The sequence below is a fragment of the Rudanella lutea DSM 19387 genome, from assembly GCF_000383955.1.
Taxonomy (GTDB): Bacteria; Bacteroidota; Bacteroidia; order Cytophagales; family Spirosomataceae; genus Rudanella; species Rudanella lutea.
In genome coordinates this window covers 5,980,746-6,038,416 of the sequence record NZ_KB913013.1, presented here as the reverse complement: position 1 = coordinate 6,038,416, position 57,671 = coordinate 5,980,746, and the positions used below count along the sequence as shown (strand labels likewise).

Sequence of the window (57,671 nt, the reverse complement as noted above, 5' to 3'; positions counted from 1 at the left end):
AGAACCGGCGTGTAGGGTATGTTTCATGGCGACAGCGGCTGTAAGGGGTGAAAGGGATAGATTAGGTCGACTTTTTTGTATATTTACCCTCGGATTTTAATTGAAACACTTTAGAGTTAGATAGCCAGCGGACCCTTTCTCCGTTGGCTATTTTTTTGCTGCCAGGTCGCGGATTTGGTCGACTACGTGGCAGAATCGTTCGAAAGAAACCGGCTTGTTCAGCACGGCAAAGGCCATATCGGTGGTTTGGGCGGGCAGGTAGGTCGGGGGATAGGCCGTCACAAGTACGACCCAAAGCATCCGGTCGTTAAAGTCGGCAAGGGCCGTCCAGTCGTGGGCGGTGTACACCGGTAGCTCCACATCCATAAAAACCACGTTGATAGCCGGGTTGGCCATCAGGTGGTCGTGCACGTCGAGCAGATTGGTACAGACACCGGCTAGCTCAATGCCACTCAGTTGATCCACATACGACTGGATCAATTCACGAGCCAGGGGCTCATCGTCGGCAATGAGGCAATACAAAGGCATAGGGTGAAAAGAAAAGCCGCCGACAAGGATCAATGTCCCTGCCGGCGGGTACGTCTATTTATTCGGCCTGCAGAGCGGCTTTCGTCTTGGTCGCGTTGCAGCTGTTGCTGCCGCAGCTCGCTACGTAGCACTCCTCGTCGGCGCCATCGGTCGACTCATCGACCCCACCGGCGATTTGCGAGAGCTCCTGCTCGTCGAGGTTGCCAATCGTTTCTTTGTCTAATGCAAGCGGAGATACAGTTGACTTTTTCATGTTGGTTGACTTGGATTTTAAGGTGAAACAGAGAGGGTTTTATGGTTTTTTGTTCAGGGTTTAGTGTGAATCGTTTCGTGGGGCAAAAGCGAATAAACGGCAAGCTGTGCGAAACGGTAAACCCTAAACAAAAAACCATAAACCAAAAACTTGATACGGCTTATTCGGCCTCGATGGCTACTTTGGTTTTGGTGCCGTTACAGCTTCCGCTGTTGCAGCTTGCCACCCAGCACTCTTCCTGGCTGCCCGACTCATCAGAGCCACCGGCAATTTGTGAGAGCTCCTGCTCGTCGAGGTTGCCAATTGTTTCTTTGTCAAGGGCAAGCGGAGATACAGCTGACTTTTTCATGATGATTGTTTTGGATTGTTAAGGTGAAACACTGGTATATAATAACCCCGGTCGGCCTACAGATACAGGCCTGAATACTGTTGCCTTCCGGGCGATATTATCAGGGAAAAGAGGGCTCCGTCAGTCGTCGGTCTCGGCCAGAAACTCATCGATGGATGAGGTAAATACTGGAGTGCCGGTATCGTTGGCTTCGGCTTCCTGGAGCTTACTTAAAAACTGGTTGCCACCCACTACATCGGCCAGTTGATTGGCATCCAGCGATTCGATGTGGTCGATTTCGAGGAGGGAGCCTCGGGTGCGGGTGAAGCTGCGAAAAAGGCCACTCAGGTTCATGGCTGGTTAGGGTTGAGCGTTGAACTTGACGTGTGTGATAATGATGGTTGTGAATCCCGAGCGGTTACGGTCGTTGCTAATGGCCTGGGGGTGATCCAGCAGGGCAAGGGTTGATTTTTGGAGTTCGAGGGGCGAAAGAGAGAGTTTGTTTTTCATGACTGTTTAGGGGTTTGCGTTTGGTTGACGATTCAAAGTTGGGATGACATTCAAGGGACACCAATTTTTTTCGATGAACAAGGGTACCTTTTCGACAAAATTCAAATATGACCAGACCAATTCGTTTCGTCGATTGTCGAAGGTCGCGCAGACGGCTCGGGTCGGGCGGTCGGAGCGGGCCGCAAAACCAGCTGAACAACATACTGTTCGGGATGGGATTCGATCTGGAGCGAGTGTCGGCCGGGGTACAGAATGGAGAGCCGACGGCGGGCGTTTTCGATACCAATACCGCCCTCGCGTCGGGCTTTGGCGGGTTTCATCAGATCGCTGTGGGCCGGAATACTGTTGGCAATCCAGAACGAAATGGCATCGGGTGTCAGCTTCAGACGGATATGGACGTTACCCTGCTTCAATTCGTTCTTGACCCCGTGCTTGAACGCATTTTCGACAAAGACAATGAGTAACAGGGGCGGAATCACGTGCGGGCGGGGGTCGCCCTCCACCTCAAACGTCAGGTCAATGCGTGAGCCCAGCCGCGTTTGTTCGATGTAGAAGTAGTTTTGTAGAAAATCGATTTCGTCCTGTAGCGGCATCTGCGGCAAATCGGTGTTGTAAAGCGCATACCGCATCAGGTCTGATAGCCGCAGAATCAGGTCCGGGGCGCGGTCCGACTTCTTGATACTGAGTGAGTAAAGACTATTGAGCGTGTTGAAGAAAAAGTGTGGATTTACCTGCGCTTTCAGGAAGTTGAGCTCCAGATTCAGGTTTTCCTGAGCAATACGCATATTGTCCTGCTCCAGAATCAGATTGCGGTTGGCGAACCGCACGGCCTCTTTCGAGAGCTTGATCACATAACACAGCGACTGTGGGTTAATGACCTGATAAAAAATAAACCCATTGAGCCAGTTCTGGGCATAAAATGACTCGAAGCCGGCCCCGCTGCGCTTAAAAATAAGTTGCCAGAACGCCCGTGATTCGGGCAGTAGTTTATACTGAAGAATCAGGTAATCGTGCAGGTACGTAAACAGAATGTTGCCGTTGACGAGCAGAACCAGCAACAGCGGTAGCGTGCCCGCTTTGTACTTAACGGGTACCCGGTTCCACCAGAATAGGATGCTGTAATACATCAGCATGTTATACCCGACGTGTTTACTTGCCTCCACCCAGGCATAAGCAGGCTTGGCTCCCGGATGCAGATCGCGGTAGAGCCAAAGCTGTAGGAGTAGCTCGGTGCTCCAAAAAAGCAAATGAAACAACAGGCGCCACCGCCGGTAACGAGGGCGGTCGAACAGAAAATCATTGACCCATTGCTGCAAATTCTGGCGAAAGGGCATAACGCAGTCGGCTTAGTTAATAGGCTTAATCACCTCCATCAGCGCGTCGCGGTACTGTTGACCAATCTGGAGCTGCACACCGTTGACCATTTCGAGCAGGTTCCCGTTGATGGCCTTAATGGCGGCAATCCGGGCGATGTACGAACGCTGCATCCTGACAAACTCGTCGGCCGGTAGTAGCTCTTCCATCTTTTTCATGGTCGCGTGGGTGATGATCGTGCGGCCCGTTGTGATAATCTTCACGTAATCGCGCAGGCCCTCTACCCAGATAATGTCGGAAAAAAAGACCTGCACCACCTTTGCGTTTTCGCGGACGAAAATGAAGTTGGGCCGGGCTGCGGGCGGTGCGGGTTCGGGCCGCTCGGTTGGCTCGGTGGGTGCCGGTACCGGCCGCATATGGTCGCGGACTTTGTTTACGGCTTTCAGAAACCGGTCGAACGCAATAGGTTTGAGCAGGTAGTCGGTTGCGCTCAGGTTAAACCCATCAATGGCGTACGTAGGGTAGGCCGTTGTAAAAATGATGTAGGGAATTTTCTGCAACGACCGCACCATCTCGATCCCCGTGAGCTGAGGCATTTCAATATCGGTAAATACGATGTCGACGGGATGCCCATTCAGGAAGTCGATAGCGTCGAACGCGTTCGAAGCTTTGTGTACCAGCTGGAGGTACGGGATACGGGCAATGTAAGCTTCCAGAATGTCCTGGGCGAGTTCTTCGTCGTCAACAATGAGGCATCGTATCATTTGAGGCATAGCAGGCTCAGTTTGGATTACCTCGCCCAACCAGCCAACAGTCCTGGCCCTCTTATTTGCCAGGACCATACGTATCGGCGTAAACCAGGGTAAAGCGTTCAATAAGCAAACGCCAAACCGGCAGTTTCTTTACACCTCTCCACACAGAAGAGGGTTCAGGGGTGAGATAAATAGCGTCGCTAAAAGTAAAAAATTATCGCTAAAGGGGCATCAACAAACAGATGAGAAAATGTTCGATGCGTTGGTCGGCGGGTTTTGTCGAAATGAAAAAGGGGTTTGTCGAAAAATATTGACCGCGTACGGTCGTCAAGGCAGCTTTGGGTCAAAAAAGGACGAATAAGCATGAAAGCACTCTTGACGACCGTAGTTTGCCTGTTGGCCGCCCTGTCGGCCTGGGCACAGGGCAAAGTGAGCGGCCTGATTCTGGAAAAGCCGCAAAGCCCGGCATCGTTTGCGACGGTGGTACTGGTCGCTGTTGCCGACTCGGCGCAGGTGAAGGCCAGATTGACCGACGAAAATGGCGTATTTACCCTCGACGGTATTCCCGACGGAACCTACTGCCTGCGGATCAGCTACATGGGTTTTTTGCCCAAAACGACCGAGGCTTTCGCCCTGAACGCAACCACTCCGGTGCGAGAGCTGGGAAGTATTCAGCTTGTCGAAAACGTGAAGGTGCTGTCGGAAGTGGTGGTAAAGAGTCAGAAGCCCCTGCTGGAGCGCAAATCGGACCGGCTGGTGATGAACCTGGCCAATAGCCCGATTTCGCTTGGTCGCAACGCGAGTGAATTGCTGGGGGTAATGCCGCTGGTAGCCGTGGGCCCCGACGGAGGTATCTCGCTCCGGGGCAAATCGGGCGTGCTGGTGCTGATCGACGGCCGGCCGCAGCAAGGGGGCTTGCAGGCCATTTTGGAAGCTATGCCTGCCGACGATATTGCCCGTATTGAGGTGATTACCAACCCCTCGGCCCGGTACGATGCGTCGGCAACGGGTGGGGTTATCAATATCATTACCCGACAAAGCGAAAAGCGGGGGCTCACCGGCTCTACCCGCCTGACGGCTTCGCAGGGTTTCCGGCCGCAGTTGCACACCCTCGGCGGCACCATGACCTACCGCGCCCAGAAACTGAGCCTGTTAGGTCAGTACTTCTTCGCCAATCGACAGCTGTACAACGACGAAACCGGCTACCGGGCGTTCCGTAACGATCCGCTCGCCCTGATCGACGACAATACCCAAACCCGTGGGCGGGTGGTATCGCATAATCTCCGGCTCAACGCCGACTGGCAGGTGGCCAAAAACCACTTGCTGAGCTTCACGGCGAGCCGTAACCTCTCCGACACCCGGCGCGACATGAATACCACCACGGGTTTCGTGAATACGAATACCATCACCGACTCAACGTACCGCACCGATGCGATCTGGGACATTAACCGGCGTACCGACAACTACAGCTTAATGTACCGGGGCACGCTCGACTCGGTGGGCCGCGAGCTGACCGTGATTGGTACCTACACGCCCTTTGCATCGAGCACCGACCAAACGTTTGGTATCAACGTGTTCGACCGGCGCAATGAACTCCGTGGCCCGCGTCAGTTTCTGCGGTCGTTCAATCCGGTATCGATCAATATTACGGTGGCTCAGGCCGATTACAGTCACCCAACTCGTGGCAACTGGTCGTTTGTGTCGGGGCTGAAACGGGTACGGGTGGCTACCAACAACACCCTTCGGCAGGAAACGCTCATCGACGGGACCTGGCGTTTCAACCCGGCTATCAGCAACCAGATGGCCTACGAAGAAAACGTAACGGCCGGCTACCTGATGTCATCGCTCAAGGCCAAGGCCGTTACTATGCAGCTTGGAATGCGGGCCGAACACACCCTGGCCGATGTGCGGGGCCTGCGGTCGTTCAATTACCTGAGCTGGTTTCCGAGTGTGTTTCTGCAAAAAGAAGTGGCCGCCGGTCGGCAGCTATCGCTCTCGTACAGCCGCCGGATCACCCGCCCGGCCTATGACGATATGGTGCCGTTTTACCGACTCTACGACCGGTTTACGGCTTCGGAGGGTAACCCGCTGTTGCGTCCGCAATTTGATGATGTGGTAGAGCTGAACTACTCGCTCGGCGGGGTGAATATGCTCTTCGGGTACACGTACATCCAGGATTTTATGTCGTGGACACCCCGGCAGGATGTTGCCACCCGCACTACGGTCTACGCCCAGCGCAACCTCGATCGTGTAAACCGGCTGAACCTTGCCCTGTCGCACTCGCACTCGCCCCTCAAATGGTGGCAACTCTCGTACTCAGGCTGGGTCAACTACGACCGGGTAGAGGCCAACGCCCTGCCGGGGGTACCCAGCTACAACGCCCGACAGCTGTACGGCGGGTTCAACCTGTCGAGCCTCTTTACCCTGACGAACGGCTGGAAAGCGGAGCTGACTGCCAACTATTACACGCCCGGCCGAACCGGCGTGTATCAGGAGCAGAGCATTCACATGATTAACCTGGGTGTAACACGGCCCGTGCTGGCTGGGCGGGGGACGCTCAAACTCTGGGCTAACGACATCACGCGGGGTAATGTGTTTCGGACCACGATCAACTACCCGACGGTGGAGATTTTCAGCCGCACGTATAGCGATAGTCGGCGGGTGGGGCTTACGCTGCTGTACAATTTCGGGAAGAAAACGGTGGATCAGCTGAACGAGAAGAAACTCGGCAATGAGTCTGAAACGGGCCGATTGTAAATAGAAAACAACGGCACGCGGATAAAAAGTTGGCACGCGGATGACACGGATTTAGCTGATCAACGCAGATCAAATAAATCCTTTACAATCCGCGTCCTCAGTCTCATTCGCGGGCCATTTAAAACAGGATTAGCACGCGAATGACACGGATTTGACGGATCAGCGCGGATCAAATAAATCCTTTTCAATCTGCGTCCTCCGCGTCATTCGCGGGCCAATGATTTTCTTCTGCGGGCTATTGAAAATAAACCCTTCGACAACCATGAAACCGATAAATAAAACCCCCATCACCGATCAGATTGAGCGCATCGCTAATGAGTTGCCCCAATACCAGTCGTGGTTGCAAACCTCCAGCTACGATCAGGGCTTATTTGGTCTGAGCCTGTTTTACTGCTTCTACGCCCGCTACACCGGCGACGACAGCCACTACATTACGGCTGAGGAGCACTTCGACAAGGCGCTCGAAATGGTAGGGCCGGGCCATTATGTGAAGCGGTTCCGGCAGGATTTTATCGGCAACGACATTATGATGCTCGGCCGGTATATCGAGTACTCGAAACGCCACGGTTTTCTGGACATCGACACCAACGAGTTTCTGAAACAGGCCGACGACGTGGTGGCCGATACCGTTCGGCGGAGAACCCGCTTCGGTGACCTTGATCTGTTTGGCGGGGCTATGATGGGGGCACACTACTTCCACGCCCGGCTGGCTTCTACCGGGTCGGCGCGGGAGATGTTAGCCGAACTGGTAGACGAGGTAGACCGGCTGGCGCAGTACGATGAAGTAGGTGGGGCCTTCTGGAAAGCCCCCACGCTGCAAAACCGGGTGTATTTTGGTCTCTCGCACGGGTCGGCCATGATCCTGAGTTTTCTGGCGCGGATGCACGAGCTGGGTATCCGACCCGAAACCTGTCGGCGCTTGCTACGGTCGGGTGTGCAGTTTGTGCTGGCGCACCGGCGCACCCAACCCCTGGGGCTGTTTCCGATCATGCTGAACGATGAAGTGGAGCCGAAGCAGTTTTCGCAGTGTTACGGTGACCTCGGCACGGGCTACGGGCTATTTCGGGCCTCGCAGATTCTGACCGATGATGCCGACCTACAGCAACAAACCCGCGATGTGCTGGTCGACTGCTGTAACCGGACCGTAGCCGACGGCTGCACCTTTGATGCGTCGATTACGTACGGGGCCGCCGGCCTCGCGGGCGTGTTCGACAAGTTGTACCGCCTGAGCAACGACCCCATGTTGGCGGCTGCCGCCAACAACTGGTACGCCAGTATCATGAAGTACGCCAAGCCAACCGGCCCCTTTGGCGGGTTCGACAGCTTCTTCGACGAGGACAAAAACTCCTACATGCGGGTGTCGTGGGGGTGGGGCATGATCGGGATTGGTATTGCGCTGATGCAGTATCAGGACAACACCCTGCCGCCCTTCGACGGCCTCAACATGACTATTTAACCCACCCTATACCGGCCGACCGGGGTCGGTAAGCCACTATTCCTCTTTCGTTATGGCTTTCCCACATTTCCGACAACTCGACATGATGGACTGCGGGCCTACCTGCCTGCGGATGATTGCGAAGTATTACGGCCGCAATTTCAGTCTCGACTCGCTCCGCGAAAAATCCCGCATCAGCCGGGCGGGGGTATCGTTGCTGGGCATCAGCAAAGCCGCCGAATCGCTGGGCTTTCGGACGCTGGGCGGGCGGATGAGCTTCGAAAAGCTCGAAGATGGTGTTATGCTCCCCTGCGTGGCTCACTGGGACAAGAACCATTTTGTGGTGGTTCACAAGATCACGAAGAAAAAAGTCCACGTGGCCGACCCCGCCAAGTCGCTCATGACCTACACGCGCGATGAGTTTCTGAACCATTGGGCGAGCACGCAACAAAACGGGGTGAAAGAGGGCGTAGTGCTCCTGCTTGAACCGACCACGAATTTTTACGAACAGTCCGACGAGGTAGGCTCCACGCTGGGCATTGGGCAGTTGCTTAAATACCTCATGCAGTACCGGTCGTTGCTGGTGCAGTTGCTGGTGGGTATGGTAGCTGGCAGTGTGCTGCAACTCCTGTTCCCGTTTCTGACGAAGGCCATTGTGGATGTGGGTGTGAGCAACAACGACATTCACTTTATCTACCTCGTTTTGTTCGGGCAGTTGTTTTTGTCGGTTGGTGAAACCGCCATTGAGTTCGTACGGGGTTGGATTCTGCTCCACATCAGCGCGCGGGTGAATATCTCGATCCTGTCCGACTTCCTGGTCAAGCTGCTCAAGCTTCCCCTGTCGTTTTTCGATACCAAAATGACGGGCGACATTCTGCAACGGATCAACGACCACAAACGCATTGAGGGGTTTCTGACCAACACCACCCTCAGCACCTTGTTCTCGTTTATTCACCTGCTGGTGTTTGGCGCTATTCTGGCGTATTACAACCTTACTATCGCGGGGGTGTTTGCCCTGGGAAGCGCCTTGTATGCGGCCTGGATTGTTCTGTTTCTGAACAAGCGTAAGCAGTTGGATTATAAACGATTCGAGGTGTCGGCACGGAATCAGAGCAACATTATTCAGTTTATCACGGGTGTACATGAGATTAAGCTGAGCGACTGCGGCACCCAGAAACTCTGGGAGTGGGAAAAGATACAGGCCCGGTTGTTTAAGCTGAACGTAAAGAGCCTTTCGCTGAGCCAGAATCAGCAGGTAGGAGCGTTTTTTATCAATCAGGGCAAAAACATCTTTATCATCTTTCTGGCGGCCAAAGGCGTGGTAGAGGGGCACATAACCCTCGGCGAAATGCTGGCGATTCAGTACATCACCGGCCAGATGAACGGCCCAGTGGAGCAACTGATCAGCTTTTTGCGGGTAGCGCAGGATGCCAAAATCAGTATCGAACGGCTCAACGACATTCACGGCATCGAAGAGGAAGAAGCCCCCTCGAAACACCTGACCAACCACCTGCCCGATCATCAGGATATTTGCTTTGATAAGGTCTCGTTTACCTATCCCGGTGCGGGCAATGAACCGGTGTTGCGTGACCTGAGTCTGCGGATTCCGCAGGGCAAAACCACCGCCATTGTGGGCAGCAGTGGCAGCGGCAAAACCACCCTGATTAAGCTCCTGCTCCGCATTTACGACCCCGACTCAGGCCAGATTCGGATCGGGAGCAACCACAACCTGAAGAGCATCAGCCACCAGTTTTGGCGGTCGAAATGCGGGGTGGTGATGCAGGAGGGCTTTATTTTCTCCGACACCATCGCCAAAAACATCGCCATTGCCGATGAGCAGCCCGACGTAAAACGCCTGAACGAAGCCGCGCGCGTGGCCAATCTGTACGAGTTTATTGAGAACTCGCCCCTGGGCTACAACACCAAAATCGGGGCCGAGGGCAACGGAATCAGTCAGGGCCAACGCCAACGGATTCTGATTGCGCGGGCGGTCTACAAAAACCCGGATATCATCTTCTTCGACGAAGCCACGAGCGCCCTCGACGCCAACAACGAGCGGGTCATCATGGAGAATCTAAACAAGTTTTGCCAGGGCCGCACGGTGGTGGTGGTAGCCCACCGGCTGAGTACCGTCAAACACGCTGATCAGATCATCGTGCTCGAACGCGGCCGGATTGTGGAGCAGGCCAGCCATGCCGAACTGGTGTCGCAGCGCGGGCGCTATTACGAGCTAATCAAAAACCAACTTGAACTCGGGAATTAAATGACGACACACTGCGCTACCGAAACCCTGGCCGAACTGACCGAGCGATTCCCCCAGTTTCCGTCGGCCAACCACGCGCCCAAACCGGCCCACGATGACCGGAAGCTCTGGACGTTGTTTGTGGACAAAGAGATGGCCGCTCTAATGCCGCCCGACGAGTACAGCCGGGCAAAGGAGGTAACCACCTACTTTTTCCGGGCCGTCGATTTGCTGAAAACAAGGCAGATGCATGATGCCGGGGCGCTGCTGCGGCAAGGGGCCGAAGGGCTGCAAACGCTCACGCATCCGTACGCTCACCTCTACGCCCGGCAGTTTCAGTTGTCGGCCGATGCCTTGTATGCGTACAAAGAAGGCCGGTACGACTTGGCCTTTGCGCAGACCGTGGAGTGCGTCAGCCTCAACGACTATCTGGTGCGGCTGGGTTGCCCGTCGATGTTGTTTCGGAGCCTGGAACAAAACATAAACCTGTGTCTGGTCTATAGCCGACAGGGCGACGTAGCGGCCGAGCGACGGGTGCTCAATGGCCTGATACGGTACCTGCTTCTGGGTGAAACCGAATCGTCCCTGTTCGGAACGGCTTTTACTGATAGTGCTGCCCAACTTCAATCGGGGTATCTGGCCTTTGTGGCCGAGGGGTGCCTCAAAACCTACGCGGCTACGGCTGCGGGTATGTTGGTGCGTACGGCCGGGGCTAACCCTGAGGCTGAAAAGAGTCATTTTGAGGATCTGCTGGGTAATATCGGGGAGTTTGCCACGCCGACTTTGGAGCGAGTTGTGCTTTATAACTGGCTGTACCTGAAGCGTGTGTACTTCAGAGGGGCATTTGATCAGTTTGCGCAGGAGGTAGCCGAGTTCCTGTCTGAACCTTACGAACGCCGGTTCGACGTGCTCAAATTTTCGCTCTGCCAGAATCTGTTGTACGGCCTGCAAACCCGCGCCATCCGGGCTCCGTTGCTCGAAGCCCGCATTCAGACATACATCCACACCAAACTTTCCTACAAACCGGGTCAATCGAACTTCCTCTTGCCGGGTCAAACCGGCCCGAATCAGTCCTCATAGCCATGTACCTTGATGCACTCCGCCAACAGTTGACCACGCCCCACGGGGCCGACCAACCCGACGCCATCGATCTGCTCGATGATACCGCCCTGCAACAGATTCGGGGGGGTGACAAAGAGTTTACGCCCATGGGCCCCGAAGCCGAATCGCTCCACGAACTCTGGCAAATGCCCCGTTTTCTGGTGCAACTGTAGTAACGGGTGAATGAGCGATTCGCCCTTTCACTCTTTCACACTTTCACTCTTTAGACATGCCTAAGAAGAAGCCTTTTTTCCTGAAACCCAAAGACGACGAGACGCGTAAAAAGACGCTCGATAGCCTCAAAGCGGCTGGTATCGATATGACCACCGACAAAATATTTGGCGGCTGGAAAGAGTCGGGTAAGCTCCGCATCGACGACACCGATCCGCTGAGCACGGCCTCTCGTTAACGTACCCTTTGCCATGAAACCAACCGACGCCCCCACGCCCACGTTTTGCCAGACGGTCATCCTGAAGGTGGCCAGTCTGTGCAATCTGAACTGTAGCTATTGCTACATGTACAACCTGGGCGATACCACCTACCGACGTCAGCCCAAATTCATGGCCGACGAAACCGTCGATTGGTTGTTGCAACGGGTGCAGTCTCACTGCCGGCAGCATGGTTTGCGGCAGTTTCGGTTTATTTTTCACGGGGGAGAACCCCTGCTGGCTCCGCCCCGGTTTTACGAACGTTTTGTAACGCAGGCCCGGCTTCAGCTGGCCGACGTGCGGTTGTATTTTTCGCTACAGTCAAACGGTACGTTACTGACCGATGCGTGGTGTGAACTGCTCGGTCGGTTGCGTATCGATTTGAGCATCAGTATCGACGGGGCACCCGATGCGCACGATCAGTTTCGGCGCGACCATCAGGGGCGGGGCTCGTACGAGGCCGTTCGGCGGGGTATCGAGCTCGCCCGTCGGTCGGCCTACCTGACCGCCCCGCCCGCCCTGATGAGCGTGATCAACGTACAGGCCGACCCGGTTGCGGTGTACGAGCACCTCGCCGATCTGGGAATGCCGCACCTCGACTTCGCCCTGCCCGACGCCCACCACGGCTTGTTGCCTACCGGCTTGCACCACTGGCGCGAGATGGACCGGGCTCCCTTTGCCGACTGGCTCATCCGGCTGTTTGATCGCTGGCTGGCCGACCGGCCCGCGCGGGTATCTATCCGGCTGTTCGATCAGATTATGGGGCTGGTTTTGGGCATCGACAACGGGTTCGAGTACTTCGGCGGCCGACACAACGAGTTTCTGATTATCGAAACCGATGGCTCCATTGAGCCTGTGGGGACACTCAAAGCCTGTGGCGACGGCTTTACCAAGGTGGGGGCCAACGTGCGAACCCACGATCTCGACGAAGCTTTGGCCGTGCCCTTGATTCAGCTTTACCACCTGAGTCACCATCAGCTCGCGGCTGAGTGCCGGGCCTGCCGACTGGTGGAGGTTTGCGGAGGAGGGTTTTTGCCGCACCGCTACAGCCCGGAGCGCGGTTTCGACAATCCGTCGGTGTACTGTCACGATCTTCAGCGGCTCATTGTGCACATTCAGAACCGGCTGCTCGACCTCCTGCCCGCACCCGCCCGGCGGGCTACGGGTCTGCGCCGGTTGCGGTACGAAGGCGCACCTCCCGTACGCACGGCTTTCTTTTAATTCACTCGACGTATGGCTTTTACCTTCCACCGACAACTCGATTTTATGGACTGCGGCCCCACCTGCCTCAAAATGGTAGCGGGGTTCTATGGTCGCGACTACTCGCTCGATTACCTGCGGGCCAATGCCCACATTACCAAACAGGGGGTGAGCCTGATGGACCTGAACGAGGCCGCCGAAAAAATTGGGTTTAAAACCCTGCCCGTGCGGCTGTCGGTCGATCAGTTGCTCGACAATGCCCCGCTACCCTGCATTTTGCACTGGAACAGCGAGCATTTTGTGGTGTTGCACAAGGTGTTGCCCGCCCGGTGGGGGCGCAAACAGGCCCGGTTTGTGGTGGCCGACCCCGCTCACGATATGGTTTCGATTGACCGCGAAACGTTCATGCACGGCTGGTGCGGGGCCGAGGGCAAAGGCATTGCGCTCCTGCTCGAACCCACGCCTGCCTTTTACGAGCAAAGCGCCCTGGCCGACGCCCAACCCCGCGACCTGCGGTTTTTGTACCAGTACCTCCGGCCCTACAAGCGGTACATCATTCAGATTCTGTTCGGGATGCTGTTTTCGAGTGTGCTGGCTCTGATTATGCCTTTTCTGACCCAGGGACTGGTCGATTATGGGATTCAGCGGCAAGATTTCCGGTTCATTCACCTCGTTTTGTTTTCGCAGCTGATTCTGTTTTTGGGCAGTATAGGCGTCGACCTGATCCGCAACTGGATTCTGCTACACGTCAATACACGGGTGAGCGTGTCCATTATTTCCAATTTCCTGGTGAAGCTGATGAAGTTGCCCATTCAGTTTTACGACTCCAAAAACATCGGCGACATCTCGCAGCGCATCAGCGATCACCACCGTATCGAAAGCTTTCTGACTGGCTCCACACTCCAAATGCTTTTTTCGCTCGTCAATCTGGTGGTGTTTTCGGCCGTATTGGGGATGCACAGTTTGCCCATTTTGGGGGTATTTGCCCTCGGGAGCGGGCTCACGCTTGGTTGGACGCTGCTGTTTTTGCGCCGGCGTAAGAATTTGGATTACAAACGGTTTCAGCGGTTGCGGGAGCATCAGAACAGCATTTACGAGATTATTACGGGTATGTACGAGATCAAGCTCAACCACTGCGAACGCCGACGGCGGTGGGATTGGGAGCGGATTCAGGCCAAGCTGTTCAAAATCAATATTGAAAGCCTGGCGCTGGAGCAGTATCAGGAGGTGGGGGCTACGTGTCTGACCCAGCTCAAAAACATTCTGGTGTCGTACATGGCGGCCATTGCAGTCATGGAACACGAGTTTTCGTTGGGGGTGATGCTCAGTATTTCGTACATCGTGGGGCAGATGAACGAGCCCATTGCGCAGCTGTCGCGGTTTTTGCGCAACCTGCAGGACGCCCGTGTGAGTATCGAACGGCTGGGCGAAATTCATAACCGCCCAGACGAAGATGAGGACGAAGACGAGCGGGCAGCTGCCCCTGTGGCTGAGCCCGACGGCGTATCGCTCGAATCGTTTTACGAATCACAACGGCTCAATACCCTGCTACAGGCCAACGCCCTGCGGAAGAATACCTCGGAGGGGATTCGGTTGCGCGGAGTGACGTTTCGGTACGGGGGCCAACGTAACACGCCGGTGCTCCGTACTGTTGACCTGACCATTCCGAAGGGCAAGGTAACGGCTATTGTGGGTGCGAGCGGCAGCGGCAAAACCACCCTGCTGAAACTGCTGTTGAAGTTCTACACCCTGAACGAGGGCGACATCACGGTAGAAGGGCGTGACCTGAACCAATACCCTGCCCGCGAATGGCGACGACGCTGCGGCACCGTGATGCAGGAAGGGTACATTTTTTCGGACACCATTGCCCGCAACATCGCGGTGGATGGCGAGCCCATTGACGAAGCCCGGTTCCGGTACGCTATTCGGGTGGCTAATCTGGACGATTTTGTGCAACGGCTTCCGCTCGGTTTTGCCACCCGCATTGGCAACACGGGTGCGGGCCTGAGCGGGGGGCAGAAACAGCGTATTTTCATTGCGCGTGCGGTGTACAAAAACCCCGACTATTTGTTTTTCGACGAGGCTACGAGTGCGCTCGATGCGAATAATGAGCGAATTGTGATGGATAATCTGCAAACGTTTTTCAAAGACCGGACCGTGCTAGTGATCGCTCATCGACTCAGCACGGTGATGAACGCCGATCAGATTGTGGTGCTCGACAAGGGCGAGGTAGTGGAGGTGGGCACCCACCACGAACTGACTGTGATGGGGCGCGGGCATTACTACGAATTGGTCAAAAATCAGCTGCAACTCGAAACTCTGTAACCTATGGCCACCATTCCGAATGACAGCAGCCTCGATATGCAGGAGATTATCGGGCATGTGCCGCCCTGGATTGTGAGGTGGGGTATTTCGCTGCTCATTGTCCTGTTTGGGGTGAGCGTGGGGTGCGCCCACCTGATTTCGTTTCCTGAGATTTTGACGGTGCGGGTTATGATTACGGCTTCCGAGCAGCCCTCGTACACCAGCTGGTACAGCGCGGGCAACCTCATCTATCGCACGCCCGTGCGCGAGGGCCAAACCGTGCAGAAAGGCGATACCGTGCTGATTGAAGAAGATATTGAAACGGGCAAGGTGAGCTACACGCTCGCGCCCATTGGCGGCCGGGTGCTCATCACAAAAGGGTTTGAAAACAACCCGAAGAAAAACACCGTAATCATTCACCCGACTATTTCGGAATACAAAACCTACGTGAACATCCCACCTCGGGGAGACGGTCAGGTAGCGGTGGGGCAGCGGGTGCTCGTCCACCTCGACAGCTACCCCAGCTACAAATTCGGTGCGCTCGAAGGGGTCATCACGTCGATTTCGCCCACCATTCTGAACAACCACCGGCAAGCTACCGTGCGCCTGCTCAACGGTCTCCACACCGACCGCAACGACACCATACCGGTGCAGTATCACCTCGTGGGCAACGCCAACATTTACCTCGACGACCGCAGCCTGCTACAACGGCTGTTTCAGAGCCACTGAGCGGTCTATCACCAAACCTTACAGGTCTCAAAGACCTGCAAGGTTTAACCGTCTCGTGTCAATCAGGCCGGTCTCCTTTTGCGGAAGGGGTTCGCTCAAGAGATGTCATCTCGTTTGGAGAGATGACATCTCTATCTGTTTGTATGATGCCACCGAATCTTGCAGATCTCAAATAGCTGCACGGTTGAGCCGTAACCTTGTTGTAATGGAAGTGTGATTCTTAGAGCTTAAGTGGTGACAGGTCTAGTCGACAAGATATTAAAGAGCGAAAAATTGAAAATTTATAATTGAATCTTTCCAAAAGCTTATCGAAAAAGGAACATTGCCTTGTCCGATTGAGCATGTTTACAAAACTTCTACGAGTTTTCGCGGAGCGGCAGCTTATCTCTACCCACCTCTTTGCTTGCCGTTACTGGGCTTGAAACTGTATAAAATATGCCTGACACCAAAAAGTCTACTATGGGTTTCCGATAAGCCACGTTTAAGGATATTTGCTCATCAATCCAAGCTGTAAAATAGAGAATTGTATAGCTATATATAACTCCATTATACGTAAAGAGAGCCTGCAAGGCCAAACTGTAGCACGCAAGTTGCATAATGAGGTTCTGGCAATTAAGTAAGTATTTATGCTTGGTATTCGCTGGCTGTGGTAGGCCGCAGAACGGGGGTGTTTGTAGATTGTCCACCAATAAATGCTGTTTATCACCCGAATGGTAAAGCGAACAGAAAAGTAGGCGGGTCTTTTGCAAGAAACCGTTCGAGCCATTGTATTGGCCTGAGCGTGCCCGGTCTATGAAGAATAATGTTTACAAAATTCACGCGTTTCGCGTTGCCGTTTCGTTGCTGTCCGTTCGCCCGGAAGAGCAACGGCCGGTGGGTATTCGATTGGGTGATTGGGTCGGGATGGGGCAGAGGGTGTCTAATCTGTTTGCCTTCTTTTGTAAACAACGGGTAGTAGAGAGAGCAACGTTTATAAACGAACCGTTCGCCCGAGTCCGCCCGATTAGTAACCGTTTAGGTGGTTGCACCCAATTCCTTCTTTGTCGGCTCCTTTACATTCTGGGTTTGTTCCTTGTGTTCTCGTTGCCGCCAACCGTTGGTCAGGGGCAAACGTTCGGTGCTCAGGGTGGCCCCATTCGCGACTTCAACGGGGTAGCCAAAGCCGATACCTTCCCAATCCGGGTGCAGGGTCTGCCGATCCGGATAAACCGGACGTTTGGCCTTGCCAAAGTGTGCCTGAGTGTATTTCACGCCCGCTCGTCCGACATAAAAGTCGAGCTCGTGAACCCGGCCGGAGCCAGTATTTGGCTCACCAACCGCAACGGGGGCGACAATGGGCAACATTATGCCAACACCTGTTTCCGGTCCAACGGCTTCTCAGGATACATTCATCTGGGTACAGCCCCGTTTGAGGGCGAGTACATTCCCGATGGGCGATTTACGTTTCTGAACAACGATACCGACCCTAACGGCCTCTGGTATCTGCTCGTAACCGATCTGCGGGCGGGGGTACGAGGCAACCTCAATACAGTTTCGCTTGCGTTCGAGACAGACCCGACGCCCAATGCCGGGCAACCGCCCTGTTCGTTTGAAAACCCCGCTTACTGCCAGTGCCCACCCGGCACCAACTGTGAGCTGCTCCCCGACCTGGTTATTCTGCCCCGGTTTACCCAGACTCAGATAAAAGAGTATGCCTGGAACGACCCCAATTACCCCGGTCAGCTACGCTTTGCCGCCAGTATAGGCAATATCGGCGATGGACCGCTCGAAACCTGGGGCAAACAGGAGTGGTACTGTGGCGACAAACGCGTCGATTCGACGTTACGCTGCCCCGACGGCTCGTATGCCCGGCAGCGTATCTACCAGCGTATTTACCAAAAAAAGGGCGATACCCTCATCGCCACCGACCGACCGGCGGGTACCAACTATTACGATAATCAGCCCGGACACAATCACTATCATGTCGACGACTGGGTAGAGTTTCGGTTAGTGAAAATAACCCCCGGTACACGCGCTTCTCCCCGCCGACGAGTGATTGCCAAAGGGCGTAAAGTCAGTTACTGCCTGTTCGATTCGGGCATTTGCAACAACAGCGACAGCCTCTGCACCTGCAACGGAACGGTGTACGGCGAGCGAAACCTGCCCAATTACGGGCTGGGCAACTATGGCGAATGCAAGTCCATGAAACAGGGCATCAGCGTAGGCGGGTACGACACGTACGGCGTGATGTACGAAGGTCAGTTTATCAAACTGCCCCGCGGACTGCCCAAGGGTACCTACCAACTCGAAATCGAGATAGACCCCACAGGTTCCATTCGGGAGCGCAACCGGGCCAATAACCTGTTTACCATGCCGATTCAACTTTCCAAACAATAATTCACTACCCATCTGATATACCTTGCAATGAAACGAAAACTACTTTTATGCCTAACCTTAACCCTCCTGTTGGGGGTACTAAGCCGTCAGCTAAGTTGGGCGCAATGCACCAACTGTGTAAACACGGCCGTAACGGGCGGTAATTATGACCTGACGGGCAATCAGACGCTTTGTATCACGGGCAACGTCGGTGATTTTAACCTGAACGTCAGCGGTACGGGTAACAAAATCTGCGTGGCTACGGGTGCAACCTGGACCATCGGGTTTGGTCTGAATTTCAACACCAGCCTGACCATTGATGTGTACGGGACCCTCAATGCCAACGGCAGCTACAACGTCAACGGAACGGGTAATCAGGCGGTGTTCAACATCAAGCCGGGGGCTACCATGAATACCAACACGCCCGGCTTTGGTAATTTGATTCGGATCAACAACGAAGGAACTCTCAATTTTACCAACACGGGAGCCATTACCAACGAGGGGTCGTTTACGCTCATCAATGCTACCACCGGCGTTGTGTCGGCCACGGCCACGACGTTGTTTAAGTTAGGTACGAACAGCTACGTGGAGAACGACAACCTGATGACGTTCTCGAACCTCGAAAATGCCGAGAGTGATATTCGGAATGCGCAGGGAGCAACCATCACCATTGGCCGGTATTTCTACAACCACGGTAACATCATCAACGACGGGCAGATTAACACTATCTGCGGACCGTTCGGAAGCGTAGCCTGTGAGTTTATTGTGGGCGATAAGGGACCGGGCAAAATATTCAGTATCAGTAATACCGGGTGCATGAGTGTGACTGGTACCACAACCTTCAATGGTCCCGGCTTTATAAACGGTACGCTCGAAATCACGGGGGATCTGACCATTAACAAACCCGTTTCGGGGGCCAATGGGCGCATCATTGTTAACAACGGGGTGAGTACCATCTCGTTATCAGGTGCCTACAATGGTACCAACATGACGTTCTGCGACAAGAATACGGCGGGCAATGGGTTTGATGTCGTGCAGGCTAATAACCCGGCCACTACCGTAGTCTACACGGTTAATTGCAGCCCGAATCTGTGCACTACGGCGGCTCCCTCTGCCTGCTGCACGAACGCGATCGAAAATGGTTCGTTTGAAGATGGGGCCTTTACCCAGACGACAACGTTTGGTGGTTTCCCGGCCATGGATGTTCAGTATGCCAGTAATGGTGGACCGTGGCCGCTCATCGGAAATATTTCGGGCTCAGACCCCGGCAAGTGGATTCAGGGTTCGGGCGCTAAAGACGGAACCAAGTTTTTGTGGGTAAAAGCTTTCGATAATGCGGTTCCTGGTTCGGTTTGTTTTGCGCTTAACCCTTACACCAGCACCTGCCTTACCGATGGTACACGGTACCGCGTCTCGGTTTGGGTGGCTGTGTATGACCCGGCCAATCCAACGGCGTCGGCTACTTTCCTGATGGATAACAACAATGGCACGGTTTACACACACCCGACGCCCATTGTTTCGACCTCTGCCACCAACAATCTGGCGGCACCGAACTGGCAACTGGTCACCTATGAATTTGATTTTAACTTTAGTGATGGCACACCTTATTTCAGTTTCAATAACGAAACTGCCAGTAGCCGCACTATGGGTATGTTGTTCGACGGCCTGGTTATTCAGGAGGTTTCATGCCCGGCGCTTTGTGTGGCCCCCACAAACCTTGTGCCCACAGCCAGCCCCGGCAGCGTAGCACCCGGTGCTACGGTAACCCTTGGCGTTTCGGCGAGTTACACCACGTCTGGCAGCACTACCTACACCTGGAGCGGTCCGGGCATCAGCAGCCCCACGGCTACTACGGTATCAAGTCGTACTGTAGCGGCTCCGGCCACGGCAGGCGTTTACACCTACACGGTATTGGTAAGCAACGGACCGAGCTGCACCGCTACCGCAACGCGTAGTGTAACGGTTGCGGCCCTCACGGATGGGTGCCCGGGTAATTTGTTGAGCAACGGGAGTCTGGAAAATGGGAATTTCAACAACTTCACCACCACTAATCCGAACATTTCCGGCACTTTAATGACCTATGGTGGTAGCCAGTCAGTCTTTTTGAGTGCAGACCCCGGCGGGAATACCTTGCCCGACACACCCATAACTGGTTTCAGGGCAAATACGGGGTATTGGGTCGATGCTACAACCAATGGAGGTCTGGGGGCCAAGGATGCAAACCGACTTTTTGCCATTCCGGCTAATGTGGGTGCTAACAAGTGCCTGTTCCCAAATTCATCGTTAGGGTTTGCGTACACAAGCGGCAATTGCTACCGAATTTGTTTTTGGGCAGCCCAGTTTGATCCCGCATCCCCAAATAACTCCGCACTAACTTCCATTTTCAATTTTGAATATGAAGACAGCTTTGGCGTATTGAGCCCTGGGGTAGCGTCTAATTTTTCAATTGCTCCCACGGCTACCAGTACAACAGGCTCTTTCCAGTCAATTTCATGGACATTGCCAGCCTCTACAAACGTTAAAACCACAACCGGTGCTACCTACACGGGTGCCGCTGGGCAAGTGGTAGACTGGAAGACGTTGAATTGGCAGTACATCTGTCTGGACTTTACGCCAGCCGTCACGTCTGACCGGATGCGGATATACCTCTCGACTACCAACACGAATAACGGTGTGGCTATCGACGGTATTTGTGCTACCGCCTGTTCGAACAGTGCGACTTGTGCTATTAACGTTACGGCCACCCCCGGCACGTGTAATTCAGCCACGAACCAATATGCCGTATCGGGCACTATCAGCCTTACAAACGCTGTAGCCGGCACAGCCACCATTACCGACGGAGCCAAAAGCACCACGGTTACGGTGCCAGCCGGTGCAACGTCGGTGGCTTACTCCCTGACCGGCCTCACCTCAGGCACGGGCTCGCACACCGTAACGGTGAGCCTCCCCGGTTGCGGCACAGCCACGGCCACCTATTCGGCCCCGGCCAGTTGCACGGTTCCCTGTACGCTGGCGGTCACCGCCAATGCAAGTAGTTGCGACCCCGCCACCAACAAATTCAGCGTAACCGGGCAACTTAGCTTTACCAATGCCCCCACGGCTGGTGTGCTACGCGTTCGGATACCCGGCAAAGGCTATCAGGACTTTACAGCGCCCTTTACCAGCCCACTCAGCTACTCAATTGGTGGGCTCAACTCCGATGGCCAAACGGGTACTGTCGTGGCCACGTTTAGTAATGGCACCTGCTCGGCAACGGCTGGTTATACAGCCCCGGTACTGTGTCTGCCATCGGCATGTGTTAGCCCCCAAACGGGCGGTGTGGAGTCCTACAGCTATGCTATTCCGCTAACGACAACGAACTGGACCCAGGCCATGCCGATGCCTAAGTTCGATACGCAGGGCGGCACGCGGGTGCTGAAATCGGTCATTTTTACGGTTAACCAGTCAATTAGAAACTGGGGCATAGCCGAAAGTCAGGATACTGAGGCCACGGAGGTTAATATTGAAACCACGGGGACTACATCGTTCTCGTTGAACGGAGTCGCGTTTGTCAGCAACGTATTCACGGCGACCAATTATCCCAAAACGGTCAGTGCTGCAGTTCTTGTCCCGGCAACCGGTTCCTGGCCGGGCGACAATACGGCATCCTCATTCCCCTCAACATTGCTGGCAATGCCGTTTGTCACGACGGCTTTGAATAGCCTGACCGACCCGACCCTGTCGCCGAGCTGGGTGACAAACGTGACTGGCGACCCGACGGACGACGATGACATGACGTATTTCGCTCCGGTGTTTTCGGATGGCTCCAAGTGCTTCTCATACAGTACAGCGGCAGATCTGGCGAACTTTACCGGCACGGGTAATCTCGATTTGAGAGCCAATGCACGCGGTGCTTCTCTTGTCAGTGGAGCTGGAAATCTGGTAACGCAGATTCGAACGGCGGCCGATGCCGTAGCTACTGTTACGTATGTGTACTGCGATGTTCTACTTGTTTGCTCGCTTACGGCGACTGCCACCCCCGGCACGTGTAATTCAGCCACTAACCAATATGCCATATCAGGCACTATCAGCCTTACAAACGCTGTAGCCGGCACAGCCACCATCACCGATGGAGTCAAGAGCACCACGGTTACGGTGCCAGCCGGTGCAACGTCGGTGGCTTACTCCCTGACCGGCCTCACCTCAGGCACGGGTTCACATACGGTAACGGTTAGCCTGCCCGGTTGCGGCACCGCTACGGCCATCTACGCGGCTCCGGCCAGCTGCACGGTGGCACCTTGTTCAACTTCAGCCACGGCTCAGGCCAACTGCAACAACAATGGCACGCTCGATGTCACTTCAGACGATTATGTCAACATCCTGCTGACGCCCTACAGTAATGTACAGGGAAGTCGCTTCATACTGACGGCCACTCAAAACGGTAACCCTATTAGCCTCAGCCTATCCGACGGCGGTTCGTTGACCGCCTTAAGCTACGCCTACCCTACACCCCTCCGCGCACCGCTTGGTTCGGCAGGAAATGGCAACATCACCCTGATCCTGACCGACGTGAGTAATACTACCTGCATTACACAAGTGACAGTGGTCGATCCGGGGGAATGTGCGGCCGCAGCATGCGTGGGTTCAAGCCCCCAGACAGTGACGCAATCGTACCGTACCCGCTTCCAGCCTACCGAGTTGAATAGTGTCCCTCTGTTATTATCTAAGTTCGACGATGGCGGAGGCACCCGGACGCTGACCGGCGTTAAGCTCTCCTACGGTATGTTTGAAGGAACTAATCTGCTTTTTGAGAATACCGCTGCTACCCCCTCGGTGTTCCGACCTACCGTAACCGCTGACATCTTTATTGATCTGGGTGCCACAAACCTGTCTACCGCAACGCTCACTGCAACTCCTGGTTCGCAAACCGCACCGGCCAGTATTACCGTAGCCGCTCAGGGAACCTATGGTGGTGATGTACTATACGGGAACCCGCCCATCCAACGACTGTCGACGTTGTATGGCATGGGGAGCTGGCTGGATAATGTAATGATCGACATCTACAGTGATCCCCGCCTGGATTCTCGCTGGGTAACTAATGCAACGGGTAACCCCACTTCGGACGATGATATCTATGTGATGCCGCCCCAGAGCCTGACGTTCAGTGGGACCAACAGCTATTCAGCAACAGGCGATTTGGCGCAGTTCATTGGGGCGGGGCAGATTCCGCTAACAGCTTCAACCCTCAATGGTTTGACGCTTTCGGGAGGTGGTGGTAACCTGATTTACCGGCAATGGACACAGGCATATGCATATGCTACGGTGGAGTACACCTACATTTGTAATAGCTGTACGCTGGTCGCTACGGCTACGCCCGGCACATGTAACTCAGCCACCAACCAGTACACGGTTTCTGGCACGGTCAGCCTAACGAACAATTTAGGAGGTGGCACGGCTACCATCACCGATGGAGCCAAGAGCACCACGGTTAGTATACCAGCCGGTGCAACGTCGGTGGCTTACTCCCTGACCGGCCTGATTTCAGGTACAGGCTCGCATACGGTAACGGTGAGCCTACCCGGTTGCGGTACGGCAACGGCGACCTACAACGCTCCGGCCAGCTGCACGGTGGCTTGTCCGAGTCCAAATTGCTTCACCTTAGCGGGGCAACAAATGCCAATGGTCTTCCAATTCGGCTACGTTGGCTTCGGCACTTACACAACCAACAGCGGTAGCTTAACGACAGCAACTGCTATCTCTTCCGCTGCGCCAAATCTGGTGAACGTGATCACGTCATCCAACATCGGCTTGGTCGGAGGGAACCTGATCACGCTCAGTACGCCCATGCAATTTGCCGTGGGCAGTACATACACCCAAACTTTCACAACGGCATCCGGCAGTTTCACCGCTAACCTGACGGTAAATTCGAGTGTCATTACAGGTCCCTATGCCCGGGAGGTTGAAGCCGTTGGTTTCATTAGCAGTAGCAACGCTGCCTTTGCTCTAACGCCTATTCTGTACTCGGCTTCGTACACCCAAAACCTGGGGTCTGGACAAATTAATGCGTCGTTCACACTGAGTAGTAAGGCTCCTTCCTGCGGTAACCTCAACACGATTTGTCCGGGTAGTACTCAATCTGTGACGCTCACGGCGCAGGCGGGAATTACCAACGTAGTTTGGCGAGATAGTACAACTAATTCAATCATCGGTACGGGCAGCACGTTGATCGTTGTTGGCACAGAGTCATTCCTGGCCGGCGGATACGAAGCCGTTTATTATGAGGGGGTTGATGCCAACGGTTGCGTGGGTAAGTTGTGTTGTATGGAGCGGATAAGCGTTACAAAAGTCACTGCTACGGCTACGCCCGGTACGTGTAATCCGGCTACCAACCAGTACGCGGTATCAGGTACGGTCAGCCTGACGAGTGCCACGGCCGGCACGGCTACCATCACCGACGGCGCGGTCAGCACAACGGTGACTATTCCAGCCGGTGCAACGGCTGTGGCTTACTCTCTCACAGGCCTGACCTCGGGCACGGGCTCGCACACCGTGACGGTGGGCCTGCCCGGCTGCGGCACGGCCACAGCGACATACACAGCCCCGGCCAGCTGCTCGGTAGCTGCTACTATCAATGTTACTTCGGCCACGGTATGCTACGGCAACACGGCCACACTGACGGCCGCTGGTTGTACGGGCTCGGTAACGTGGAGCAACGGTACATCGGGCAATACGCTTGTGACTCCTACGCTTACGCAGACCACAAGCTATACGGCCACTTGCACCACAGCCAGTGCGACTACCTTTGCCGTGGGAACGGTGACGGTGCTGCCACAGCCGGTGCTTAACCTCTCGGCCAGCTCAACTTTAGTAACAACCGGTACGAACGTGACGCTGACCGCTTCGGGTTGCGCCGGTACAGTCAACTGGAGCAACGGTTCAACGGGAGCCAGCATCATCGTCACCCCGACTCAGCCGACCCAAACCTACTCGGCTACGTGTACGACCGGTCCTGCTTGTTTCACGACGGCTTCGATTGTTGTGAACACCGAGGAGCCTGCCAACCTAGTGGTTACTTCGGCCACTATCTGCGCGGGTTCATCGGCTACCTTAACGGCCGCTGGTTGTGCAGGGACGGTGACCTGGAGCAACGGCACAACGGGCAACACACTCGTAACGCCCGCTTTGACCCAGACCACCAGCTACACCGCCACCTGTACCACGGCTACGTCAACTACGTTTGCCGTGGGTACGGTGACGGTCAACCCGGCCGTGACGGCCACCATCAGTGCGGGCAGTCTGAGCATCTGTGCGGGCCAAACCACCACCCTCACAGCCTCGGGTGGGGCCACCTATCTGTGGAGCACTGGAGCCACCACAGCATCCATTTCAGTAAGTGCAGCGGGTACGTATTCGGTCACGGCTACATCGACGGCCGGTTGCTCGGGTACATCGGCGATCACCATCGTGGAGAATCCGGCGCCAATCATAACCGTTAGCTCGGCCTCGATCTGTGCGGGCGGCATGGCCACCCTCACCGCGTCGGGGGCGGATACCTACCGCTGGAATACGGGGGCAACGACCCAGTCCATCAGTGTGAGTGTGGCCGGGACCTACTCGGTGACGGGCACATCCGCTGCGGGTTGCTCGGCTACGGCTACTGGCTCGCTCACCGTCTTTGGCCAACCGACCATCAGTCCGGCCATTCTGCCTGCGGCCACCGTGGGCGTCACCTATAGCCAAACCCTGACGGGCAACGGCGGTAAAAGTCCATACACCTTTGCGGTGGTAGCGGGTAGCCTGCCCCAGGGTCTGAACCTGTCGACAGATGGTGTGCTGGCGGGAACACCCACAGACAACGCGCCGGCGAGCTTTACCGTTAGCCTCACCGATGCCAACGGCTGCACGGCCGTACAACCTTACAGTACCACCGCGACGGGCTTACCCAAGCTCGAACTGAACAAGCTGGTGAGCAAGCGGCAGGCGCAGGTAGGCGAAGTAGTGAGCTTTACGGTAGTGCTGGCCAACACGGGACTAGCTTCGGCCACGGGCGTAGTGGTGAGCGATACCCACACGGCGGGAATGAGCATTCTGCCCGGTTCAGTGACCGTCTCGACAGGTAGCTTCACGCCGGGTCTGAACGGGGGGCAATGGGCCATAGCCAGCCTGCCCGCTGGTACCACGGCTACGCTGACCTACTCAGCCAGCATCACCGGCGAAGGCCTTGTCTACAACACAGCGAGCATACCCGGCACCCCGACTACGGATGTAAAAACGTGCCTGACGGTTCCGATGCAGGTATGTCAGGGCGCGCCCTTCGCTATCAAGGTGAATGCGCCCGAGGGGTATAGCCGCTACCAGTGGTATCTCACCGCGCCGGGTGCAACAAGCTCGACGCTGGTGGCCGATGGTACCCTCAACAGTTTCACGGCCACCCTGCCGGGTAGCTATAGTGTACTCATTGACGGCGGGTTGGCCAATACCTGCCCCAGCCAGGGGTGCTGCCCGGTTGTGATTGAGGAGGTAGCCGTACCGTCGTACTCAGCGTTGGTGAAAAACAGCAGTTGCGTGGGCAGTACTCCGCAGGCCGACGGTCAGATCACGCTGGTGAATCTGGGCACGGCGGGCCGCTACTATTATCAAGTCTCGCCGGGTACCAGTTTTGACTCGGCTGGGGCAAGTGCAGTAGCTGCAATCCCGGCCAACGGGGTGGTGTCTACGGGTCTGCTACCGGGTAACTACACGGTGCGGGTATGGCTGATGATCAAAGGTCAGCCAGCTTGCCCGCGGGATTTGACAGTGGCTGTGGTGGAGACCTGCGCCTGCCCGACCAATGTTTGCGTACCGGTGGTTGTGCGTAAGATTAAGTAGTCTGTTCGACTGGGTAAAACGGGGCGGCAAATAACCTGACGCCGGTTTTACCCAGTCATTCCTACAACCGTTTTATCAGATGTCTACGTTAAAGCAACAAATCAGCTCGTTTCTTTATCTGCGAGCCAGCATTCTCCGGGCCATCGCGTACGGCGATCTATCCGGTGCGGAGATCATGGCCATCGCCCAAATTAACCCAGGTAGCTTAACCCTTCGGCGGCAGAATCCGGACCTCTGGACAATTGACGAATTGGGCAGGTTATCGGTAGCACTGGGGCATGAAGCCACCACCCTGAAAGCGATTCGTCAATTAGCTTCGCTGTTGATGTTACTGCCCGATTCTAAACAGCGGCAGGTTTTGCAGCGGGCACAGTTGACCCGGCGAAAACTGTTGGTTCGTCAAACGAACTACAATTATTGGAAGGTTTGGGAGTTGCAACGAATTGCCGAGGCTTTGTAATGCCCTCAGCAGGGGGGTGGCCACAAAGCCACGTGGAAGCCGCAAGCAATACTGTGGCCCACCCGTACGTAATTTGAGGAGGGGGCCATCCGATAACGCGTTACTTAATCACTTGTATAGACCTGTAAGGACTCGGGAACGGCATCAGCCGCCCGCCTTACAGGTTTCTTGTTTTTCAGGCTGGTCGCAACGCAAGTTTATAAACTGGTCCTCGTTTTCGCCAAACCTTACAGGTCTCAAAGACCTGCAAGGTTTAACCGTCTCGTGTCAATCAGGCCGGTCTCCTTTTGCGGAAGAGGTTCCCTCAAGAGATGTCATCTCGTTTGGAGAGATGACATCTCTGTCTGTTTTGTGGGCTTCCACCAAATCGTACAGTTCTCAAATACCTGCAAGTTTAACCGTAATCCTTGTTGTAATGGAAGTGCGACTCTGACTGGACTCTGCGGATTTTTACGCTGCGGAGAAAACGTCTTAATCCTTGTTGTAATGGATGTGCGACTCTGACTCCGCTTAAAGCAGGAGTGGTTGAACTCTTGGGAGTCTTAATCCTTGTTGTAATGGATGTGCGACTCTGACACTTGGTGTTTGAGGGCTTAGTGCCCGATGAAAACACAGTCTTAATCCTTGTTGTAATGGATGTGCGACTCTGACCATTGAACGCTTTCTCGCAGTGGGTGCCTCGGAATAAGTCTTAATCCTTGTTGTAATGGATGTGCGACTCTGACTGCAACAACAACCGTCGTAAACTTATTTCAGGCAGAGGGTCTTAATCCTTGTTGTAATGGATGTGCGACTCTGACTTACAAACTTGTAGAGAGACAAGTTCTCTCGAACAAGGTCTTAATCCTTGTTGTAATGGATGTGCGACTCTGACCCAAGGGGATTAATCCCGATCGGTGCAGACCCGTTTTTTGTCTTAATCCTTGTTGTAATGGATGTGCGACTCTGACATCATGACGGTTGAACAAGGGGTATTTCAAAAAAAGAGTCTTAATCCTTGTTGTAATGGATGTGCGACTCTGACCATCTTAAATGCCATAAGCATCCTTCGGGATAAAGTGTCTTAATCCTTGTTGTAATGGATGTGCGACTCTGACTAAAGGCTTATCTTGACAAACATCCTAATGTTGTTTACGTCTTAATCCTTGTTGTAATGGATGTGCGACTCTGACTAAAGGATTTCCTTACCTTTCTTCGTAATGAAGGCTTGTCTTAATCCTTGTTGTAATGGATGTGCGACTCTGACACGGTTGACATGGAGTGTCGGGCTCACTTGGAGGGTCTTAATCCTTGTTGTAATGGATGTGCGACTCTGACAAATTGGTTGTAGAATTGATGGATCTTGAAAGATCGTCTTAATCCTTGTTGTAATGGATGTGCGACTCTGACTTTGCCTAATCCTTTCATTAGCCTGTCTGCTCTTATGAGTGTCTTAATCCTTGTTGTAATGGATGTGCGACTCTGACACCCCGACACGACCAAGCTCGTCAAGCGGACTGATCCCGACAGGTCTTAATCCTTGTTGTAATGGATGTGCGACTCTGACGTTTGTGCATGATTTGACGAAAGTAAAGGTATCATTGTCTTAATCCTTGTTGTAATGGATGTGCGACTCTGACAAAAGGTAACGCTCCTCTTCGGTTGGGGTTTGAACTGTCTTAATCCTTGTTGTAATGGATGTGCGACTCTGACATTATATGGTGGCATTTCAGGGGAGAGTGCTCAAGGTGGTCTTAATCCTTGTTGTAATGGATGTGCGACTCTGACCACGCTATTTTAGCCGACTGCAACAACCGATTAAGTCTTAATCCTTGTTGTAATGGATGTGCGACTCTGACACGAGAAATACGTATCTACCTTAGGATGACGTCTTAATCCTTGTTGTAATGGATGTGCGACTCTGACGCAAGGCAGAGGAAGTACCCCCGTTCAACTCGCTCATCATGTCTTAATCCTTGTTGTAATGGATGTGCGACTCTGACCTGCGTTAATTGTTTTCTTTCATCAGTGTGTCTTACTATCTTAATCCTTGTTGTAATGGATGTGCGACTCTGACCAACTATTGCAGCCGAACAGGGCTGCGATGATGAGTCTTAATCCTTGTTGTAATGGATGTGCGACTCTGACCCAGAATTGGATTTCTTGATCATCTGTATCAAGGTCTTAATCCTTGTTGTAATGGATGTGCGACTCTGACAGAAATGTCCAGAAGCCTTTGCTACCAGAGACAAAAGGCTGTCTTAATCCTTGTTGTAATGGATGTGCGACTCTGACGGCAAATTACAAACCAAATCAAAATCAAGTCGATGTCTTAATCCTTGTTGTAATGGATGTGCGACTCTGACAGCTGGACACGAACGATATACCCAAGGAAACAGAGTCTTAATCCTTGTTGTAATGGATGTGCGACTCTGACTATATATAAGTTGATTACAATATGTGGTGACGCTTACGTCTTAATCCTTGTTGTAATGGATGTGCGACTCTGACTCAAAGCAAAAGAGTTATCACAGCGCAAGCATAAACCAACGTCTTAATCCTTGTTGTAATGGATGTGCGACTCTGACAACGATTATATCGTTGTTAAAGGTTGGGAAAGTTACGTCTTAATCCTTGTTGTAATGGATGTGCGACTCTGACTCCATTCGGTATGTATAAGGGGAAAAACCTAAAAGAGTCTTAATCCTTGTTGTAATGGATGTGCGACTCTGACCGTTCAAGTGGTGACAAGCCTGATTGACAATATGTTAAAGAGCGTAAAATTGGAAATTTATAATTGAATCTTTCCAAAAGCCTATCGAAAAAGGAACATAACCCCGTCCGATTGGGCAATTTTACAAAACTTTTGTGAGTTCCGAAGGGCATACGACCTCATTTTACCCATGCGCGCATATAAAACCCTATCTAGTAAAAACCACTTCACAAACCGGTACTACCTCGATAAAGTACATGGCCCTGAAGAGCCAATCAATGACCTTCAGGGCTAATTTATGCGTTACGTATATAGGGTACCGTTTGTTTACGCTTTAGGGCATCACGCGCAGGGTCTTTCGGAAGTTGTACGCCAGCATCACATTCCACATAAAGTTCTTATTGCCGGGTATATCAGAACGGAACGTCTGGTTGATCGTAGATTGTACGGTAAGCGGCAACCCCTTTTTTGATACGATGGCCGTGCCCGAAAAATAGCTGCCGCTATGGTCGTCAACTTTCAGGAAAAACACCGTCGGGATAAGCGTCAGCCGGAAATCCCCGCCCACGTTGAGGTTAGAGAAACTGTTGTTCAAGAAGAGAACATTAGTCTGTTGTGGGCCGTGTTGCTGCAACCCGTTTCCGTGCAAATACACCGCACTGAGGGTCCAATTCGGGGTAATCTGGTACGCCGGTACAAGTTCGCCCGCGGCAAAGCGGAGCATTTCGGTAATCTCCCGGTCAGTGCCGCTCTCGCTGATCATTTTGCGCACGAGCGAAAACGCCGGGTGAACGCCCACCCGCAGGCTGAACCGCTTTTGCTCTATCAGCCGGTAGCGAAACCAGAAGATAAAGCCCCCTTTGCTGGCATCCGACACCAGCCGGATGTCGGGGTCAAAATTAAACCGGTTTTTGCGCCAGTAGAAGTTCATGATGGCGGCTGGTCGGTTCAGCGAGAACGTCGGGACAATGGAAAACCCGTTGTTAGTAATACCTATTGAGCCGGAGAAAGTAGAAATGAGTTTGGTACTGTCGGTCGATGATTGGCCGGCGCTGAGGCCCGGCATACATCCAAAAAAAACAACGAGGGTGAGCGTAATAAAACGAAACATCAAAAGACTGTTATAGAACAAGTTGGTCGATTGGGTGCAAAGGTAGCGCCCGCGCATACGCCTGCCTGTATCTATTTTACGGTTTTACCTACCAGTTTTACCGATCACCGGGTTACTTATTTTTGGGGTGTATAGATTTGAGTAAAAATCGGATGGCATGGGTGGCCCGTGCGCGTATCGTGAACAGAGAGCGAGCTAAAGGTGAAAGAGAGAAAGCTAAAGGTGAAAGAGTGAAAGAGTGAATAAAAGCTCAGCCACTCTTTCACTCTTTGGTAATCCTGACCAGCGCATCCGGCGCATTCGTGAGCACATACAGCGCGCCTTCGGGGCCAATTTTCAGATCGCGCACCCGGCCGTAGCCTTTAAGCAGTACCTCCTGTTCGAGTACCTTGTCGCCAGCCACAACCAACCGCCTGATTTCTTCAAATTTGAGCGCCGTGACCAGCAGGTTATTTTGCCAGCGGGGAAACTGCCCGCCGGTGACAAATTCAATCGCGCTGACAGCAATAGAGGGCGTCCAGTAGGTGAGGGGCTGCTCCATGCCCGCCCGTTGGGTTTCGGTCGAGACAATGCTGCCGTTGTAGTCGATGCCGTAGGTGATGACCGGCCAGCCGTAGTTCGCTCCTTTTTTCAGGATGTTGAGTTCGTCGCCCCCCTGCGGGCCGTGTTCGGTGGCGTAAATGACGCCGGTAGCCGGATGCTGCGCCAACCCCTGCACGTTGCGATTACCCCAACTGTAAATGGCCTGCAACACGTTTGGCTGGCCATAAAGCGGGTTGTCTTTCGGGATAGAGCCGTCGGGGTTAATCCGGTACACTTTGCCCGATGGTCGGGTCAAAATCTGGGAATCGTTCGCCCGGTTCATATCGCCGATGGTGAAGTAGAGATGGCCTTGCTTATCGAACAGAAACCGGCATCCCCAGCGTGTGCCGCCCGTAACCAGCAGCGAGTCGGGCACCTGAAACAGAGTCTGTTCATCAACCCATTGATGGTCGCGCAGTTTGCCGCGCACAATTTTGGTCATGCCGGGCGTCTTTTTGTCCGTGCTATTTTGGGGATTATGGCTAAATCCGAGGTAGATCCAGCCGTTGGTTTTGTAGTTCGGGTCAAGAGCTAAATCCATCAGTCCGCCGACCAGATCGGTGCCGTAAACTTTGGGCAGACCGATGATCTTCTGCGGGTCAAGCTTGCCATTTTCGAGCATGTACAGGTCCCCGTTTTTTCCGGTAATCAGGGCGCGGGTGGCGTCGATAAACTCCAGACCCCAGGGGCTGTTCAGACCCTCGGTTACCAGCTTTTCGATCTTCAGGTTGTAGTGCTTGGTCTGTACGCTCAACGGCAAATCTGCCTTTTTGAGCAGTTGGGGGGCGGTTTGGGCGTTGACTATAAAATCCGTAACTGCTTCTATTTCCCTGGCCGACAGAATGCCTTCAAACTTCATCATCTCGGTGGTAGGTACACCCTGCCGGATGGTTTTCAGAATTGAAGCCCGGTCGCCCCCGTGTTTCCACTCTTTTTTAATCAGGGCGGGCCCGGCGCTACCCTGCATTTGCCCCCCGTGGCAGCCAGCACACTGGTTTTTGTAGATGATCTGCGCGTTTTGGGCTACCGAAGGGACCGACGTTGCCACACAGGCAGCCATCAGGCTTAGTCGTGTATATCCCCAAAACTGGGTTAACCCCTCGTTTATCTGCGCTGTAAATGGTATCCGGTTTTTCATCTGAATTATTTGCTGCCGAGGCTACTTTCTACAATGTAAAGCCGTTTGGATGAATAGTATAACCGGCAGGGGAAGCGCATAAAAAAGCCCGGCCCTCGTCAGGGCCGGGCAATTACAGAATATACAGACTACAGGGTGGCCATATCGATTACAAACCGGTAGCGCACATCGCCTTTCAGCATCCGGTCGTAAGCCTGATGGATGTCTTTGATGTTGATCAGCTCAATGTCCGACACGATGCCTTTCTCGGCGCAGAAGTCGAGCATTTCCTGAGTTTCGGCGATGCCACCGATCCCCGACCCGGCAATGCTCTTACGACCTGTAATGAGGCTAAATGCTTTAATGGCCGAAGCGGTTGGGGGCGCACCCACGCAGATATGTACCCCGTCGACTTTCAACAGAGAGAGGTACGGTTGGTAGTCGTGCTCGGCCGACACCGTGTCCAGAATAAAGTCGAACGAACCTCTGACTTTTTTGAACTGCTCGCGGTCGCTGGTAACCACAAAATTGTGTGCGCCCAGCCGCCTGGCGTCGGCTTCTTTGGCGGGCGACGTACTGAGCACGGTCACCTCAGCACCCATCGCCACGCCAAATTTAACGCCCATGTGGCCCAGACCGCCCAGACCGAGTACGGCCAGTTTCTGCCCCGGCTGAAGTTTCCAGTGCCGCAGGGGCGAGTAGGTGGTGATACCTGCACAAAGCAACGGGGCTGCTGCCGCCAGATCCAGGTTTTCGGGGATGCGCAATACGAAGTCTTCGTTCACCACGATGGTGTTCGAATAGCCGCCATAGGTTGGGGTTTTCTTGTCCTGCTCAAGGCCGTTGTACGTTTGGCTGTTGCCGTTGTAGCAGTATTGTTCCAGACCCTGCTGGCACGATTCGCAGGTGCGGCACGAGTCGACCATGCAGCCCGTGCCGGCCAGATCGCCCACCTTGAATTTAGTTACGGCGCTGCCCACGGCCACAACCCGCCCCACAATCTCGTGGCCGGGAACCATCGGGTAAATACTGCCGCCCCATTCGTCGCGAATCTGATGCAGGTCGGAGTGGCAAACGCCACAGTACAAGATATCAAACTGCACATCGTGTGGGCCTACCTCCCGGCGTTCGAAACTCCAGGGGGCGAGATCCGTATCTTTGTTTTGCGCGGCATAACCTTTCGCTGCAACCATAAACTGTAGAGGGTTAAATAGATTAAATTGCTGGTGATGTTTTGAGAGCCCGTAATCGAGAGTGCCACTAAAATCCAAATGTCGAAGGCATAGACAAGCTACTCTTTATGGCACTTAATAAACGGGTCGATGCAACGCTCGTTTGCTTAATCAACTCTATGTTTAGTAAATGGTTGTGCGTACACAGTTCTAAACCCCTGAAACGGATGAAACCCCACCTTTACCTGCTGTGCTTCCTGCTTATTGGCATTGGGTGCAGCGCCACCGCGCAAACGTATGTTGGCAGTACGCCCGCCCATGCCACCGTGCGCGAATTTCTCCAGATTTCGGCCACCGATTCCATTGATTTTATCCGGTGGAAGCTCGAACTGAAACCTGAAAAGTTTACCCTTCAATGTCAGTACGGCCTGTCGAAACCGAGTACGAATGGATTTTCTAATGAGCAACGTGTCGCATTTGACGGTAAACTTACCCGTTCTGAAACTGGGTATCAACTGACGCACCATAACAAGCAGCTTGCTATTGCGGAGCTGAATGCCAATGTGCTTCATCTGCTGGATAGCAGCAACGGCATGCTGATCGGAAACGGCGGGTACAGTTACGCCCTGAACAACGCCAGCCCGGTGCCGACAAACGAAGTGCATGTTCGGGCCAGGCCAACCAATGTCTCAAGCCCCCTTGTGTTTGAAGGCCGAACCCCGTGTAACCAAATACCCGGCCTGCTTGGCATTACCAAAAGCGACGCCTGCATCAAAATAAAATGGTATTTTCAGCTCCACAGCGATTCGCTAACGGGTAAACCCACGTACTTTCAGTTGGCCGGAAACGGCTATCGAAAAGAGCACATGGCAAGAGGTACGTGGCAAATCAGTACCGAACCAGATGGCCGCATAGTCTATCTTCTCAGCTTCGATCAATGGTCTCAGCCCCTCCGCTTGCTTAAGGGCGACGATAATATTCTGTTCTTTGCTGGCGCCGATGGGTTGCCGCTCGTTGGGAATGAAGATTTTAGCTACACCTTGAACCGCAGAAAAGCACCCTACCCCCGCCGGTAAAATAACCTGCGTTACGGGTAATATGAATTAAAAGTGTTTGATTGACAGATAGTTGCTGGTTGGCGCGTGGGCCCTCGGCAGGCTCAGCCGAATATGCGGTACCCCGTTGGGACCCGGGCTGGCACTTGGTTTGAAGGTTACCCGTCAGCCTGAGCCGGTCAAAGACCTACGCGCCAGCCATTTTGGATAAATCAGCAATGGGGCTGGTTTGCCAGCCCCGGCTCCCAATTAAAGAAGATGCCCCGGCCGTCAATTAAAAAAAGTGGCTCAGCGGCTGGTCTCTCAAAAAAAATACCGCAGCAGGAGCCCGGCCAAAGCGGCTCCACCAATGAGCGCCAGTTCGGGGAGTTTGGGAAACCGGTACAGCAAGCCAATGCTTGTGAGCGCAAGGCCGACCGCGGGTATGTCGGTGAGTTGCCGACGTGCGAGCACAACCACCGCCCCCGCAATAGCCCCGACGGCGGCTATCGTGATACCATCGACAAAGGCCTTTACACCGGGGTGCTTACCCCAGCGCCGAAAGTAAGGCGCGGGCAGAATGGTGAACAGGTAGCAAGGCAGAAATGTAGCCAGCGCCGACACGCAGGCCCCCGGAAAGCCCGCGACCAGATACCCGATAAACGCGACCGTTATCACCACCGGGCCGGGGGTGATCATGGCCACCGCTACCGCATCAAGAAATTGCTGTTCGGTCAGCCAGCCGTATTCCTTCACCACGCCCCCGTACAGAAAAGGAACAATGGCCAGCCCACTTCCGAACACAAAAGCCCCCGCTTTGGTGAAAAATAAGGCCAGTTTCCACAGAATAGAGTCAGTTGGGAGGGCGAGCGCCTGCGCCAGCACAAGGGCCACACTATTGCCGGTATTGAACCGGATAAGGCCGGGCCGACGGTTGACCAGCCAGTAAACTCCGCCCGACAAGAGAACGAGCCAGAGCAGCTCGGTTTCGGTGAGGATGGTTGCCCCCGCCGAAATACCCAATAAGATCCAGCCGAGCGGGTCGTCGGCCCGAACGGTTTTACGGGTAAGCCGGTAGGTGCCAACGGCAATTATCCCGATTACGGCGGCCCCAATCCCGTAGAAAAGGGCCTGCATGGGGGGAAGCCCCTCAAACTGTACATAGGCCACGCCCAGCGCCAGCACCATGATAAACGAGGGAATCACAAAGGCAACTCCGGTGAGAGTAGCTCCCCACACGCCATAATGCACATAGCCGAGGTAAATAGCTAGTTGGGCGGCCAGCGGGCCGGGGGCCAGCTGGGCTAAGGCGAGCCCTTCGCGGTAGTCGGTCTCGGCTATCCAGCCCCGCTCGGCAACCAGATCCCGGTGCATGGCGCTCACAAGGGCCGGGGGGCCACCAAAGCCCAGTGTGCCTAAACGCAGAAAATAACGAACCAGATCGGTGAGTGAATAAGAAGCTTTTGTGGTCATAACGGTCGAAAAGGGGCCCGATACACTTGCCGGGCCACCCAATCGACGCAAGAATACAGGCGACCGAAGGACTCAAAATAGAACGGATTTAACCTTTTGTACCCCTTTTACTTTTTCGGCTCTGTTTTCGGTACTCCGACGGGTTTTGTCCCATCTGTTTTTTGAAAATCCGGGTAAAATGGCTCTGATCAGAGAAGCCGGTCAGGTAGGCAATTTCGGTGAGGGTGTACGAAGTGGTATCGAGCAAATGGAGGGCTTTGTCGAGACGCAGCTTCCGAATGTACTCGCCAAATGAGAGGTCGTCGAAGTAGCGGGCAAACGTACGCGATACGTACGCGGGATTTATGTCCAAACTTTCGGCTAGGGCACTCAGGCTGAGCGATAAATTGGTATCGATCTGATCCTGAATAGCTTCTTTCAGTTCCCCAACCCAGGCCGGCACTTTGGGCCGCCCCTTCGACCCGAGGTAGTTGTGCAATACGGCCAGCAACAGTTGTTCGGTGGGGCTTTGAGTGTGCCGTACCGATTGGAGATGTTTAGCCCAGCTATAAAGGGCATCGTACAACACCAGCCCCTGCGCCAGTAGGGCCTGATCGTCGGTAAGGTTGTGAGCCAGCCCCGCCGAAATGGCCCACAAACCCGCTGACTGTGGGGTCAGGCTATGATCGTCTGTATCGGCTCCGCGCACAATGGGGGCCATCCGATGCAGAGCGGGGTCAGTAAGGGCGTGTTTGTGCAGAAAATAATCGAACGTACAGCGGTCTTCGTAATGGCTGTATTCTACCCCCGGCACATCGAAGGGAATGGCTCCGATGGCTTCGGCCCGTGAAATGACCTCGCCCTCGGGTACAAAATGAATTACGGCCGATGGGTCAATGAAACGCATAATAAGCCAGGGGCAGGCCAGCCGATCAATTTTGGGCCGTTCGCGGGTAATCCAGTGCATAGTCGGGTGCTTTGATGAAAGAAACGGTACCGACAACGAAAAAGCAACCATAGTGGCCGTTTGAGGGATTGATTCCGTTACGGATCAGACTTGTCAAACGCCCACCCACTGACGCAAAAGGCCGGTGATATGGGCCAGGCTAACGGGTTTCACCAGGTGCGCATTGAAGCCTGCCTGCTGCGTTCGCTGGATGTCTTCGGGCTGCCCGTAGCCGGTCAGAGCAATGATCACGATGTCACGTCCCCAGGGTTGTTGCCGGATAAGCTGACAGGTTTCGAAGCCATCAAGGCCGGGCATACCGATGTCGAGCAGAATGACCGCCGGGTTAAGTTGTTGGGCGGCTTCCAAACCCGCCTGTCCACTGTTGCGCGTATGGGTTTCGTAGCCTTTCAGCTTGAGCAATAAACCAAGCGTGAACGCCGAATCGGTATTGTCGTCGATTACCAGAACCCGACGATTAATTACGGGTTCCGTAGCCGTTTGAATAGGGAGGGGTGGCTCACTGGGGGGAGACGGCAACGTGGGTAGGTAGACCAGAAACGTGCTGCCCTGCCCAAGTCCGGCGCTTTGGGCCTCTACCCGGCCGCCATGTTGCCCGACCAACTGCCTCACGAGTGTAAGGCCCAGCCCAAGCCCACCATGCGAGCGGTCGAGCGAGTGGTCGACCTGCACAAAAAGGTCAAACACCGCCGAGAGCTGCTCGGCCGCCAGACCAATGCCGTTATCTTCCACCCGGATGAGTGCTTCAGATGGCCCTGCCGGCTGGTTCTGGTGCGAAACCGTTACCGTGACGGTACCATTCGGGCCGGTGTACCGAAGGCCGTTGGTGAGCAGGTTGGTGAGTACCTGCGTCAGCCGGGTAGCGTCGCCCTCCAGCTCAATGGGGGTATCGGGCACGGTTACCGTCAGCGATTTACCACTCTCCCGAAACTGTGGCTCCATACTTTGGGTAGCCTCCTGCGCCAGTTTGACCAGATCGACCCGTTCGGTTTTGAGTTCGATTTTGCCCCGGCTAATCCGGCTCACGTCGAGCAGATCGTCGACCATGCGCACCAGATGATCGGTTTGGCGGTTCATCATGGCCACGGTATCGTGCGTAACTTCGCCCGGTTTCGTGGTCAGGTCCAGAATCTGCAACCCGTTCCGAATGGTGGCCATTGGGTTACGCAGTTCGTGGGCCAGCATCGCCAGAAACTCGTCTTTGCGCGCGTCGGCCTCGCGGAGGGCTTCCTGTGCCAGTCGGCGTTGGGTCAGATCAACGGTGATGGCCAGAAACGTCGGTGGGCCGCCCTGGGCCGAGGGTAGTGTAGAAACTGAGCTGTTGGCCCATACCAGCCGCCCGTCGGAGTGAACATACCGTTTATCGAGCGAAACAGTCTCGCCGGTCCGAATCAGCTGGTGCAGAGCTTCCCGACTGGCGGGTACATCGTCGGGGTACGTTACGTCGACTACGGTCAGGGCCAGTAACTCCTCGCGGCTACGCCCCAGCAACTGACACAAGTTGCTATTGACACGGGTAAATCGCCCCGACCTGTCGATTTCGGACATACCTACCTGCGCCCGTTCAAAAATGGCCTGTAAGTGAGCCTCGCTGCGAACCAACTCGCGTTGGGCTTTGGCGCGTTCTACGCCCAGCCAGGTACGTTCGGCGGTTTCAATGGCCAGTTCAACCTCGGCTTCGGTCCACTGCCGGGGTCTTGACTGTACAAGCGATAAAATCCCCACTGCCCGGTTTTGTTTGATCACGGGGATGTCGATAAACGAGATTACCTGCATCTGACGGCATATTTCACGCAGAGGTTCATCCAGTACATCGGTGGTTAGGGCGTCTTGCACAACGATCGGCACGCCATTTTCCACTATTTTTTTGAAAATAGCGTACTCTTCAAGAGGATACGTGCCTGCTACAGAAGGGAAATCGCCGGAGGAGGCATCGCGCTGAATAACGGCATGTGCCCCCTCAATGGAGGCATAATAGCACCGGTCGGCCCCGAAATGGATCATAGCTGTGTGGGTCACGGTTTGTTCAATGGCCAGCGGATCGGCCACCGACCGAAAGGCATCGCTTAAGGCCAGCATATAGGCCTGAGCCTGCTCGCGCCGTTTGAGTTCGGTTATGTCGCGAAACACAATGGCCACCTGCCGACTACCGGACCCACCTACCCGCAACGCGTTGGCTATGTACCAGCGATTGGTAGCAGCATGGTAATCTTCGACATGAGCCGGTTCGCCAGTGCGGGCTACGCGGTCGTAATAGGCTACCCAATAGTGTTCGGTACCGGGCGTGAGTTGGCTCCCGCACTTGCCCACAACTTCGTGAAGTCCGGTTTGCTTTTTAAAGACTGGATTGACTTCAATAAATTGATAATCAGTTGCTGCCCCTTCTGCATCGTACAAAAGCTCGATGATGCAGAACCCTTCACTGATCGAGTTAAATATAGAATAGTACCGGTCCGACGCCCGCTGTGCAATCTCGTCTTTCAGCTGGTGAATTTCAGCTTCGGCCTGCTTGGTCCGGGTTATATCGCGGGTGGTCATGGCCACCCCCCCTTCGGTTTTCACCAGAGCCTGATAAAACCAGCCGTCAAACTGTTCGTGGGTGTAGTGCAGTTCCTGTTCAAACGGTTGGCCAGTTTGCACAACCGCTACCATCTGGCCAAAAATGCCCGACTCCACCACGCCGGGATTTATCATCAGCAGACTTTTGCCCAGAACATCGCCGTTCTGAACCTGAGCCCTGCTGTTGTTCATGACCCAGACAAAATCAGTGATCGTCCCCTGCTCGTCTGTAATGGCGTTGAAAACCTGAATGATGTCGAGCGAGCTGTCAATCACCGACTGTAAGAAAGCCTCATTGCGTCGGAGTTGCTCCTCTGCCTCTTTCTGGTGGGTAATATTGGCGGTAGTGGTTGCAACGCCATCGTTCAGTTTTACGGTCGATTGCAAAAACCAGCCATTAAACTGTTCGTGGGTGTAGTGTCGTTCTGACTGGTCGGGTTCGCCGGTCTCGACAACCCGGCAGAAGGTTTCAAATATGCCTTCCTGCATCATGCCGGGGTTTTCTTCCAGTAAGCGTTTATCCGTTACCGGCCCGTAAAATGTCTCAGCAGCATGGTTGGTTAGCACCCACACAAAATCAACGATAGCCCCCTGCTCGTTGCGCACAGCCTCGAAAACCTGAATCATGTCGAGCGAGCTGTCGAGCGTCGCGTTTAGCAGGCGCTGCCCGGCTTCTACCTCGGCCGTTTGTTGCGTGAGCTTGCCTTCGAGCCGTAGCCGCTGCCTATCTGAGGCTTTTTCGCTCCGTTTCTTTTCCCCAATGTCGATCGCTAACCCGAGCCATTTTTGGACAACCCCGGCCTCATCTGCAACGGGGCTTGCGAGCAGATTGATCCAGTGCCAGTCGCCGTCTGCACCGCTTACCCGAAATTGCAGACTCAGTGGGGTACCCTCCCCAACAGCCCGGTTCCAATCCAGTTCGACAGCGGGGCGGTCGTTGGGGTGAACCGCGCCCAGCCAACCATCGCGAAGCCATTGGCCCGCCGATTGCCCCGTATAGGCCCGCCAACTGGGCGAATCGGCACGTACCTTTCCGGTTGCATCGGCCTCCCAAACGGCACTGGCAAACGTGTTCACGAGAAGATGACACTCGTCGATGGAAAGTGAGGGGTAAGGAGTTGAGGCAGAGGACATGACTATAGCGTAGAGTAGGCAAACACGGCGCTGCCAAAATACCGGTATAAAGCACAAAACAGCCCGAAATTTGATATTCCCGGACTGGTAAATAAGAGATTTGTGGATTTTCTTATCTACCGCACCCGACTGGCCGTGCAGATATCCTTCGCCCGCTGCTGGGGCTGTGCCCGGCTACAGTGGTTTGGTAGCTGGGCGGGTATCAAGTTTGATACGTCTGGGCGATCCTGAAGCGTGTATTTTGCCGTGGGGATGGTCAGCTACATGAAACAACAAGGGACATTCAGGAGGTAGGTGTGCCTAAAAAATCGTTCAGTACAGCCAAACCTTCCCGCCGTTCTTTATAGCTGGTGGGCTTGATGCTGTACGAATTGGCTGCATGACAGAGGTTCCGAACCTTTAAATCAGTTTATAGATAGAAGTGAAAGACTATTTGACAAATAAGGGTAGCTTTGATTTCGTCTGGTTGCCCAGTAGGGACAGTTTTCTGGTCGAATCCGTATGGACCGGCCTGTGTTCATTCTCCCAAACTCTTTTTTATCAACTGTTTCAGACGATTTCGGCTACAGTGATCTCCGGCTCTCTACAGGCTAATCTGCTAAACTACAGCAACAGCTAACGGCTCAGCTACCGTGCTGATCGGTACCCTTAGCGATCCGTACTATAATGTCTGTGTTGGCAGCAGCGCCGGATCATCTCCGCCCTTTCTGATGAATGAACACACTCATGGGCACCAACTCAGTACATACAGTGTATCCGTTTCTCAAAGGCGGGGGTGAAATGGGCGCGTTGATGCGCGCCTTTGCCTGGTCTGAAACGTCGGTGGGGCCACCCGATACCTGGCCGCAACCCCTACAGACTACGCTGGGCACCCTCTTGTCCTGCAAGTTCCCGATGCTGTTGTGGTGGGGCGATAACCTGGTGCAGTTTTACAACGATGCGTTCCGGCAGGTTCTGGCCGACTCGGGCTTGCATCCGCGAGCGTTGGGTCAGCAGGCCATGGACTGCTGGGGCGATATATGGACCACCATTAAGCCACTTATTGATCAGGTACGCAACACAGGCGAAGGCACCTGGTCCGAAAATGAGTCGATTCCGTTTATACGAAACGGTCAGCTTCAGGATACCTACTGGACTTTCAGTTATTGCGCTGTGCCCGATGAAACGGGTCGGGTGGCCGGGGTGCTGGCGGTGGGGCACGAGGCAACACGGCACGTGACTATGGGTCGGGAGCTGGAGACCAAAAGCCGTCAGTTCGAGGAGCTTATCCGTCAGGCGCCGGTTGCAATGGCCCTTCTCGACGGGCCTCAGTTTGTGATTACTCAGGTTAACCAGCTGATGCTCGATTTCTGGGGCCGCCAGCGTCACGACGTGGTCTACAAACCATTTATGGAGGTTTTTTCAGAAGCCCAGGAGCCCGATTTTGCCCAAAAGCTACAGTCGGTGTTCACAACGGGCGAACCGCTCATTGTACATCAGCAGGTGATTGACGTATGTCGGGCGGAGAAGCACGATTCCCTTTTCGTCGACTTTATGTACGAGCCGCACCGAAACCAATACGGGGCTATAACGGGCGTGAGCGTGGTGTGTGTGGATATAACCGCACAGGTACATGCCCGCCAGAAACTGAAAGAAGAACAGGAGCGCCTGGCCACCGTCCTGGACGAAATGCCCGTGGGGGTTGTCATTGCCGATGCGACGGGTAAACTGATTTACGGCAACGATCAGGTTGCCCGAATTTTAGGCCACCCATTTTGGGAGAGTCAGGCTATTCAGGAATATGCCGAATGGCAGGTGATTGATGAAGAAACCGGCGAGCCGATTCCAGTTGAACAGATGCCGATGGCGCGGGTTCTCCTAAACGGCGAGCGCGTGGTGGCCGACGACGTGAAGCTGCTCCGGGGCGACGGTACCCCCGGTTATGTGAACGTCAACGGGGTGCCGATTTACGATACAGAGGGGCACTTGCTGTATGGCCTATGTGCGTTTGTCGATGTGACCGAACGGCGGCTTGCTGAGGAGCGCCTGAGTCAGAATGCCCGTCGGCAGGCGTTTCTGACCTCCCTCAGCGATCAGCTCCGTTACCTGACCGATGCGGCCGCCATCCAGCAGTTGGCGTGTCGGCTGTTGGGTGAGTATCTGCAAGCCGACCGCACTTACTTCGCGGAAATAGACGAACCGAATGGCCTGGCCGTGATCGGCTCAGACTATGCACAGGAGAACTTGCCATCTATGCGGGGGCAATATCTGCTGGCCGATTTTGGCGAGACGGTCGATGTGTTGCGTAGTGGTAATATGCTCATTATGAACGATACGCTTGAAAATCCGTTTCGCTCCGAACGCACTCGCTCAGCATTTACGTCGCTCGGTATTGGATCACTGCTTTCGGTGCCGCTTGTCAAAGGAGGGGTGCTCGTCTGGAAATTTAGTGTGTTGGTCGGCAAGGCGCGGGTTTGGACCGAAGGCGAAATCACGTTGACGCGGGAGGTCGCCGAGCGAACCTGGGCCACCGTCGAACGCGCCCGGGTTGAGCGCGCTCTTCGTCGGCAGGAAGAGCGGACCCGGATTGCAGTCGAAGCGGCCGAAATGGGTACCTGGGAGTGGAATCTGCTCACAGACGAGGTGTACTGGAACGACCAGCATTTCGTGCTTTTCGGCATGACGCCCCACAACCAACCCATCTTGCCCGAGGTGTTTTTTGGGCATATTCATCCGCACGATGTTGCCTCGCTTCGACATCAGTTAGACGAGGCTATTCGGGAAAAAAGTGTCTACGATGCCGAGTTTAGGGCCCTGCGCGACGACGGGGCCGTACGCTGGATGAGCGGCTACGGACGAGTGACGGCCGAAGAAAACGGGCAGGCGACCCGCATGAGCGGGGTTATGTTCGACATTACGGACCGGAAACAGGCCGAGGAAGCACACAGGGCGGGAGAGGAACGGCTACGCATTGTACTCGACAGTATTGCCGATCACGCCATTATTACCACCGACACCCGCAACATCATTACCGGCTGGAATCCGGGTGCCTGGCAAATGTTTCATTACACAGCCGAGGAAGCCATTGGTCAGTCGGGGGCCATTACGTTCACGCCCGAAGACCAGGCCGCCGGGGTACCTGAGGCCGAAATGATCACTGCCCGACAACAGGGTCGGGCCGCCGATGAACGGTACCACATCCGGCGCGATGGTTCGCGGTTATACGTGTCGGGTGTGCTATCCCCCCTGTTCGATGCCGACGGGCAACTGGTAGGGTACGTCAAGATTGCCCGCGACCTCACCGACCGGCAGCGCATGGAGCAAACCCTGCGCGAAAACGACGAGCGAAAAGACGAGTTTCTGGCCATGCTCGCCCATGAGCTACGCAACCCGCTTGCGCCAATCCGCAACATGCTGCTGGTGTTCTCAATGACCGGCGTTGAAAATGAAACCCTGCGCTCAGGCGTAGACATGATGAGTCGGCAGGTAAATCATTTAATACGGTTAATTGACGATTTGCTGGATCTGAGTCGCATCAGTCGGGGCAAAATTGAACTTCGCCCTCAACTCGTCGATTTCACGGCCCTAGTGGGGCAGGCGGTAGATGCCACGCGGCCCCTTTATGACAGTAGCGGGCGGTTACTCCGGGCGACGCTACCGCCTTCGCCCCTGTACGTCGACGGCGATGCTACCCGGCTCACGCAGATCGTGGTTAACCTGTTGACCAATGGGGCCCGGTACACCGCCGAGGGCGGGCAGGTTTGGCTGACACTCACGCAAAATGGTCAGGAAGCACAGCTTCGGGTGGCCGACAACGGGATCGGTTTGGCCCCCGAGCATCTTTCGGCCATTTTCGACTTGTTTGTGCAGGTCGATACGTCCCTGGCCCGCTCACGGGGGGGGCTTGGACTGGGCCTCACGCTGGTGAAGAAACTCGTTGAACTCCACGGCGGTCGCGTCGAAGCGCGCAGTCAGGGACTGGGTCGGGGGAGTGAGTTCATCGTTAGCCTGCCACTACACCATGAATACGTAAAAGATATGAATTCATCCGATGAATTGACAATCCCCGATGGATCTGGCCACCGGATATTGGTCGTCGACGATAATCACGATGCGGCCGACACCCTTTCCATGCTGCTGAAAGTTCTTAAAAACGAGGTGCACACCCGGTACAGTGGTATCGAAGCGATCGAAGCCCTGCAAACCCTTCGCCCCCAGCTTGTTCTCCTCGATATTGGTATGCCTGATCTGGATGGGTACGAAACCTGCCGTATTATTCGACAGCTACCCATTGGTCCCGAACTGACCCTGATTGCCCTCACGGGCTACGGGCAGGCCGAAGACCGGCAACGAAGCCTTGAGGCTGGTTTCAACGACCACCTCGTAAAACCAGTCGACATAGCCAGGCTGACCCAGTTGCTGTTGTCGTTGCCGGTCAACCCAGGCGGGTGAGTGTAGGCATTTCGGAATAAAAACTCCGTATAAACAGCCAAAACGCCCGATGACATGCACCGGGCGTTTTGGCTGAAATCTATATCACCATTGAATTAGTACCGCACGATTTTTTGTATCACGCTGCCTTTGGGTGTACTTACGCGAATCAGGTACACGCCCGGCCCAGCTCGCAGGGGAACCCGTTGCCGCAAGTTGGCGGGGGCTACCGGGTGGGTTTCCGTATGGAGTATCTGCCCTGAGCTGCCCATTACCTCAACTCTAAGCGATTGCCCATCGGCTCCTCCAATCTCCACATCAACGGCATCTAGGCTCGTTGGGTTACCCCAAACTGTCAAAGTAAGAGGGGCCTCGTTTGGCTGGGCTACCCGCGCGGGTCGGCTACAGAAAGCCCCGAAGTCGAACACAAACGGAATACCCTCCACGCCGTTTTGCCGTAACCGGATAGTCACCGGTTTGGCATCGGCCCGCAGCCCGGCCTCAATCGTGCCGTTTACGTTGGTGGTCCAGCCCGTAATACCAATCGCGAAAAACTCGACCGCTGCCCCGTTGCCGCCGGTTGCGCCAAACGTAATGGCTCCGGTTTGGCAATTGTAGCTCACAACGGTCGCGGCCAATGGCCCGCCCACGGGTGGGGTGGTGGGGGTGGTGTTGCCCCCCGGGCTTACCGTCAAGACAAAGCCAGTGTTTATCGACAGCCCGCCCGCATCGGTGGCTGTCAGCGTTACCGAACTAACGCCCGAAGTCGAGGGCGTACCCGAAATACTGCTGCCGCTCAGCGAGAGCCCGGCTGGCAAGCCGTTAGCCCCCAGCACAAGGCTTCCCGCTGGCGTCTGGGCGTCGAAAAATACGGTTGACAAATTCAGGGTGTAGTTAACGCCCACCGTGGCCGACTGAGGCCCTACGACATTCACAACCGTCGGGGGCGTGTTGGTGGGTGGTTGGGGATTGCCCGCACAGAAAGCCGTAAAGTCGAAGGTAAATGGCGTGCCACCCACCCCATTCTGGCGAATCTGAATGGTGACCGGCTTGGGGTCGGCCCGCAGCCCGGCCTCGATCAGGTGGTTGGTGTTGGTCGTCCAGCCGTTGATGCCGATAGCCAGGTACTCGACCGCTGCCCCGTTACCACCGGTTGCGCCAAACGTAATGGCCCCGGTTTGGCAGTTGTAGCTCACCACGGTGGCCGCCAGTGGTCCGCCAACTACAGGCGGAGTGGGTGGGGTAATGCCCGTGCTGCTGTTGGGGTGCACCGTAATCACGATGCTCGTGCTCACCGAGAGACTACCCGGATCCGTCGCCGTCAGGGTGACGGTGCTCACGCCCGAGGTCGAAGGCGTACCGCTGATGCGATTGCCGCTCAACGACAGCCCGGCGGGTAAGCCGGTTGCCGACAGGGTTAGGCTACCGGGCGTCTGGGCATCGGTGAAGATGGCCCCCAAATCGAGGTTGTAAGATACCCCCACGGTGGCCGACTGAGGCCCGATGGCATTAGCGACCGATGGTGGCGTGTTGGTGGGTGGCTGAAGGGTTCCTGCACAGTAAGCCGCAAAGTCAAACACGAAGGACGTTCCTTCCACGCCGTTCTGGCGCACGCGAATCGTAATGGGCTTGGGGTCGAGCCGCAGGCCTGCTTCCAGCACGTGGGTGGGGTTGGTGGTCCAGCCCGTCACGCCAATGGCCAGATACTCGACCGGAGCGCCGGAGCCGCCGGTAAAGCCGAAGGTGATCGCTCCGGCGGTGCACCCATAGCTCACCAGGGTAGCGGCCAGGGCGGTGCCGGTGGGCGGGGGCGTCACGGTGAGGCTGGCCGCCGGCCCTACGGTAAGGGTGAAGCTCGTTGTATTGGTGAGTCCACCGGGGTCGGTGGCGGTGAGCGTCACGGTGCTGATACCCGTAGTCGAGGGCGTTCCCGACAGGGTGCGTGCGGTAAGCTGCAGGCCAGCGGGCAGGCCCGTAGCCGCAAGCACGAGGGCATCGGGCGTCTGGGCATCCGTGAAGACGCGGCTCAGATCCAGGCTGAAGGGTGTACCGAGGGTAGCCGACTGCGGGCCCACAACGTTTGCGAGGGCGGGCGGGGTGTTGGCGGTTCCACCGGCGCAGGTGGCGCGGGCATCCCAGCGTAGGCTAACGGTGACACCGTTCTGGGTAGCGGTAATGAGGAATGGCTCCACATTACTCCGTCCGGCGCGGATGTCCTGGGCCAGCTGTGTATCAACAAAGGCCGAGCAGGTGGTTGTTGGGCCGGTGATGCCGACGGCGGCATAGGTGATGGGCGTACCATTACCCCCGCTCACGCGGAACTGTACGCGTCCGGTGGCGCAATCGTAGATTGGCTCAAGCAAGGTCAGCGGTCGGCCGATAGTGGCCGGGTCGGGTCCGCAGAAGAGGGCAGGGTTGCCAACCGTCACGGTGATCTGAGCGGTGGCCGAGCAGGCATTGGGGCCTACCGCCGTCACGGAGTAGACTGTAGCCCCGGTGGCGGATGTCGGCGGGTTGATGCTTGCCGTATTCGCCCCGGTGCTCCAGGCGAAGGTGAGCGTCGCCCCGGAGTCGGCACCCGACGCGGTCAGTGTCACGGCCTGTCCCTGGGTTGGCGTAGCCGATGGGCTGGCGCTAATGCTTAGCTGGGGGGCAATGGTGCTGCCAGTAACGGTGGTCGTAGCCAAGGCCGTACAGCCGCCTGCACCTGTCACAATCACCGAGTACGTGCCAGCCTGCGTCACTACGGCCGTCTGGCTTTGCCCGTTTTGGGATAGCCCAGGGCCGCTGAACTGATAGGCTGCTCCGGCCGGCGCGGCTGTCAGAGTCACGCTGGGGCTGGCGCAGGAGATTGTTCCCGAAGCGGCCAGTGTGGCATTGACGGCATTCGTTGCACTTTGCACGGTGGTCGTGGCCAGGGCTGTACAGCCATTGATGGTCGTTACGATGACCGAGTATGTCCCGCCTGCCGAAACGGTGGCAGTATGGCTCAATCCATTCTGCGTGAGACCGGGACCAATAAATTGATAGTTAGCCTGTGCGGCTGGGGTGGTGGTGAGCGTAATAGTCGGAAAACTACAAGAAACGGTTCCGCTGGCGGCCAAGGTCGGGGTACCGGGGAAGCTGACAAGCTCGACGGTAACGCCGGTGGTGGCTGTGCAGCCGGTGGCGGTATCGGTAATCGTGACGGAGTAAACCCCCGTCTTGACAGGAGTAATGGAGTTGATGGCGGTGGTGACCCCGCTGCTCCATCGGAACTGGTTGCCCCCCGCAGCGGTGAGGGTGGTTGGGTTGCCCGCACACACAGTGAGGTTGCCACTGATGGAGGCCGAGATGGCGCATGGAGTGGCTGTAACACCAATAGTGGCACTCGCCGTACCGGAGCAGGTGCCTGAGGTACCCGTTACGGAGAGCGTGGTGGCCGAGGTCAGGTTGGTTAAGACCAGTGGGTTAATCGTACTGCCGTTACTCCAGCGATAGCTGTTGGCCCCACTGGCGGTGAGGGTTACGCTGCCGCCTGTTGTAATGCTTAAGCTGGGGCTGCCTGTAATTAGTAACGAGGGAGCCGGATTGACCGTGACACTGACGGTTTGTGTGCTGACCTGAGCCGTGGGCGTAGTGGAGTCCATAAACGTTAGCGTAAATGTTTGCTCTCCCGACACGGTAGCTCCGATCGTGGCCGTTGGGGTACTGCTGGCTGGGTCCGACAGTGTAATGCCCTGTGGAGCTGTCCAGCTATAACTGAACGGGGCAGCCCCTAACACAACAGCCGATAAGCCCAGCTCACTGCCAGCACAGACCGTAGTCGAGCCAACCTGTGGTGCAGGAAACGGAACCGTGTAGTCGTTGCTGGTGAGCGTGGCGGAAAATGGGCCACCTACAAAGTTGCGAACGAAGCCTGTAACCCGATAAGGCTGACCCCATAGAGGATTAGTTACAGTATAGGTATTGGAAGTGGCAAATGAAGCTAAGACATTAGTGCCTCGCTGCCAGGTATAGGATGCGATATTTTGACTCCCCTGAATCAGATTAACCGGAACGGCCGTCAACGATAGAGTACCGTCGGGTTGGGGGGCCGCCAACATCGTCAGCGACCAGCCGGGGTCTATAGCCGGCGTCGCTGAGGCCGAAATGGTGAGTATGCGGGTTGTTCCATCCGCAAACGTAATCGGATAGTCACCGGGTGTATCGATCGCAAACTTTGCCTGTGCAGCAAACACATACCGAGTCGGTCCAACTGCTAGACAGGTTTTGGTCAGGTATGTCAGATTTCCGTCGCCATCGAGCGATGCGGTAACATAATTGCGAACAAGTGTGTATGGACAAATTATGCGGGCAATGGTTGGTAGGGTTGCGTAGTTTGGGTTTATGGATGTGGGGGGCCTACACGTGTTGGGGTTAGCGATATCAGAAGCATAGTTGTAGATCGTCTCGCCGGGGGCGAAGGTGTACGAATGGGTGCCATCAATCCGAAAAAACAGGTAGTTGGGGTATCCGTTTCCGGGCGGTATGCCCAGAGCATTCATTGGCTCTTCCGGACAGGGAGCCACCTGCACCACCTGCACCGAGGCTGAGCTCAAGCAACCGCCCGAAATACCTGTAACGGAGTAAGTTCCCGCTGAGCCAGCTGAAATTGTTGTTGAGCGGGCTCCTGTACTCCAGGTTAAGCTGGTGGCCCCGGTTGCGGTGAGTCGGGTCGTCATACCCGTTGCAATAGTCAGGCTGGGATTTGCCGAGATCGTGAGCGAGGGGGGCGCCCCTACGCCCGTCTGTATGCTGGTGGTAGCCGTACAGCCCGAGGCTGTGGTTACAGTCACCGATACCTGGGTGCTGGTGTTAATCGCAACTGTCGGGTTGGTTTCACCCGTGCTCCACAGATAGGAACCACCGTCTCCGGCCCCCGATGCGGTCAGGGTAGCCGATGAACCAGCGCAGAAAATTGGGTTACCGCTGATGGTGGCCGTCACCGCACAGGGAACAGCTGTCACGCTTACCACCGCACTCGCTATTGCTGAGCAGCCCCCCGTTATGCCTGTGACGGAGAGCGTAGTGGCCGAGGTCAGGTTGTTCAGGGTGATCGGGTTGTCCGAGCTGCCGTTGCTCCAGGTGTAGGAGTCGGCCCCTGAGGCCGTGAGCGTTACGCTGCCACCGGAGGTGATGGTAGCCGAGGGCAAGGTCGTAACATTGACCGAAGGATTGATGACTGTGACACTGGTGGTGACCGTGGCACTCTGGGCTGTTAGTGAGGAGATATCCTGGATGTAAAGCGTAAATGTTTGCTCGCCTGTGACTGTGGGCGCAATTGTGGCCGTAGGTGAGGGGCTACCCGGGTACGACAGGGTTATACCCTCCGGGGCTACCCAAGTGTAACTAAACGGCCCAACACCTACCGCTGTACTACTCAGGCTCACACTCCCTCCTGCACAAACGGTGCTGGCACTCACCGAAGCTGTTGGGTTTGGAATGGTAATCGAGTTGCTGATAATTCTTGATTTGTTTCCACAATAAACTAATGCAGGCAGCAACTCAACTTGATAGGTAACTCCCCAGGAAGGGTTGTTTAATGTATATGTGTTTTCAGGAGCCTGGATCTTGGCTTCTGTTAACCCATTTCCTGTCCACTGAAAATAGGAATAAATGTATCCGGATGGAGGAACACCGGGTCCGGTAACACCAAGGACTTGGGTTTCCAGTAATTCCTGCCTTGAAGCTGTCGCCGTAAATGCTACAGGCTTACTTGATTCAAGCGAGGCCGATAGAGTAACTGAGTTGGTCGGTGGTGGAATCGGACTATCGGGATCAACCGTGATATTGACCGTCGTGCCGTCGGTAAACGTAACAGGATATACACCTGGCGTGGTGAAGGAAAACTTTTGGTATGTGCCGATCAGATACTGGGCCGGACCAATCTTAGGACAGGTTTTTGATAAACCCTGGCTAAAATAAGTCGCCATAAAGATATTGGGACAAAGGACTTGGGCCCCAGTGGGTAAATTGGCAAAAACCGGCTTTAGCGTCGATGGAGTTCGGCACGTATGAGAAGGGTCGAATCCGAAACTAAAGATGGGTTCGCCCACTGTAAAAGTTGTAGAATACGTACCGTCGGACCGGAAGAAGGTGTAATCGGGGTACCCCTGACCCGTGTAGGTATAACTACAGGGATAGACGATTTCGGGTGCGCAGGAGGCTATCTGCACCACCTGCACGGATGCTGTTGCTGAGCAGCCCCCGGTTACGCCCGTTACGGAATACACACTCACGGCAGTGGTAGTGGTAACGGTGGTCGAGGTAGCGCCGGTACTCCAAGTATAACTACTGGCCCCCGATGCGGTTAAACGGGCGGTAGTGCCGGTTGCAATGGTCAGGCTGGGGCTGGCCGAGATCGTAATCAAGGGGGCAGTGCAGTCCTGTGCCTGGGCCGCCGGGCTGTGAATCAGCAGTAACAAGCCTACCCATACTAGCCCGTTGATGTAATGCACCCAACGGCTGTGAGATCGGTTTAATCTTTCAGAAAGTAGAGAATGTTTCATCTGTTTTTTGGGAAAGAGAATGCTACAGTGTAGATCCTGTCAGCGTGCATACAACTATGCAGGAACTGGCATTAGGGCTTCGGTTGACGATGGGAGTCAGGCGTGTGTTTGTGAATGAGGACAAAGTGCCCGGCTGGGCCGTCGGGTCGGTTCGGGATAACCGAAACAGCTCAACAGCCGGGTTTTGCGAATTGTCTCAATCTTACGTTCGCTTTCAACTCACCTCCATTTCAATAGACTGATAGATACGAGGCCATACCATACACCCCTTTTGCGTATCTGTATGGTCGTTTCATCACTTACATACTGTGGCTGCAAAACAAGCAAACAGCGCTGCCACAGATCCGACATTCGATACCCCAAATCCGCCATTAAACCGTTTTAATTGATTTATTTCGACTTTATATAGGATGTATTTAAGAGAAAATTATTGGTAGTAGCCGATACGGCGATTACTTACGGTTCATGCCCCGTTTCAGGCGCAGGGGCTGTCACGGTTTGAGGGTGCTATTGACCCTGTGAGATACGTACAAAAAATAAATAGGTGATGAGCGTGTTTGTAGGGCGTCTGTTTGTTTAACGTACCTTAGTTGTTACGTTAAACTACCTACCGGCTAATGAGATTGCGCAGTACCTGTTTTTACATTGGATTCTGGGTTTTTATCAGTTGTTTTTTTGCTACCCGCTCGCTGCATGCACAGGTACCCGCCAATCCGCAAGGGTATGTAATCAGCCTCAAACACATCACGCTGGAGCAGGGACTTCCCAACCGAACCGTAACGACGGTTGGTCAGGATCGAGAAGGTTTCATCTGGATTGGTAGTCTGGAGGGGGCCTATCGGTTCGATGGGGTTCGATTCGGGCAGCTCGCTATTCCGGCCAATATCCGGCAACAACAGGCCTCAAATCCGGCCATTGAAATGATTCGGACCGACCGGGCGGGGAATCTGTGGATGGCCAGCAATGTGGTGATGGGTAGCCGAATGCAGTACATTTTGAAACCCGGCCAATCCGTTCCACAAACATTTGAGAACGTCTTCGGCCGGGCCAATCCGTTCCGTAACGACCCGATTTACGATTACATTCCGTCGCTCACTGGCTCGTTTCGGTATGTTCGTAGCCGACGGGGAGTTATTTGGTGGAACCGGGGGCACGGGCAGTTTCGGCCCCTATTTACCCACCCCGGCCTGGCCGGTACCAACGCGTTTCGGTTCACGGCTCTGGAAACAGCCGGGCAAACCCTTCTCTTGACATATCCCAGCAGTGGCAAAGATGGATCCAACGAGCTGGTCGAGCTGGATTCGGTGGGGCGTGTACTCCGTCGGCAGGGCATGAGCTTTACTGCTAAGCCACTCTGGAAAGACTCGGCCGGCGCTGTTTACTTCCAACGATTGCCCGAACAGAACTCGGCCACTCTTCCGGTGCCTAACCCGTTGGACAAACTGCTGTACCGGCTCACGCCCGACGGCACACTGACCGCATTGCCCATACGATTGTCGCAGAATCCCTTTGCCGACCCCACCCGGTACCCCTTCAGTGAGCTGAAAATCTTTTTTGATCACCAACATAACCTATTCTGGATTTGTGGACCGCAGGTTTTGGTCGCCTGGCATCCGCAACATGGCGTCGTGTATGACCTGGCCTCAACGGGTTTTCCGATGACGTCTATACAGAAAGCACATCAGATCCTGATAGATCAGACCGGGGGTGTTTGGGTGAGTACGCTCAATGGCGTGCTGCTTCTGAAGCTGGAACCTAACCGTTTTCAACGGTACCTCCACCTGGCTAATCCCCGGAAAGACGCCACCCGTCAAGCCATCCGGGGTATGCTGACACTGGGGAGCAATCTCTGGGTGAATGCGCAGGAGTCTCAGTTGGTGGACAAACAAACGGGTCGGAGTCAGTTTGTTTTTAACAACGCGCTTGGTCAGAAAAAGTATCTGCTAAACCAATGTCCCGTTGTGCTCGGCCCCGACGGGATGATCTGGTCCGGGGCTGATGGTTTGTTGTGTATCGACCCCAAAACATACCAGACAACCCCCGTTTCGGTGTTGCCGGATAACCCCCTGGTTACGATCTGGCCACAAGGCAATACGCTTTGGCTTGGGTACAACAGTGGCATCGCTCAGGTTGACCTGCTCACCAGACGGGTAAAACCGTTTGGCCGGTACAATGGGTTCAACGAACTCTCCAAAAGCCGGATCAATGGATTTTTCCCGGACAAACGAACGGGCACCATCTGGGTAGCGGCTTCAACGGGGTTATACCGGATCGATTCGTTGCGGGGGATCATGGCCCGATACCGAACCCACTCATCCGGCGGCCCGCTCCCCGTCGATCACATCACGTTTGTGCACCCTGATCCAGACTCCGCTGAGGTGTACTGGCTGGCCACTCGGGGGGGCGGTTTACTGCGATGGGACCGTAGGCGGGGGGTGCACCAGCAATTCACCCGCCGACAGGGTCTGTCGGACAATACGCTGTATGCTATTTACGAAGACCGGTACGGGCGGCTGTGGCTTCCGAGCAATTACGGCCTGATGAGTTTTGACCGTCATACGCACCGGGTTCAGGTGTTCCATGCGCAGGATGGCATTGCCGACGAGGAATTCAACCTGATTGCGCACCATCGGGCCCCCGACGGTCGACTGTATCTGGGCGGAATGAATGGCATAACGGCTTTCTATCCCGATCAGATTCGGATTGACAAACCCCTCGTTCAGCCCTTGCAGGTGACCCAGTACCAAAAACTGAACACCCAATCGGGGCAGATGGTCAATCATTTGCCCGAATATCAGCAGCGGGGTGGCATACTGCTCAGTCCATCCGACCGTTTGTTTAGCCTCTCGTTTACGTTGCTCGATTATCGAAATCTGGATCATACGCGCTACTGGTATCGAATTCAGGGCTGGCAGGAAAAATGGATTATGCTGCCATCATCCGAGTTGCGTATCAATGGCCTTCCCGCCGGGTATTACACCCTGCAGGTACGGGCTCAAACCCCCTCGGGTAGTTGGGCGTCGCCCGTGCTTTCAGTGCCAGTCAGCGTCGAGCAGATTTTTTACGCACGACCTCTGTTTATCTTGCTCTGTTTACTGCTGTCGGGCGTAGCAATCTGGCTCGTGTTTAGATGGCGCAATCGGCAACTCATTAAGGATAAAAACAGACTGGAAGCGGAGGTGGCCCGCCGAACGAAACAGGTAGAGGCCGACAAAGCGATTATTGCTAAACAGGCGGCTGATTTGCAGGCCAATGCCGCCCTGAAAGCCCGCTTTTTCGCAAACGTCACCCACGAGTTTCGGACACCGCTCACCTTACTGTCGGGACCGCTGCATTACCTATCGAGTCGGGTCGCCGACGGTAAAACGAAGCAACTGCTTGGAACCATGGAGCGGAATGCGCAGCAACTCCTCACTCTGGTCAATGATTTGCTGGACTTGTCCCGACTGGGTGATCACCAATTGGCCCTCACCGAACAGCCCGCTGATCTGGCTCAGGTTGTTCGGGAAACCGTGAACACCTTCGCTCCCCAGGCTGCGTATGCGGGTATTAGCCTTCACATTGAAGGGGGGGGGCAGGCGTTGCCCATGTTGCTCGATGCGCAGAAAATGGAAACGGTACTCCGCAATTTGTTGAGCAACGCGCTCAAACACACGCCCAAAGGTGGACAGATAACCGTTTGTTGGCAGCAAACAGATTCGGAAGTCAGACTGCAGGTTTCGGATACCGGTAGCGGAATTCACCCCGACGATCTGCCCCACCTTTTTGAACGATATTTTCAAACCAACCAGACCGACAAACCCCTGCACGGTGGTACGGGTATTGGGTTGGCGCTCTGTGGGGAATACTGCCGACTTTGGGGTGGTCAGATTACCGTTGACAGCCAGTTGGGCCGGGGCAGCACCTTCACCATTACGTACCCCATCCGGTCATGGCAACCGGCGGGTACCGTTGCACCCGGACCCGATGCCTTTTCTAATCGCGACGAAGTGAAGTCAGAAACGCAGCCGCTATCCGACCCGCAAGCCGAGCAACAGCCTGTGAGCAAGCCAACGGCCGATAAAAGATTGTTGGTGGTCGACGACAATCGGGATATGCTCCTGTATATCGAGACTATTCTGTCGCCGTATTACACCCTCCAAACGGCCCCCAATGGACGCGAGGCACTGGATATGCTAGGCAATTTACCGGCCGACCAGTTGCCTGATCTAATTATTTCCGATATCATGATGCCCGAGGTCGATGGGTTGGAATTAACGGGAGCACTGCGGAGCAACCCGGCTCTGCGCGGCATTCCTGTGGTGCTGCTCACCGCCCGGGCCGATCTCGAAAGCCGGTTGCAGGCGCTGGAAATGGGCGTGGCGGATTACCTTACCAAGCCTTTTTATGAAGCAGAGCTGCTCACACGCGTTCAGAATTTACTGCGTCGGCAAGAGGAGCAGAGTATCTGGATGGGGCAGGAGAACTCCGAGCCGCAACCCGGCGAACCTGAGCGACCCTCCGATAGTATAGATAAAGCCTGGCTGCGCGAGGTTCAGCTTGTAATCCGGCAAAACCTGGCCGATGAGTTTTTTTCGGTCAAAACCCTGGCCGAACTCCTTTCGAGCAGCGACCGGCAGCTACTGCGCCGTTGTAAAACCCTGACGGGGATGTCGCCCAGTCAGCTTATTCAGGAGGTACGTTTGCAGGTTGCCCGAGAACTGATTGAAACACACCCCGACCGGCCGATTAAGGCCATTGCCTACCAGGTAGGTTACCAGAAGACCTCATATTTTATCCAGCTTTACCGCGAGCGGTTTGGGAGCAATCCAGGCGCAATGATTCGGCAGCTGGGCGAAGCGCAGGAGGCCGACACATAAGCAAAAAGCCGGGTAAGCGTTGATCGCTTACCCGGCCTATCTCATCGATTAGTAAAATGGAACACTACTGGCGCACCACCTTCACGGTTTTGATGCGGGTGGGTGTTGCCACTTGCAACAGATAGGTACCGGCATCCGTGCCCAGCTGCACCCGCTGCCGAATAAAGTGACTCGTTGGAGCCACTTCCTGACTGTTAAGCAGTCGACCCTGAGCCGAAATTACCCGCAGTTGCAGAGCCTCCCCGGCGGGGTTGGCCACCTGCACCTCCACCCAGCTTTCGGGAGTCGGGTTGCCCAGCACCACCACATCCAGTTCAGATACCGTCTCCGTGGCTACGCGCGCAGGGCGGCTACAGAAGGCACCGAAGTCGAACACAACCGGGGTGCCCTCCACCCCATTCTGCCGTACCCGGATGGTGACCGGCTTGGGATCAGCCCGCAGACCAGCCTCGATCATACCGGTGACGTTGGTGGTCCAGCCGGTGATGCCGATGGCAAAGTACTCCACC

31 protein-coding genes and 1 CRISPR repeat array (1 of these 32 only partly in view) are annotated in these 57,671 nt (G+C 55.0%); of the genes, 15 read left to right on the top strand and 16 right to left on the bottom strand.

Annotation, left to right across the window (positions count from 1 at the left end):
- The 8 genes from RUDLU_RS0124795 to RUDLU_RS0124760 all read right to left on the bottom strand — a co-directional run.
- Window positions 1-27, bottom strand: the start of a protein-coding gene (locus tag RUDLU_RS0124795; protein WP_019991148.1) for a lantibiotic dehydratase. Its footprint begins 3,111 nt before the window's first position; the window shows 27 of its 3,138 coding nt (coding positions 1-27); the start codon lies at window positions 25-27; its stop codon lies beyond the left edge, outside the window.
- Between the two features lie 120 nt (window positions 28-147).
- Window positions 148-528: a LytR/AlgR family response regulator transcription factor gene (locus tag RUDLU_RS0124790; protein WP_019991147.1), complete on the bottom strand. Its 381-nt coding sequence runs from the start codon at window positions 526-528 to the stop codon at window positions 148-150.
- 58 nt (window positions 529-586) lie between these two features.
- Window positions 587-781 (bottom strand): class I lanthipeptide, encoded by a 195-nt coding sequence (locus tag RUDLU_RS0124785; protein WP_019991146.1) that lies wholly within the window; start codon window positions 779-781, stop codon window positions 587-589.
- A 160-nt stretch (window positions 782-941) separates the two neighbouring features.
- Entirely contained in the window at window positions 942-1,130 is a 189-nt protein-coding gene (locus RUDLU_RS0124780; RefSeq protein ID WP_019991145.1) for a class I lanthipeptide, read from the bottom strand.
- Between the two features lie 120 nt (window positions 1,131-1,250).
- Window positions 1,251-1,463 carry a hypothetical protein gene (locus RUDLU_RS0124775; RefSeq protein WP_019991144.1) on the bottom strand — a complete coding sequence of 71 codons (213 nt, stop codon included), beginning with the start codon at window positions 1,461-1,463 and terminating at the stop codon, window positions 1,251-1,253.
- Between the two features lie 6 nt (window positions 1,464-1,469).
- Complete coding sequence (locus tag RUDLU_RS29850) at window positions 1,470-1,619, bottom strand: hypothetical protein (protein ID WP_019991143.1); 150 nt, start codon at window positions 1,617-1,619, stop codon at window positions 1,470-1,472.
- Between the two features lie 101 nt (window positions 1,620-1,720).
- The gene (locus RUDLU_RS29005) at window positions 1,721-2,953 is read right to left on the bottom strand and encodes a sensor histidine kinase (protein ID WP_019991142.1); all 1,233 of its coding nucleotides are present in this window, start codon (window positions 2,951-2,953) and stop codon (window positions 1,721-1,723) included.
- A gap of 12 nt (window positions 2,954-2,965) precedes the next feature.
- Window positions 2,966-3,706, bottom strand: coding sequence for a LytR/AlgR family response regulator transcription factor (locus tag RUDLU_RS0124760; protein ID WP_027303356.1), 741 nt, complete (start codon window positions 3,704-3,706; stop codon window positions 2,966-2,968).
- Between the two features lie 342 nt (window positions 3,707-4,048).
- Between RUDLU_RS0124760 and RUDLU_RS0124755 the strand changes: the two genes are divergently transcribed.
- The 12 genes from RUDLU_RS0124755 to RUDLU_RS0124690 all read left to right on the top strand — a co-directional run bounded on the left by RUDLU_RS0124755 (window position 4,049) and on the right by RUDLU_RS0124690 (window position 27,543).
- Window positions 4,049-6,442, top strand: a complete 2,394-nt coding sequence (locus tag RUDLU_RS0124755) for a TonB-dependent receptor (RefSeq protein WP_019991140.1) — start codon at window positions 4,049-4,051, stop codon at window positions 6,440-6,442.
- 262 nt (window positions 6,443-6,704) lie between these two features.
- Window positions 6,705-7,898: a lanthionine synthetase LanC family protein gene (locus tag RUDLU_RS0124745; RefSeq protein WP_019991138.1), complete on the top strand. Its 1,194-nt coding sequence runs from the start codon at window positions 6,705-6,707 to the stop codon at window positions 7,896-7,898.
- A gap of 52 nt (window positions 7,899-7,950) precedes the next feature.
- Window positions 7,951-10,140: a peptidase domain-containing ABC transporter gene (locus RUDLU_RS0124740; RefSeq protein ID WP_027303355.1), complete on the top strand. Its 2,190-nt coding sequence runs from the start codon at window positions 7,951-7,953 to the stop codon at window positions 10,138-10,140.
- A complete protein-coding gene (locus tag RUDLU_RS0124735; RefSeq protein ID WP_019991136.1) occupies window positions 10,141-11,199 on the top strand; it encodes a hypothetical protein in 1,059 nt (352 codons plus the stop codon).
- A gap of 2 nt (window positions 11,200-11,201) precedes the next feature.
- Entirely contained in the window at window positions 11,202-11,393 is a 192-nt protein-coding gene (locus tag RUDLU_RS0124730) for a hypothetical protein (protein WP_019991135.1), read from the top strand.
- A gap of 56 nt (window positions 11,394-11,449) precedes the next feature.
- A complete protein-coding gene (locus RUDLU_RS0124725; protein ID WP_019991134.1) occupies window positions 11,450-11,629 on the top strand; it encodes a hypothetical protein in 180 nt (59 codons plus the stop codon).
- A 13-nt stretch (window positions 11,630-11,642) separates the two neighbouring features.
- Complete coding sequence (locus RUDLU_RS28225) at window positions 11,643-12,869, top strand: radical SAM protein (protein ID WP_019991133.1); 1,227 nt, start codon at window positions 11,643-11,645, stop codon at window positions 12,867-12,869.
- Window positions 12,870-12,881: 12 nt separating this feature from the next.
- Window positions 12,882-15,173, top strand: a complete 2,292-nt coding sequence (locus tag RUDLU_RS0124715; protein WP_019991132.1) for a peptidase domain-containing ABC transporter — start codon at window positions 12,882-12,884, stop codon at window positions 15,171-15,173.
- A gap of 3 nt (window positions 15,174-15,176) precedes the next feature.
- Complete coding sequence (locus RUDLU_RS0124710; RefSeq protein ID WP_019991131.1) at window positions 15,177-15,881, top strand: HlyD family efflux transporter periplasmic adaptor subunit; 705 nt, start codon at window positions 15,177-15,179, stop codon at window positions 15,879-15,881.
- 1,074 nt (window positions 15,882-16,955) lie between these two features.
- The gene (locus RUDLU_RS0124700) at window positions 16,956-18,257 is read left to right on the top strand and encodes a lysyl oxidase family protein (RefSeq protein WP_245581746.1); all 1,302 of its coding nucleotides are present in this window, start codon (window positions 16,956-16,958) and stop codon (window positions 18,255-18,257) included.
- A 27-nt stretch (window positions 18,258-18,284) separates the two neighbouring features.
- Window positions 18,285-27,083, top strand: a complete 8,799-nt coding sequence (locus RUDLU_RS0124695; protein ID WP_019991128.1) for a choice-of-anchor E domain-containing protein — start codon at window positions 18,285-18,287, stop codon at window positions 27,081-27,083.
- A gap of 79 nt (window positions 27,084-27,162) precedes the next feature.
- A complete protein-coding gene (locus RUDLU_RS0124690) occupies window positions 27,163-27,543 on the top strand; it encodes a hypothetical protein (RefSeq protein WP_019991127.1) in 381 nt (126 codons plus the stop codon).
- A gap of 397 nt (window positions 27,544-27,940) precedes the next feature.
- Window positions 27,941-30,256: direct repeats of the CRISPR family, unit length 37 nt; unit sequence GTCTTAATCCTTGTTGTAATGGATGTGCGACTCTGAC.
- Window positions 30,257-30,569: 313 nt separating this feature from the next.
- Here RUDLU_RS0124690 and RUDLU_RS0124685 read toward each other — a convergent pair.
- The 3 genes from RUDLU_RS0124685 to RUDLU_RS0124675 all read right to left on the bottom strand — a co-directional run bounded on the left by RUDLU_RS0124685 (window position 30,570) and on the right by RUDLU_RS0124675 (window position 34,238).
- Complete coding sequence (locus tag RUDLU_RS0124685; RefSeq protein ID WP_157580444.1) at window positions 30,570-31,346, bottom strand: hypothetical protein; 777 nt, start codon at window positions 31,344-31,346, stop codon at window positions 30,570-30,572.
- Between the two features lie 262 nt (window positions 31,347-31,608).
- On the bottom strand, window positions 31,609-33,066 hold the full coding sequence (locus tag RUDLU_RS0124680) for a PQQ-dependent sugar dehydrogenase (protein WP_169578076.1): 1,458 nt from the start codon (window positions 33,064-33,066) through the stop codon (window positions 31,609-31,611).
- Window positions 33,067-33,194: 128 nt separating this feature from the next.
- Window positions 33,195-34,238: an NAD(P)-dependent alcohol dehydrogenase gene (locus RUDLU_RS0124675; RefSeq protein WP_019991124.1), complete on the bottom strand. Its 1,044-nt coding sequence runs from the start codon at window positions 34,236-34,238 to the stop codon at window positions 33,195-33,197.
- A gap of 206 nt (window positions 34,239-34,444) precedes the next feature.
- On the opposite strand from RUDLU_RS0124675, the gene RUDLU_RS0124670 reads away from it, so the two are divergent.
- Window positions 34,445-35,293: a hypothetical protein gene (locus RUDLU_RS0124670; RefSeq protein WP_019991123.1), complete on the top strand. Its 849-nt coding sequence runs from the start codon at window positions 34,445-34,447 to the stop codon at window positions 35,291-35,293.
- Between the two features lie 282 nt (window positions 35,294-35,575).
- Here the strand turns inward: RUDLU_RS0124670 and RUDLU_RS0124665 are convergent, their stop codons facing one another.
- The 3 genes from RUDLU_RS0124665 to RUDLU_RS29000 all read right to left on the bottom strand — a co-directional run bounded on the left by RUDLU_RS0124665 (window position 35,576) and on the right by RUDLU_RS29000 (window position 41,363).
- Complete coding sequence (locus tag RUDLU_RS0124665; RefSeq protein ID WP_027303354.1) at window positions 35,576-36,724, bottom strand: chromate transporter; 1,149 nt, start codon at window positions 36,722-36,724, stop codon at window positions 35,576-35,578.
- An 88-nt stretch (window positions 36,725-36,812) separates the two neighbouring features.
- On the bottom strand, window positions 36,813-37,721 hold the full coding sequence (locus RUDLU_RS0124660) for a chromate resistance protein ChrB domain-containing protein (protein ID WP_019991121.1): 909 nt from the start codon (window positions 37,719-37,721) through the stop codon (window positions 36,813-36,815).
- Between the two features lie 42 nt (window positions 37,722-37,763).
- Window positions 37,764-41,363: a PAS domain S-box protein gene (locus RUDLU_RS29000; RefSeq protein WP_083940646.1), complete on the bottom strand. Its 3,600-nt coding sequence runs from the start codon at window positions 41,361-41,363 to the stop codon at window positions 37,764-37,766.
- A gap of 714 nt (window positions 41,364-42,077) precedes the next feature.
- Between RUDLU_RS29000 and RUDLU_RS28995 the strand changes: the two genes are divergently transcribed.
- Window positions 42,078-45,794 (top strand): PAS domain S-box protein, encoded by a 3,717-nt coding sequence (locus RUDLU_RS28995; protein ID WP_083940645.1) that lies wholly within the window; start codon window positions 42,078-42,080, stop codon window positions 45,792-45,794.
- A 95-nt stretch (window positions 45,795-45,889) separates the two neighbouring features.
- On the opposite strand, the gene RUDLU_RS0124645 is transcribed toward RUDLU_RS28995, so the two are convergent.
- Entirely contained in the window at window positions 45,890-52,303 is a 6,414-nt protein-coding gene (locus tag RUDLU_RS0124645; RefSeq protein WP_083940644.1) for a beta strand repeat-containing protein, read from the bottom strand.
- A 617-nt stretch (window positions 52,304-52,920) separates the two neighbouring features.
- Here RUDLU_RS0124645 and RUDLU_RS0124640 point away from each other — a divergent pair.
- Window positions 52,921-57,162, top strand: coding sequence for an ATP-binding protein (locus RUDLU_RS0124640; protein ID WP_157580441.1), 4,242 nt, complete (start codon window positions 52,921-52,923; stop codon window positions 57,160-57,162).
- A 64-nt stretch (window positions 57,163-57,226) separates the two neighbouring features.
- Here RUDLU_RS0124640 and RUDLU_RS28210 read toward each other — a convergent pair.
- Window positions 57,227-57,671: T9SS type A sorting domain-containing protein (locus tag RUDLU_RS28210; RefSeq protein WP_044129692.1), on the bottom strand; the 445-nt coding region annotated here is incomplete at its 5' end.

Coding starts and splice junctions, on each gene's coding strand:
- RUDLU_RS0124695 (WP_019991128.1), top strand. CDS start 18,285: ATGAAACGAAAACTACTTTTATGCCTAACCTTAACCCTCCTGTTGGGG.
- RUDLU_RS0124685 (WP_157580444.1), bottom strand. CDS start 31,346: ATGTTTCGTTTTATTACGCTCACCCTCGTTGTTTTTTTTGGATGTATG.
- RUDLU_RS0124690 (WP_019991127.1), top strand. CDS start 27,163: ATGTCTACGTTAAAGCAACAAATCAGCTCGTTTCTTTATCTGCGAGCC.
- RUDLU_RS28225 (WP_019991133.1), top strand. CDS start 11,643: ATGAAACCAACCGACGCCCCCACGCCCACGTTTTGCCAGACGGTCATC.
- RUDLU_RS0124745 (WP_019991138.1), top strand. CDS start 6,705: ATGAAACCGATAAATAAAACCCCCATCACCGATCAGATTGAGCGCATC.
- RUDLU_RS0124775 (WP_019991144.1), bottom strand. CDS start 1,463: ATGAACCTGAGTGGCCTTTTTCGCAGCTTCACCCGCACCCGAGGCTCC.
- RUDLU_RS0124725 (WP_019991134.1), top strand. CDS start 11,450: ATGCCTAAGAAGAAGCCTTTTTTCCTGAAACCCAAAGACGACGAGACG.
- RUDLU_RS0124640 (WP_157580441.1), top strand. CDS start 52,921: ATGAGATTGCGCAGTACCTGTTTTTACATTGGATTCTGGGTTTTTATC.
- RUDLU_RS0124780 (WP_019991145.1), bottom strand. CDS start 1,130: ATGAAAAAGTCAGCTGTATCTCCGCTTGCCCTTGACAAAGAAACAATT.
- RUDLU_RS29850 (WP_019991143.1), bottom strand. CDS start 1,619: ATGAAAAACAAACTCTCTCTTTCGCCCCTCGAACTCCAAAAATCAACC.
- RUDLU_RS0124665 (WP_027303354.1), bottom strand. CDS start 36,724: ATGACCACAAAAGCTTCTTATTCACTCACCGATCTGGTTCGTTATTTT.
- RUDLU_RS0124755 (WP_019991140.1), top strand. CDS start 4,049: ATGAAAGCACTCTTGACGACCGTAGTTTGCCTGTTGGCCGCCCTGTCG.
- RUDLU_RS0124790 (WP_019991147.1), bottom strand. CDS start 528: ATGCCTTTGTATTGCCTCATTGCCGACGATGAGCCCCTGGCTCGTGAA.
- RUDLU_RS0124785 (WP_019991146.1), bottom strand. CDS start 781: ATGAAAAAGTCAACTGTATCTCCGCTTGCATTAGACAAAGAAACGATT.
- RUDLU_RS0124670 (WP_019991123.1), top strand. CDS start 34,445: ATGAAACCCCACCTTTACCTGCTGTGCTTCCTGCTTATTGGCATTGGG.
- RUDLU_RS0124645 (WP_083940644.1), bottom strand. CDS start 52,303: ATGAAACATTCTCTACTTTCTGAAAGATTAAACCGATCTCACAGCCGT.
- RUDLU_RS29000 (WP_083940646.1), bottom strand. CDS start 41,363: ATGTCCTCTGCCTCAACTCCTTACCCCTCACTTTCCATCGACGAGTGT.
- RUDLU_RS0124735 (WP_019991136.1), top strand. CDS start 10,141: ATGACGACACACTGCGCTACCGAAACCCTGGCCGAACTGACCGAGCGA.
- RUDLU_RS0124675 (WP_019991124.1), bottom strand. CDS start 34,238: ATGGTTGCAGCGAAAGGTTATGCCGCGCAAAACAAAGATACGGATCTC.
- RUDLU_RS0124660 (WP_019991121.1), bottom strand. CDS start 37,721: ATGGTTGCTTTTTCGTTGTCGGTACCGTTTCTTTCATCAAAGCACCCG.
- RUDLU_RS0124760 (WP_027303356.1), bottom strand. CDS start 3,706: ATGCCTCAAATGATACGATGCCTCATTGTTGACGACGAAGAACTCGCC.
- RUDLU_RS0124740 (WP_027303355.1), top strand. CDS start 7,951: ATGGCTTTCCCACATTTCCGACAACTCGACATGATGGACTGCGGGCCT.
- RUDLU_RS0124730 (WP_019991135.1), top strand. CDS start 11,202: ATGTACCTTGATGCACTCCGCCAACAGTTGACCACGCCCCACGGGGCC.
- RUDLU_RS29005 (WP_019991142.1), bottom strand. CDS start 2,953: ATGCCCTTTCGCCAGAATTTGCAGCAATGGGTCAATGATTTTCTGTTC.
- RUDLU_RS0124680 (WP_169578076.1), bottom strand. CDS start 33,066: ATGAAAAACCGGATACCATTTACAGCGCAGATAAACGAGGGGTTAACC.
- RUDLU_RS28995 (WP_083940645.1), top strand. CDS start 42,078: ATGAACACACTCATGGGCACCAACTCAGTACATACAGTGTATCCGTTT.
- RUDLU_RS0124710 (WP_019991131.1), top strand. CDS start 15,177: ATGGCCACCATTCCGAATGACAGCAGCCTCGATATGCAGGAGATTATC.
- RUDLU_RS0124715 (WP_019991132.1), top strand. CDS start 12,882: ATGGCTTTTACCTTCCACCGACAACTCGATTTTATGGACTGCGGCCCC.